Here is a 53,595-nt window from a genome sequence, read left to right on the forward strand (position 1 = left end):
GGCGACGCCGCAGGGTACGATGCCGGCGAAATGCGACAGCTCCGGCTCGACATTGATGGCGATGCCGTGGAACGAGACCCAGCGCTTCAGCCGCACACCGATCGCGGCGATCTTGTCCTCGTGCTCGGGCCCCTTGTCGGGCCGCTTCACCCAGACGCCGACCCGGTCCTCGCGCCGCTCGCCGCGGACGTTGAAGGCGGCAAGCGTCCGCAGGATCAATTCCTCCAGGCTCGCGACATAGGCCCGGACGTCCGGCCGGCGCCGCTTGAGGTCGAGCATGACATAGGCCACCCGCTGACCGGGCCCGTGATAGGTGAGCTGACCGCCGCGCCCGGTGGCAAAGGTCGGGAAGCGGGGATCGAGCAGGTCGGTTTCCTTGCCCGAGGTGCCGGAGGTGTAGAGCGGGGGGTGCTCGAGCAGCCAGACCAGCTCGGGAGCCTCGCCGGCGGCGATCTGGGCGACTCGCGCCTCCATGGCGGCCACGGCCTCCGGATAGGGCACCGGCGCGTCCGAGATTCGCCACTCCACGGGCTCGCCGGTGGAGGCGGAAAACGACGTCAAATCGAGGTCTTGGCGGGGGTTTTGAGGCGAATTAACCATTGGCTAACCATAACGTGGTGATCATCTGGGGAGCAAATCTCCTTTGGCTTAAGTCCCAAGTTGCGGCGGTCCTGACAGTGCCCACTCTCGATAAAGTCACCGTGGATCTCATGGTCGTCCTCGGGACGACCACCATGCCGATCCATCAAGTATTACGTCTTTCCCGCGGCGCCATCATCGAACTGGACGCAACCGAGGCCGACGAGGTCAAGGTACTCGCCAACAATCTGCCGGTCGCCTCCGGGGTCGTGCTGGTCGACCGCAACCGGATCGCGGTCGAGGTCAAGCAGATGCTGCCGCGCACGACGGGCACGCGGTAGCGGCCCGGGCACGCGGTGCGGCCTGGGCACGCGGGAGCGGCCCGGGGTAGCCGGCAGGGCCGGGGCACTCGATAGGGCCGATCCGGGCAGGGGTCCGGATTTTTCCTGCCAAGCTTGTGGAATTCTGGGCCTTTGCAGGCTTGTACCCCTCTGATGGATTTGTTAGATCGGCGCCGTTGATCCGGCAGGCCTCAAGCCCAAAGCCGGCATCCCCAAAGCGCTCGTGGCGGAATTGGTAGACGCGCTGCCTTGAGGTGGCAGTGAGTAAAATCGTGGGGGTTCGAGTCCCTCCGAGCGCACCAGCCTCGAAAGCCGATCGATGGAGAGACCGGCTCAGGCAGCCCAGGTCTTCGCCGTTCGGCCGTCTCGGTCTGACGGTTCGAGCGTAGGGCTGGCGGCTCGGCGTGCTCGCCGCTTGCAGCAGGGCACTCGAACTGAACATCAAGCAGGTTGCTCATCACCGCGGCGACGACACCAGTAGCCAGACGCCAGCGCTCGCACACGCAATCCCGGCGGCGCGCGCGATCCATCGTCCGATCGGCGTAAGTTTCTCCAACAGGACGAGAAGGGCCAAAAGCGCAATCCAAAGCACGTTCATCACCCCGCCCACGAACAAAAGCGCCATCAAGACCCAGCAGCAGCCGACACAATAGCCTCCGTGCCGCAGCCCCAGCAGCAGGCAGCCTCGCAGGCCGTCGCGAAAGCCGCCGTGGCGCATCAGGAACACAAATGGTGACTGGCATTGGGCGAGACAGACGTCCTTGAGCGGTGTCCATTGATAGACTCCCGCTGCGATCAGCACGATTGCACTGAGCAGATTGCTGGCGATCGTCATCCGGGAATCCAGCAGGACTGCCCGCTCGATCGCCCATTGGAGCAGGGTTGCTGCGAGCGAAAAGCCGGCCCAGGCGAGGAGATAACCGGCCGCAAACCAGCCGGTCGCAGCGAACGGCTTGCCCTGCGCTTTCCCCTGTCGACCCACGCGGGCGTACATGAGGATCATCGGCGCTGCCGAGGGGGCCATCATTCCGACCATCATCACCACCCACATCAGCAGCACATACGCGAACTCGATCGCTCGCCATGGCTCGCTCGCTGGCAACATGATTCCGATCCCGGCCGGAATCATGCGGAACCCGGTCATGTCCATGCCGCCCATGTCCATGTCCTCGGCGAGCCAAAGCACATAGGCCCATGCCAGCGCGACAATGATCCCGATCGCGCCACCGACGATCCAGCGATCGCGCCGCAGCACGGTTTCCAGGGGGCCGTCGGTCATTTGCGATAAGTGTTGCCGGTCTTCTCGCAAGGCCGGGTCAGGAGTTGCATCACGCCTGGTTCGACCAGCGGATCGGCGCATAGAGGCCGTTCTTGCCGGAATTGTCCCACCGCATGCCATGATCGCTGAACGTATTTCCGGCGGCGCCGACCGCCATTACCATCCCGTCAGGGCTGACCGGATGGCCGATGTTGGCCCACATTTCCCCGCTCGGATGCATGGTCGGCAACGGGTCGACGGACATGTGCAGAATATCCGGGATTTCCGCGGACCGTGTCTTGCCCTCGATTCGGAATGTGATCGGGACCTTGCGAACCCCCAGGTTCTTGCTGATCAGCGGCGTGAACGCGGCCATGGGACCACCGGCGGCGCCGGTGAAGATCGCAGCTAGAGCCTCGGTCTGCTCATCGTTGGCGCGCTGGTCGATATAGGCGGCCACCGACCAATCTCCGTCTGCCATGACCCCCGGCGCGTGGAGGATAACCAGGACATTGAGTCCATCGAGCGCGACGTCGCCATAGCGGCCGCTTTCGACATGGAAGATCAGCGGTACGTTACAGAACCCCTCGGTCGGTCGCGCGGTCAGCGGGGGAGCCGCCGACACGAGGCAGGGACACACGATGCTGCAACTGCAATTCTCGAAATAGTCACCGGAAAGGTGCCATGGGACATCCGCCATCGCTCTCTCCCGCTAGGCCGAACCCGATAGATTGCTTTCGAATGAGCTACGTGGAGTTGAAAGCTACGCTGTGCGGCGAAGTCCCGCAAGCGATTGTGAGGCTCGGTCAATCGACTGGAAAAAGCACCTATCAGCTGGAGATCGACCTAAACTCTTTGCCCATTTCCGCAAGCCATTGAAACTTCAATAAATGCGACCGCCCTCCGAACGCGCCGCCTTCAGCCTCACCGTTGTTTTGGCTGGCTTTCGGCGACCGCCTCAGGCGGCGCGCTTTGGCCTGAGCGATCATCCGCTTGCCCGCCGCACACGGTAACCGGCGGGAATATGCTGTCGTAGATCGAACGCGCCTCACGGATGAGGCGCTGCCGCTCGAGTTCGGATTTCGGAACGAATCGAACGACGTTGGTCATTTGCGTTCCGCGGCTTCGTCCGCGCGGCGCCAGGAAGGGGTCTGCGAGCCTCGCCCATTCGGTGACGTTCATGGCGGGCTTCCCGGGCACGAGGCATGCGTCCAGCCGAGCGCGAAGCGAACCTTCATCCATACTGGTGCCGATGAACACGATTTCCTGGCGGCGATCGCCGTAGATGTCGTTCCAGTTCGCGCGCAACTGCTTCCGCCAGGACGGGTCATCCGGCCATCGTTCCGCGGGTACGCTTGCCCACCAGAAGCCAAGCGCCTGCGTGCGCGTGATCGTGCCAGCCTGGCTGATCTCGCCAAGCCATTGCGGGCGTGTCGCCAGCCAGAAATGTCCCTTGGCGCGAATGACGCCGGGCCAGGGCTCCCTGACGAACTTGTCGAACTTTTCGGGATCGAACGGCCGGCGCGCGCGATAGACGAAGTTCGTCACGCCGTATTCCTCGGTCTCCGGCACGTGATCGGCAAAGCCGTAGAGCTCTTTGAACCAGAGCGGATGCGCTTGCGCCTTTTCGAAGTCGAATTTTCCGGTGTCGAGAATGCGATCGAAGGCGACCCGGCTGTGGTTGGCTTCGATCAGATCCGCTTCCGGATTGAGCGCGCGGATGATCTTTCGCGCTGCCTCGCGTTGTGCGGGCGAGGCATCGTCGACCTTGTTGAGAACGATCACGTCGGCAAATTCGATCTGCTCGACGAGGAGATCGACCAGCGTGCGCTGGTCGTTCGCCAGCGCTTCGCCGCGCTGCTCGAGAAAATCCGTCGACGAATAGTCTTTGAGCAGGTTCACGGCGTCGACCACGGTGACCATGGTGTCGAGACGCGCCACATCGGAGAGGCTTTCGCCGTCTTCGGAACGGAAATCGAAGGTCGCCGCAACCGGCAGTGGCTCGGAGATGCCGGTGGATTCGATCAAGAGATAATCGAAGCGGCCGTTCTCGGCGAGGGCGCGCACCTCCTTCAGGAGGTCGTCGCGGAGCGTGCAGCAGATGCAGCCGTTCGTCATCTCGACGAGCTTCTCGTCAGTCCGGGACAGGTTCGCACCGCCATCGCGAACCAGATCCGCATCGATGTTCACCTCGCTCATGTCGTTGACGATCACCGCCACCTTCAGGCCGTGCCGGTTGTTCAGGACGTGGTTCAGCAAAGTGGTCTTTCCAGCCCCGAGGAAGCCGGACAAGACGGTGACGGGGAGTTTTTGCATGGAGATCGAAGAGCCTTTTCAGGGGGATAGGGCGGTGACGCTTGGGGAGGGGCATTGGGACCGAATATGTAATGTTATAACATTACATTCGTTGGCGGCGCCGACGTCAAGTCGTTTCGCGGCTCAGCTCAAATTCACGCGAACATTGAGGTGGATGATCGTTGTCGCGATCGGCTGCCGCTCAACTCCGGGCAGCAGCGCGCTCGAAGGACCGGCGCGGGCCTCTCAGCCATATTCGTCGCCGATCCCGTATTCCCGGTAGATCTCGAGCGGGTCCGTGTCCGGAAACAGGCGGCATTTGGCCTGGGCGAGATGCAGGCTCACCGCCGACGGCTCCTTGCCGTTCGCTAGCATCTTGCGGATGTCGTCCATATGCGCGCTCGGCTGGTGTTTTGGTTCGAGCTGCTCCAGCGCGACGAGCGCAGTCGCCAGGGCCTCGGTCAGCACCCAGTCGTCGTGGCCCGTGATTCCCTTCTTCGGCATCGGCAGACCCCACATGCGGTGGCTGTGCCAATGTACCGTAGCTTCCGGCGAATCTCCATCGCGCAGCTGGCAACCTCGCGTTTACGTGGAACGGGCGGGCCCCGGTACTCTCGCTTGCATTATGAACGCCCGTGGCTAAAAGGCGGCCGGCGATCGTATCTGTGTCGAAATAAAGATGGCGTAGACGGGTCGCACCGCTCAGGGCTGGAGCCAGCATGGTCTTTCTTAGCTTCGTCTACCGCTTCGTGACGAACTTCGCCTTCATGGCGATGGTCTATTTCAGCCTGAATTTCATGGAGAAATACCAGAACCGGGCGATCCTCGCGATCCTGGTGCTGGTCTATGCCGGCATGCGCGCGGCCTCGACGCTACGTGCGTTCTATTTCTTCCAGAAGATCGAGAAGCTGGAGGCGGAGACCAAGCGCCTGCAGGCTCCGATCAATGACGGTTCGGGCGCAACGAACGCGCGCAAGCAGGTCGTGGCCGACGTTGCCCGGCTGCGCCGCGACGGCGAGCTCAAGTCCTATATGGACCTGTTCTTCCTGGCGCTGATCGTGCTGCTCTGCGTCGCCAACATCATGCGGCAATAGAGCTTACTGCGCGCGCTTCTTCAGGCTGGCGACGCGGGTCGGATGCGTCACGGCACTCTTCGGTGCCGCGCCCTTGGGGGCGGTGCTCTTGGCATTGCTCTTGGGGACAATGCTCTTGGGGGCGGTGCCCGAAGCCTGCGCGGTGTGCTTCGCTCCGGCCGGCGCCGCGTGTGCGGTCCGATGTCCGCGCGACTTGCCGGCCTTGCCCCTGGTTGCACGGGGCGTCTCGGCCGCCATCGCCAGCCGCGTCGCGGCACGCCGCGACAAGGTCGTCGACAGCAGGACCTCGACCGAGCCCTCCGGGATGGCAAAGAGATCGTGATCGGGCACGGGCAGGGTCGCCGCGACATTCGCCAGCGCGATGGTCTTGCGCGGCAGCAGCGGCTGATGCTCGGTCTGCGCGTTGAGGTCGGCAAGCGAGGGCGCCGGCAGCGTTTCTGTCTGCGCGAACACGAAGTTCGGCACGGACGGCCAGCGTGCGATCGGCACGGTTTCGGTCGGCGGATGCAGCAGCCATTCCACCGGCGTGGTCGGCGTCGCCGGCCGGTCGGCGGTCGCGGGCACCACATGGACGATGCGATAGCCGCGCGCCTTGAGGTCGCGGATGATCTTCGGCAGCGCCGCCACCGTGCGGGGCTGGATGTCGTGCAGCAGCAGGATGCCCTTGCCCTTGGCCTCCAGCCGCTGGATCGCGAGCTGATAGACGCGGTCGGACGACACATGGCGCCAGTCGTCGGCGGGGAAGTCGGCGCTCCAGACCTGGATGCCGCGCGAGATCAGGAGGTTTTCGACGCCTTCGGCGCGCATCAGGCCGGGAATGCGGAAGAACGGCGCGAGCTTGGACGGATCGGTCATCGCGGCCGAGGTCCACTGAATGCCGCCGTTGATCTCGGCTTCGGCCTTCTCGATCGGCATCCGGTCGAAGGTCAGCGGATGGTTCATGCTGTGCGTGCCGACGGTGTGGCCCGCCGCCACCAGCTTGCGCACGCCTTCCGGGTTCGCCTTGGCCTGGCCGCCGATGATGAAGAAGGTCGCCTTGATGCACTCGTCGTCGAGCATCTTGAGGATCTGGTTCGAATATTTCGGCAGCGGACCGTCGTCGAAGGTCAGGACGACTTCATGGTCTTTCAGCGGCAGCGTCTCGCGGTACTGCATGGTGCCGATGCGCGGATGCTCGCGCGGATCGACCACGAGGGTGCGGGAGGTCCCGAGCGCGTCCGGATGGCCGGGACAGTCCGCGGCAAGGGCCGCCGGTGAACCGACGACCAACAGCCCCAGACAGAGGACGATCCACGATCGCGTCCGAACAACAACGCTACTTCCGATCATGAACCTCGTGTGCCTCCTTGCGCGACTGCCGCCTTAATTGGTCGGAGACGCCCAGAAACGGTTCAGGCGCAATACCTTTTGCATCTTTGCATGCCGTAGCATGAACAGACTGTTAATAGAGCCCAAATCACCCCATTTTGCGCCGCCGTGACATTGCGGCATCAATGCGCATCGGCGCTCTTTTGCGACATGCCCGCCGGCACGACGTGAACGACGCGATAGCCGTTGTCCCTGAGGTACCGCAGGAAGGCCGGCATGATCGCGGCCGTGCGTGCCTTGGGGTCGTGGAAGAGGATGATGCCCTTGCCGGCGGCGGCGAGGCGCTCGGTGACGAGCTTCAATTCCTGCTCCGGCGTCATCTCGTTCCAGTCGCTGGCCCAGAGGTCAGCCCCGAACACGACGATGCCGCGCGACTGGAGCAGGTCGAGCTGCGGTGGCGTTCCCTCGAAATAGGGAAAGCGGAAGAACGGCGTCGAGGGTGTCGTCGTCGACACGCCCTTGAGCGCCATCTCGTCGGCCGCGATGCCGCGGTCGATCTCGCTCTTCGCCTTCTCGAACGGAATCCGCGCCATGAACGGGTGCGACCAGGTGTGGTGGCCGATGGTGTGGCCCTCGCGTGCGATGCGCTTGACCATGTCAGGATGTTCGGAGGCGTGCAGGCCGATCAGGAAGAAGGTCGCGCGCACGCATTCCTGCGCCAGCGCCGCCAGCACCTTCGACGTCGTCGGCGGATGCGGGCCATCGTCGAAGGTCAGCACGACCTCGTGATCGGCGAGCGGCAGCGTCTGCGGAAAGCTCTTCAGGCCGATGCGCGGCGTGGTCATGGCGTCGACACTCAGAACGCGCGAGGTGCCGAGCGCGTCCTTGCGCGGGCAGTCCGCGGCCTCCGAACAAGCGATGCCGGCGAGCCCCGCAAGGACCGCGCCCACCGAGATCGACATCCATTTCAGCCGAAGCATCTTTGTCATTGCGCTCGCAGTTCGCTTGTGGGTATTGCCTGACCGTCAGCTCAGACCACTCGTTCCAACCTGTCAAACGGCGAGGCGCGCCATGGATGAACATATGGACGGTGCCCCATCCGCCGAGGCCTCGGTACTCGACCACGTTCCGATGCGCAATGAAGACGGCGAAATTCGTCACGAATTCGTCGAGGAGGTTGCCCATGCGATCGAGGCCGGCGACAGCGCCGCGCTGCGCGCCTGTGTCGCCGAACTGCACGAGGCCGACCTCGGCGATCTGATCGGAGCTCTCGCGCCCGACCACCGCGTTCGCCTGGTCGAGCTGACCGGGCACGACTTCGACTTCTCGGCACTGAACGAGCTCGACGAGGGCGTGCGCGAGGAGATCCTCGAGGAGCTGCCGCCGGAGACCGTTGCGGAAGGCGTCCGCGAGCTCGAATCCGATGACGCAGTCGAGCTGCTGGAAACCTTGGACGAGGCGGAGCAGGAGGAAATCCTCGAGAAGCTGCCGTTGCAGGAGCGCGTCGCGCTCGAGCGCAGCCTGCTTTATCCCGAAAATTCCGCCGGTCGCCGGATGCAGACCGAGTTCATCGCGGTGCCGCAGGATTTCACCGTCGGGCAGGCGATCGACTACATGCGCGAGACGCCGGATCTGCCCGACCGCTTCTACGAGATCTACGTCGTGGACAAGGACCAGCACTGGCAGGGTGCGGTCTCGCTCGACGTCCTGCTCCGCGCCCGCCGCCCGGTCGCGCTCGCCGAGCTGACCGATGAGGATCGCCGCCGCGTCTCAGTCCTGGAGGACCAGGAGGAGGTGGCGCGCATGTTCGGCAAGTACAATCTCGTCGCGGCACCCGTGCTCGACACCCAGGATCGCCTGGTCGGCGTCATCACCGTCGACGACGTCGTCGACGTGATCGAGGAGGAGGCGGACGAGGACCTCAAGGCGCTTGGCGGCGTCAACAGCGACGAAGAACTCTCCGACACCGTGTTCACCATTGCGCGGGCGCGGTTCAACTGGCTGCTGGTCAATCTCGCCACCGCCTTTCTTGCATCCTCGGTGCTCGGCCTGTTCGAGGGGCAGCTCGAGAAGATGGTCGCGCTCGCGGTGCTGGCGCCGATCGTCGCGAGCCAGGGCGGCAATGCCGCGACCCAGACCATGACGGTCGCGGTGCGTGCGCTTGCGACGCGCGAGCTCGGCTCCTCCAACGCCTGGCGCGTGGTGATGCGCGAAGGCCTGGTCGGGCTCGTCAACGGCCTTGCCTTCGCCTTGATCACGGGCATCGCGGCAGTGGCCTGGTTCAAGATCCCGGGCCTCGGCATCGTCATCGGGCTTGCGATCGTCTGCAACCTCGTCGCCGGCGCGCTCGGCGGCATCCTGATCCCGATGGCGCTCGAACGTGTCAGGGCCGATCCGGCGGTGGCTTCCGGCACGTTCGTCACGACGGTGACCGACGTCGTCGGCTTCTTCTCCTTCCTCGGCATCGCGACGCTGTGGTTCGGATTGAGGTAGGGGAAGTGCGGCAACCACGCTTTCGTGTCCAGGGCGCGCTGCAACGCCCATCGCGTTGCTGCGCAGAACCGGGACCCAGATGGCGAGGCAGACTCTGCGGCGAGATGAGCCCCGGCCCTGAGCCGCGTCCGGGGCACGAGACGACGATCTTTAATCCGAACTTAAGCGACCTGCCGCATCATTGCCCGTGCTTGGGGGAATGGACATGCGGTTGCGGCTGAAGGCGGACGGACGGGTCGTCGAGTTGCGGGATGGGCAGGAGCTTCCGGTCCAGTCGCTTCCGGTCCAGCCGTTGCCGGCCGAGCCGGCGGCCAATGCCGCCCCTGGCGATGATGCCAGCTCGCTCGCGGTGCGCGCTCTGCGCCGGCGCGCCTGCCTCACCCAGATGGAGTTCGCCGCCAAGCTCGGCGTTCCCGTCGAGACCATCCGCAACTGGGAGCAGGGCAAGCGCGCCCCGCGAGGACCCGCCCGCGCGCTGCTCGCCGTGATCGCGCATGCGCCGGACACCGTGTTCCAGGCGCTCGCCAAGGCCTGACGTCAAGGCCGGGCGCGAACCTCCCGTTAGCATTGCGCTGAATATCCGGCCCGGCGCCGGCGTCGTCCGTTGGCAGTGTCATGGGCCGGGTCCATAATGGCGCCCGGATGATGTTTTGAGGCGATCGCAACAGAGAGGATTCCTCATGCTGTTCGTCGAGGCCAATGGCGCAAGGATACCGGCGATCGGGCTCGGGACCTGGGAGCTGAGCGGGCGCGCTTGCGGCCGCGTGGTCGAGCAGGCGCTGCGGCTCGGCTATCGCCACATCGACACTGCGCAGGTCTACGACAATGAGCGCGAGGTCGGCGACGGCCTGCGCGGCTCAGGCGTGCGCCGCGACGACATCTTCCTCACGACCAAGGTCTGGACCAACCATTTCGCGCCTCATGATCTCGAACGCTCGGTCAAGGAGAGCCTCGCCCGGATGCGGCTACCCTCCGTCGATCTCCTGCTGCTGCACTGGCCCAATTCGCACGTGCCGCTGGAGGAGACGCTGGGTGCGCTGTCGCATGCCAAGCGCATGGGCCTGACCCGCCACATCGGCGTTTCCAATTTCACGGTGGCGCTGATCGAGCAGGCGGTGGCGCTCTCGCCGGAGCCGCTCGTCTGCAACCAGGTCGAATATCATCCTTATCTCGACCAGACGAAGGTGAGGGCAGCCTGCGACCAGCATGGCCTCGCGCTGGTCGCCTACAGCCCGATCGCCAGGGGCCGCGTCAAGGCCGACCAGACACTCGCCGGGCTCGGTCGCGCGCATCGCAAGACGCCGGCACAAATCTGCCTGCGCTGGCTGGTGCAACAGAATGTCGCCGCGATCCCGCGCACCTCGCGCGTCGAACGCTTGTCGGAAAACATCGATATTTTCGATTTCGAGCTCTCGGACGACGAGATGGCCCGGATCACCGCGCTGGCAAATCCCAAGGGCCGCCTGACCGATTTCGGCTTCGCGCCAAAATGGGATTGAGAGGGGGCTGCTGTATGCTAGGACCGGCGTGGCAACCCAAGATCGATCGATGGAACTGCGGAAGATCATACGGACGGACATTGCAGCGTCGGCGGTCGCGCATCTGACGCTGGTGGCGCTGATCATCCTGATCAGCGAAGTCCATCCGTTTCACGCAGCGGCGCCGGAGACTGTTTCGGTGGACATCGTCACGCCGGAGCAGGTGAAGCAGGAGGAGGCCAAGGCCGAGGAGAAGGCTCAGGAGCAGGCGGAGAAGCCGCCGGAGCCGCTGCCGGACCTGAAACTGCCGAAGCTTGATTTCACCGACAAGGACAAGACGGAGGCCGCGCCGAAGCCTGCGACCAAGCAGCAGGCCGCGGCGCCGTCGCCGTCACCGCAGGCCTCGCCTGAACCGCAGCAGAAACAGCCGCAGCCGCAACCCTCACAGGCACCGAAGCAGCGGGAGGCCAATGTGCAGCCGCAGCCTCAACAGCCGCAGCCGTCGCAACAGCCGCCTCCGCAACCCCAGCAACAACCGCTGCCTCAGGCGATGCCGCAGCCGCCGTCGCAACAGCCGCCGCCACAAGCGATGCAGCAGCCACAGGCCGCGCCGCCCGCCTATCAGGCGCCGGAGCCTGACGTGACGGTCAAGTACGGCGTCATGCTGGGCCTGCCGCCGGAATTGCCGCTGGATCTGCCGAAAGACGCCCCCAAGGACGATGGCGGCGATGCCAAGGATTCAATCGCAGCCAAGCTGCCACCCGAGGTCATCGCCGCGCTGCGTCGCCACCTGAAGGGCTGCGCCAAACTGCCGGCCGGGGTCGACCCGACCGACAACGTCAACATCAAGCTGCGCACGGTGTTCGCCACCGACGGCACGCTGGCCCGCCCGCCGATCCTGATCGAAGCTCCGCCATCCGCGAAGGGCGTGGCCATCGTGAAATCCGCGACCGCAGCGCTTCAGGCCTGCCAACCCTACAAGATGCTGCCGGCCGACAAGTACGGCGAATGGAAGATCTTGGACCTGCCGTTCTCGCCGCGGGATTTCGGCGGAGGGTAGGCGGCTCGCTCCACCCTATCCATCCTGCGAGCTAAGGCCTCCCGGTGCGCGGCTTCAGCCATGCCATGATCACGGCGTGCGGCGTTCTCCGGCTGCGTGGCAAGCTATGTCTTTCGATGGTGTGCCGTGCAAACGCGCCGGCCTGCTCGGCGGAGCGTCGCTGCGCCGGCGCGAGAGCCATCCACTCGCGAATGACGGCGCGTCGAATTTTCGATTTTGGCATCGGATCAAATCCATGAGTTCCGGCGGATGGTCACGCGGCCTGCCGAAGGGGGATGGCCTCCGAACGTCGCGCCAGAAGCACGCTGCCGCAGGGATGCTCGGCGCCCTGCAGGACGACGAAGCCGCGCTTCGTCACCGCGGCACGCAAAGCTTCCTTTGCTGCCGCTTTCTGAGCGTCGAGCCAGATCACCAGCACGGCACGGCGACTGAGGAAGTCGTCGAGCCAATCCACCGTCGCATCGAGTGCGTGAAGCGTGCGCTTGCGCCAATCCACCAGCGCGACCTCGTATTGACCGGCCGGGAGGCCGCAATTGCCTGCCGCCGTCGCCAGCAGATATCCGCGACGATGCAACTCCATCATCAATTCCATGCTCTTCGCGCCGACCACGACGATGCGCTGCCGCGTTGAGCAGTTCGCGATGGCCATCATCGGATCGATAATCCTGTCGCTGACCCCTGAGTTCGACATTTTTTCACCAGTTCGCTACGCCGCGCGAGCTTGCGCGACGGTGCGGATATGGTGCCGGATGCTGTATGATTTCGAGATTGGCGCGATCGCGGTTGCATAGGATCGGCATAGGACCGGCCTCGGCCGCGGGCTGCCGGCAACTTATGCCGCGCTTATAAACAGACGATGCACTCCCCATCGCATTCAAATGCCGTCAGCGCCATTCTTTCGGCCCGCGCTTGCAATCGCGCCTTGCCTTGGAGACCAAAATGTCCGCTTACCGTGCATTGATCGTTGGGGTACACGATCGTCCCATCAGAATGATCCACATGGATTGCATCGACGACGAAGCCGCGATCAGCTCCGCGGAGCGGCTCGTCGACGGTCACGACGTGGAGCTCTGGCAGATGGATCGGCCTGTGGCCAGATTCGATTGCCGGTCCGGGACGATGCGCAGGAAGTAGGCCGGGATATTGCGGTGTGGGCAGGCCTCGCGTCTTGGGATGACGGAGCCAGTCGTGTCGTCATTGCGAACGTAGCGAAGCAATCCAGACTGTCACCGTGAAAAGATTCTGGAGTGCTTCGCTGCGCTCGCAGTGACGGTGTGGAGAAAACGCGTGCCACCCTTCGCTCGCGCGCAGCAGATGCCTCAATAGCCGCGCTTCCGCGTCTCGGTACCATCCATCTCCTCCGGCGCCATCGCCGCCCATGCGCTCGATGCGAACTGCCTTCGCCAGGTGACGATCACCACCGCCGCCGTGGTCACGAACAGCACCCAGGGGCTGACGAACCAGCCGAGATAGCCGAGTGCGAAGAAGAAGGCGCGCTGGCCGCGGTTGAAGTGGCGGCCGGCGGATTCGAACAGGCGCGAGGTGCGGATGACGTGGGCCTCGGCCTCGGGCGTATCGCGCCGGTCAGCCGGCGGCATGCCGCCGAACAGGATCGCGACATAATTGAACAGGCGATAGGCCCAGGCGAATTTGAAGAAGGCGTAGACGCAGATCAGCACGAGGCCGACGCATTTCAGCTCCCACAGCGCGGGCGAGGGGCTGAGATCGATCGGCAGCTTGGCGAGGATGGTGATGGCGTCGTTGGTGGCATGCAGCAATGCCAGCGCGCCGCCGAGCGCGAACAGGCTGGTGGACGCGAAGAAGGCGGTGCCGTTCTGGAGCGAGGCCATGATCTGCATGTCGACCATGCGGGTGTCGCGGTCGAGCAGGCGGCGGACCCAGACCTCGCGATAGCGGTTCATGCGCGCCGACAGGCTGTCGCGGCCATAGGCCGAGTGCTCCAGCGTCAGGGCATAGACCAGCCATTCGATGATGAAGAAGCCGACCGCGGTGATGTCGACCCAATGCCTGCCCATGTCTCACTCCTCGCGAAGATCGCAACGATTGCCACGCGCGGCCGGGTGCGGCAACGATTGATTGGCGGCAGGCGATGGCGCTAAAAGCAGCCGCATCCAGAGGACTCAGGGAAGGACCAGCGACATGGCCGCGCTCAAGCTCGCGATCGGAAACAAGAACTACTCGTCATGGTCGATGCGGCCATGGCTCGCACTGCGCGCCAATGACATCCCGTTCGTCGAGACCGTCATTCCGCTCTACACGGATAATCCCGCCGACAAGGATCAGATCCTGTCATTCAGCCGCGCCGGCAAGGTGCCGGTGCTGGTCGATGGCGACATCACGGTGTGGGATTCGCTCAGCATCATCGAGTACGTCGCCGAGCGCTATCCGGAAGCGAAGCTGTGGCCCGACGATGTCGCCGCCCGCGCGCACGCCCGTTCGGTGTGCGCCGAGATGCATTCCGGCTTCATGGCCTTGCGCAACGAATGCGGCATGAACCTGCACCGCCCCGTGGGCGCCGTGACGCTGTCGGCGGACGCCGAGGCCAACGTCGCGCGCGTGCAGGAGATCTGGCGGGAGTGCCGGGCGCGCTACGGTGCCAAGGGACCGTTCCTGTTCGGCCGCTTCGGTGCGGCGGATGCGATGTACGCCCCGGTCGTGCACCGTTTCCGCACCTACGCGATCGAGGTCACGCCGGAGACCAGGGCCTACATGGACACGATGATGGCGTTGCCGGCGTTCCAGGAATGGACCCGCGACGGGATCGCCGAAACGCTCGTCATCGAGAAATTCGAGAACGTCTAACCCGCGAATGTGATCGGGCGCCGCTTGACGATGTGCAAGCTGGCGGCGCTCAGTCGCCGCGGAAAGATCGCTTGGGAGAGGGCACGGTGATGGGAATTCTGGACTCGCTGGAAAACAACCCTGCGCTTCGCAGCGCGCTCGGCCAGCTCGGCGCCGCGGTCCTGCCGGCGGTGCTGAACGAGGTGCTCGGCAGCAACAACCAGAGTGGCCTCAGCGCAATCGTCGCCAAGCTCCAGCAGTCCGGTTTCGGTGATCAGGTCAAATCCTGGCTCGGCAATGGCCAGAACCTGCCGATCTCGGCCGACCAGCTCCGCGCGGTGCTCGGCAGCGACACCGTTCGCCAGCTCGCGGCGCGCTACAACATCCCGGTCGACCAGCTCGGCCAGATTCTGGCCCAGGAACTGCCCAAGGCCGTGGACCAGGCAAGCCCAGAGGGGCATCTGCCCCACACCGCCTGAGGGAGCCGGTTCCAGCGGTATCCTCCACCACCGGTTCCCGCACTATCGTCCTGAAAATACTGCTGGATCGGCCTATTTGCCATGCCTGTATACCGCTGGCCAAAACGTCGCATTGCGTGCTATATGTCACGCCGGGTTTTCAGCCGGTCCGTCGCAGTGGGACCCTGGGCACGGCCGGCGCTGTTTGAGTCATGGAGATGGGCGTTGAAGCATAAATTCCCCGTGGGAACGCGCGTACTGTTCACTGCCAGCAACGTCGCGCGCCCGGCTGCGAGTGGCTCATACGAGATCATCCGCCTGCTGCCGACGGATGGCGACGACTGCCAGTACCGCATCAAAAGTTCGACTGAAGCCTTCGAGCGCGTCGCCAAGGAAAGCCAGCTCGCCCAATCCTGACGGATGACGGTGCCGCGCGTTGACATCGCGGACGAATTCGCTTCGCTCGCCGTCAAAAGGCCCGCTTCGCCTCGACATGGTGAACCGGGGGCAGTTGCCGACTCGCGGGGGCTCGCTTTGACCATTCGCTCTTTGCTCGCGTGAGGGGACGTCGCGCATGAACTGGGCATGGGCCACTTCGTTCGACCAGATCGGGCGCGCGCAGGCCGTTCCGATGTGGATGATCCTGGTAGCCGCCGGCTTCCTCGGACTGGTTCTCCTGATCACGCTGCTGCGCGCCGAAAGGTCGGTTGCCAACGGCGCGCTGACCGTCATCACGCTGCTTTCCATTGCCATCGCGGTAGCTGCCACCGTGCGCGTCTACGGTCCGGTGGAGGAGGCGGCCCCGGGCGAGGCGCGCGCGCAGAGCGCGGTCGTCGCCAGCCTGCCGGCGCTGTCCTGTCTCGACGATCTCGCCGGCAATGCCGTGGCGATTGGTTGCGAGAAGGCGCTGTTCGGCTCGCCCGACGCGGCGGCCGCGGCCGTCTCCTACACCGCCGCGCGGATCGACCGGCTCACCGTGCTCGGCGATGCCGCGACCGCCGAGAAGAGCCTGACGCTGGACATGAAGGTGCTGCGCAAGGCGCTGGAGCGCGACCGCTACGGCCTCGTCGCGCAGGTGCTGGTCGCGCGCGACGGCTGTACGCAGTTCGACTGCCCCGCCTTCCGCTCGCTGACCGATCAGCAGCGGGTCGCCGCCAACATGGATTCCCATCTCTACGACACCCTGGTCGCGCGCTATGCGCCGGGCTGGAATGCACCCGCAACGGCGCCGGCGATGCCGGCCACCGCGGCGCTCGCCGGGATGCCGCCATCGATGCCGACGGGCAGGCCGACCAATGCGGAGTTCCCGAGCGCGTCATCGACGCCGCCGGTGAGCATCATGAATCCGGAGCCCACGGCGGCGGTGCGACAGGCCGCGCCTGCCGGAGGCGCAGCCTCGGCGCCGCGCGCGTCCGCTCCGGCCTCGGCGCAGGCCGCTGCTCCAGCGGCGCCGGCTGCGAAGAAGCCGCCGGCGCCGAAGGCCGCGCGTGCGCCGGCCGCAGCACCGGTTCCGCTCGCCCCGCCGGCTCCGGCCCCTGCGGCTGCGGATAACGAATAGTTCGGCATTCCAAATGCGTGGCTGCCCGGTTAATGCTGGGGGCATGCCGCTACATCTGATCAAGCTCGCCGTCGGCTGCGACTCCGTCAAGGAATTGAAGGGGTGGGTCGCCGAACGGATGCAGACCGCCAAGAAGAAGGGTCTGCCGCAACATCACATCCACATCACCCGCATGGTGCCCAAGCGCGACGCCGAGATCCTGGCGGGCGGATCGCTCTATTGGGTGATCAAGGGCGAGATCGCCGCGCGTGAAAAGATCATCGGCATCGAGCCGTTCCGCGACAAGGACGGCATCGGCCGTTGCCGGATCGTGATGCAGCCGAAGGTGATCTCGGTATCGCCGCGGCCGATGCGGCCGTTCCAGGGCTGGCGCTACCTCAGCGACGATTCCGTGCCGCCCGATCTCGGCAAGTCGGCCGCCGGCTCGATCGCGGCGATGCCGGAGCCGATGCGGCGCGAGCTGCGCGATCTCGGACTGCTCTGACGCGGCCGCTCTACAGCATGATCCGGAAAAGTGCGCAGCGGTTTTCCGGAAAGATCATGCTCAAACAAGAACCATGAAGCACGATGATCTCATCGCGCTTCATGGCGACGTGACGATGTGCAGCCGCGCCCAGTCGGACGGCGGCATCACGACCGGACGTCCGCCTTCGCCGATGGCGTCGATGATGTCGACCAGTTCGGGCTCGACGCCCATCTCGTGCAGGTACTTGCGATACTGCTCGCCAAAGATCGCCGTCAGGCTCTCGCGCTGTTCGGGCGCCACGTTGGGCGCGCGGCGATTGCGGATGGAGCGGCCGGCCAGCACCACCGTCGCACCTTGCGGGAGGCTGCGATGCACCCCGCCGGCGAGCATGAGGACGCACGCGAAATCGCACGCCGGATCCGGCAAGGACACCTTGGCATCGAGCGGTCCGCCCGGGCGCTTCAGCGCAAAACAATCGGCCTCCGGCTTGCCGGCGCAGGCCTCGACCTCGGTCGCGCCGGCGGTGGCATCCAGGCCGCGGTCGCGCAGGATGCGGCCCATGCTGACCGCAACATTGAGGTTGGAGCCGCCCCAGCTATGGATGACGAGCGGCAGCTTGTGTCCCGCCTGGCGATCGAGAATCGCGATCAGCCGCTTGTAGCTGTCCCATTGCACCGTGCCCTCGGCGGCGATCCAGTCGGAGCAGCCCGGTCCGCAGGCCCCGGCAGCGCCATGGGCAACGTAGAAGATCATCGCATCCGGCGGCGACCCGTACAGGCCGATCGGCGGGCGCTGTTGTGCCTGGGCGGCAGTCGCGGCGACAAGCGCCAGCCCGCCGTTCACGATCATCGTGCGGATGAATGACATGCCCCTGCCGGTCGGCTCGTTTGCTCGCCCCGATCATCCATCCGGGCGAGGCAACGCGCAAGATCGACCCTCGCGGGTTACACCGCGATATTGTCGATCAGCCGGGTCGTGCCGAGCTTGGCCGCCACCAGGATCCGCAGCGGGCCGTCCTTGCGCGAGGTGACCGGCGCGAGCGTCTCGGCATGGCGCGCCTCGAAATAGTCGAGCGCAAAGCCGGCCGCCGTGATCATCCCGGCGCCGCGCGCCATCGCGGATGCGATCGCTTCGCCGGCGCGAATGCGCCCGGCGCTGTCCTTCATGGCGCGGTACAGCGTGGTCGCGATCTGCCGCTCCTCCGGCGAAAGATAGACGTTGCGCGAAGACATCGCGAGCCCGTCGCGCTCGCGCACGGTGCGGGAGCCGGTCACCTTGACGCCGAGGTCGAGGTCGCGCGCCATCTGCGTCACCACCCGCAGCTGCTGAAAGTCCTTCTCGCCGAAGATCGCGACATCCGGCCGGCACTGCGTGAACAACTTGCCGACGACGGTGGCGACGCCGCCGAAGAAGTGCGGCCTGAAGCGGTCCTCGAGGCCGGCCAGCGCCGGCCCCTCCGGCACGATGCGGGTCGCAAAGCCTTCCGGATACATCGCCTCGGCGCCGGGGTGCCAGACGATGTCGACGTCCTCGGCGGCGAGCTTGGCGAGATCGGACTTCCAGGTGCGCGGGTAGGCACCAAAGTCCTCGGTCGGGGCGAACTGGGTCGGGTTGACGAAGATCGACACCACGACGCGACTCGCGCGCCGCTTGGCGAGGCGCACCAGCGACACATGCCCGTCATGGAGGGCCCCCATGGTCGGGACCAGCGCGATCGTGGCCTTTCGCTTGCGAAGATTGTCGACGGCGCGTCGCAAGGCGGGGACCGTGCGGGCGATCAAGGGGCTTCGTGACATCACGACTCGACAGGGTTGGGAATGGGAAGCGGGCGCGTCCCGGCGCCCGGCCGGCTAACCTTAACAAGCGCCGATCGTCGACGCCATGCATTCGGATGCGGCACAGCATCCCGCGTAGGCCGCGCACGATGTCGCGACATCGTGGGGTGGATCATCGACGCACAGCGGCGCTGCTAATCATGATGAAGAACGGCGCAGTGCGATTTGAAATTCATGTCACGCATTTCACTTGACCGCAGACGCGACCAACTTGAAGATATTCATCAGGGGTGTTGAGGATCGCTATGCTTGTGCAGGCTAGCCAAGGCCAATCCGGCTCGGCGCATGTTGTCGTGCTCGGCAACGAAAAAGGCGGCTCCGGCAAGTCGACCACCGCCCTGCACATCGCGGTCGCGCTGCTGAAGGCCGGCCAGCGCGTCGCCACCATCGACCTCGACTGCCGTCAGCAGAGCTTTACCCGCTACATCGGCAACCGTTCCGCCTGGGCGCGCCGCACCGGCCTCGGCCTCGAGCTGCCGGTGCATCGCTGCATCAAGCTCGGCGAGACCATGCAGATCGCCGAGAACGAGAATTCCGAGTTCCTGCAGTTCATGGAGGCGGTCTCGGCGGTCGAGAGCAATTTCGACTTCATCGTCATCGATACGCCGGGCACCGACAGCTATCTGATGCGCCTGGCGCACTCGATGGCCGACACGCTGGTCACGCCGATCAACGACAGCTTCCTCGATTTCGACGTGCTCGGCACCGTCGATCCCGCCAACTACGCAGTGACGGGCGAGAGCCACTATGCCGAGATGGTGCGGGACGTCAGGCGCAAGCGCCGCCAGCTCGACGGCTCCAGCACCGATTGGATCGTCGTGCGCAACCGCCTGTCGATGCTCGGCTCTCGCAACAAGCAGCTCGTCGCCGAGGGCCTCAAGGATTTGTCGCTGCGGCTCGGCTTCCGCTACGTCGACGGCTTCGCCGAGCGCGTCGTCTATCGCGAATTTTTTCCGCGCGGCCTGACCGCGCTCGACGAGATCGACGAGGCCACGCTCGGCATGCGGCCCAACCTTGGCCATCTCACTGCGCGGGAAGAGGTGACGGGCCTGCTCCGCCAGCTCAAGCTGCCGCTCGACGAACGCGGTCGCCGCCGTGCGGCAAATCGCGCCGAGTGGTTCAGCCAGGTCGACAAGCCGCTCGAGGTTCACGACATCCTCGGCGCCTGAGCCGGCGGTATATCGCTACTTCCAGTCGATTGAAGCTGCCGGTTCCCGCCGGAACTGAGGGCGGACTTAGCCGTTTCACCCTGTGTTTACCGTGAAATAGAACCAAATCGAGACCGGTTGCGCCGGATGGTGGCCTGCACCTGACGTAGCCGCCTAAGAACGGGATGCCCAAGAAACGTGTGCGCCGCACAATGAAAGGGCTGACGGATCACAATATTTAGCCTTCCTGTCACGCGGCTGTGACATATATTAGGGAATAGGCGACCAGGGGCCGAAGAGCCCCGGAAGAACACGATTTTCAACAGGGATTCAGGCCGCAAGAGCCTGAGGCTGAGGACGAAAATGAAGCGTGGAATTGCCGTTCTGGTTTCGGTCAGTGCCCTCTGCGGCGTCGCCTATTTCACGGCGAGCAAGTGGGCGATCAAGCACGAGACCATCACCTTCTACGACGCCTCGCGCGACAACCGTCCCGTGCCTGTCGATATCGCGGTTCGCCGCGACAAGGAAATGCAGGCCAATGCCGGCATGATCACGCTGCCGGTTGCCGTGATCAATCACGGCAACACCGTCAAGAATACCGAGTACGGCTTCCTCGCCAACATCTTCGCGGCGCGCGGCTACATGGTCGTGAGCCCGCAGCATGATTTGCCGACCGATCCTCCCATGGTCACCAAGCCCGGCGAGCTCTATGTCGGCCGGCTGCCGCAGATCCTGCGCGGCGTTGCCAACATCCATCTCGCCATGCAGGAGATGAAGAAGGTTCAGCCCAACGCCGATTACGACAGGGTGACGATGGTCGGCCACTCCATGGGCGGCGACATCACGATGTATTTCGCCAAGCAGTATCCGGATGAGGTCAAGAAGGTCGTCACGCTCGATAATCTGCGCGTGCCCTTCGTCACCGCCGGCAAGTTCAAGATCCTGTCGTTCCGTTCGCAGGATCCGCAGTTCAAGACCGACGCGGGTGTCATTCCGACCGACGAGGAATGCGAGAAGGCCGGCATCCAGGTCGTGAAGACCGAATTCCAGCACAACGACATGCGCGACACCGGTCCGGATGCGGCCAAGAATTCGATCCAGGGCATGCTCGACAAGTTCCTGACCGATACCGACAGCGGCGTGGCGCCGGTCGATACGCGCTCGGCCCCGCCCAATATCCTGGAGCCCGGTCCGGTCGCTCTGATGGCGCCTGCCAAGAGCTGACACCGACACAGGCTGACACCGACACCGCCGATCGTCTGCACGACCTGCAAAGCCTCCGCTGGCATCCGCCCGCGGAGGCTTTGCACATTGACCGGGCCGCAGGCGCTATCCACATTAGCCGCTCACGCAAGAAGCGAGCAGGGATGCCCGGCGAACCCGTCAAACCGCGTGGCCGTGATGCCGTCTCGGGCCAAACCGGCGGCACGCTGCCTCAAGCCAGCACCGCGGAGGACATCGCCGCGTTCGTCGCCAAGGCGCGTGCGCTGTCGCCGCATGCCCCCGGCGCGAAGGGGCGGCTGATTTTCGCGCTCGATGCGACGATGAGCCGGCAGCCGACCTGGGACATGGCCTGCGCGCTCCAGGCGGACATGTTCCGCGAGGCCGCAGCGATCGGCAGCCTCGACATCCGGCTCGTCTACTATCGCGGCTTGAACGAGTGTCGCGCCACGGGCTGGATCTCCGACAGCGCCAAGCTCGCGACGCTGATGAGCAAGATCGACTGTCGCGGCGGCGACACCCAGATCGGCAAGGTGCTGAGCGACGTGCGGCGCGAGGCGGTTGCTTCGGGCGTGCGTGCGGTCGTCTTCGTCGGCGATGCCATGGAGGAGAAGGTCGACGAGCTCTGCGCGATCGCCGGCGAGCTCGGGATGCTCAAGGTGCCCGTATTCGTGTTTCAGGAAGGCGCCGACGCGGTGGCCGAGCAGGCCTTTCGCGAGATCGCGCGGCTGACCGGCGGGGCCTGGTGCCGGTTCGATCCCGGCGCGGCGGCGCAGCTCCGCGAGCTGCTGCGCGCGGCCGCGGCTTATGCCGCTGGCGGCCGCGAGGCGCTGTTGAAACTCGCCAAGAGTGCGAGCGGTGCGGCCAAGCTGATCGGGCAGATGAAGTAGCGGTCCGCATCGAAGACGGACGCCATGCATTTTGCCGTGAGGGCGACTATATTCCGGCCATGACCCTGATCGCCGGCGCCGTCGCCGTTATCACGCTTTATCTGCTGCTCCAGATGTTCCGCTCCGCCAATCCGGCGGTGCTGGCGCGCATCATCAAGTTCGGTGGCGGCGTGGTGGCGCTCGCGGTCGCAGCGTTTACTGGCCTGCGGGGCGAGCTGGCGGTGGCGATCCCACTCGGGATTTTCGGCGCCGGGCTCCTGGGCTGGACGCCGCTGGCGAATGCCGGCTTCGGCAATATCGGCGGGCTGTTCGGCGGTGGCGCAACGCGCCCGGCCGGACAGGCCTCGCGCGTACGATCGCAATTCCTGGACATGCGGCTCGACCACGATTCAGGTCAGCTCGCGGGCCAGATCATCGCCGGCCCTCACGCCGGGCGCGATCTCGACGAGTTCGATCTCGCTGGCCTGCTGGCGATGGCTCCGGCGTTCGACGCCGAGAGCGTGGCCCTACTTGAAAGCTATCTGGACCGCCGGTTTCCCGCTTGGCGTCAGAACGCGCAGGGCGATGCGGCAGGGCGGCAGCGCCGCACGGCGCCGAGCGGCAAAATGACGGCGGAGGAAGCCTATCAGATCCTTGGCCTGCAGCCGGGCGCGGGGCGCGACGACATCAGCCGGGCGCACAAGTCCCTGATGAAGAAACTCCATCCCGACCAGGGGGGCTCGACGTATCTCGCTGCCCGTGTGAACGAGGCCAAGGATACTCTGCTTCGCACGCATAACGGCTAACTCCGGCACTACGCTACAAACGCCCGTACCGCGTAAGCTCCGCTTGCTCTGTCTGCCGTCGCCCCGATGCCCGCCTTTGTCGGCCTGGTCGATCCCTTGAGTAAAGTTTTAACCGTAAATCCTTGACGAGAGGTTGTCGCGGAACTGGCATCGCTGCATCCCCCAAACAAAAATGCCCGCGCAACGCGCGGGCATTTTGATTGGAGCGGTACGGCAATCAGTTGCGGACGGTGATGCAGGAGATGTCGGCGCGCTTCAGGGCGCGGCAGACGGCTTCGGCCTGGTCCCGCTCGAGCCCGGCGAAACGGGCCCGGTAAAGCTTGCGATTGTCCTTGGCGAGGACCGGCTCGGTGAACGGGTCGGCCTTGCTGAGCAGGCCGCGGGCCGAGCTGCGCGCGGCGTCGATGCGCTGCTGGGCTTCGTTCTCGCTCTCGAGTGCGCCGACCTGGACGATCCAGCCGCTATGGGTGACGACCGGCTTGGTGGTGGCGCTCATCTGGATCGGCTGAGGCACGGGATCGGCCGAAGCGAGCTTCGCAGCAGGCGGAGCGGGCGCGGCGGCCGTTGCGGCCGGCAGCACACCGAGGATGCCATTGCCGGTACCGAAGCCCGCCGGCTGACGGGGCATCTCGGCGCGGGCGAGCTCGGCCTTCGGCGTTTCCGGCTGGCTCGCCATCTCGGGCTTGTTGATGAGATCGGCGCGGGCGACGACGGCGCCGGAGGTTTCCGCGATGTCGGAGCGGGCCGCAACCGTGCTCGTGACCTGCGGTGCGACCTGAGCCGGGGCGGCGGAGGCGACCTTCACGGTGCCGGCCTTGACCTGAACAGTCTTCACCCGGACCGGCTTCATCGGCTCGGACGAGCCGGGGATGATGGAGAGCGGCTGGCTCGAGATCACGCCGTTGGTGAGCGGCGCCGGCTCGATCCTGGATTCGGTCGGCCTGACCTCGGGCTTGCTGGTGTCCGGCCTGGCTTGAGCTGGCGGCATCGCGGCGGTCGCAGCCGCCAGCGCTGAAAGGCGCGAGGCGAGGCGCTGCGGGGCCGTTTCGGGGGCAGGGGCGGCCGCAGCCTGCTGGACCTGCGAAGCGGGACGGGCCGGGGTCTCCGGTGCATCGGCGACATCGGTATTGGCGTCTGCGCCGTTGCGCTCGGTGACGGCGACGACGGTGTGGGTGGTCGCGCCCTTCTCGAGGTTCTCCGCGAGCAGGTTGCGCATGATGGCGTCGCGCGAGCCGCCGCTGCGGCCGCCGAGCACCACGCCGATCAGGTGGCGGTTGCCGCGGCGCATCGAGGTCACGAGGTTGAAGCCGGAGGCGCGGGTGTAGCCGGTCTTGATGCCGTCCACGCCCTCGACGCTGCCGAGCAGGTGGTTATGGTTGCGGATCGACTGTCCGCGCCAATTGAACGTCGAGGTCGCGAAATAGCGGTAGTAGCGCGGGAAGCGCTCCTGGATGGCGCGGCCGAGCGTGGCCTGGTCGCGCGCGGTCGTGACCTGCTCGTCGTTGGGAAGGCCGTTGGCGTTGCGGTAGACCGTCTTGGACATGCCGAGCGAGCGCGCCTTGCGCGTCATCATCGTGGCGAAGTCGTCCTCGTCGCCGGCGATCGCTTCCGCGATCACCACGGCTGCGTCATTGGCCGAGCGGGTGACGAGACCCTTGATCGCGTCCTCGACGCGGATGGTCTGGCCGGCGCGCAGGTTCAGCTTGGTCGGATCCTGATCGGCGGCGTGCTGCGACACCGGCATCTCGGTGTCGAGCTTCATCCTGCCGGACTCCAGGCGCTCGAACAGCAGATAGAGCGTCATGATCTTGGTGAGCGAGGCGGGATGGCGGATTCCGTCTGGGCTCGTTGCCTGGAGCACGGAGCCGGAATTGCCGTCGACGATGATCGATGCGAATTTCGGGCTGGAGCTCTCGGACACATCGCGCTGCACCCGGTGGTGCGCGTATTGGCGCCGGTGACGCCGTGCCTCGGCAGCATCGGTGAAGATGACTACGGCGGTGACCGTAAGAAGCCCGAAAACGCCAACCCGCGCCAAGCGCGAGGAAGACAAGTTTTTACGAAGCATGAAACCCCGTCCCCGTTTCTGACTTGATCACCGGCCCGTGGGGCGAAATTGTGCCCATAGGACCTGGGATCATTACCTGCTCAGGCTGTCCCTCCGCTGGTGTTCGCTGCGGGAAACGTTGGGCCTGAGCCGCTGTTCTGGCTAAGGTGATGTTCTCGAACGGCTTTTGACCATTCGCTGAAGCTGAACACGTCCAGGGAATCAGGGTAGGGGTCCGCGGTTTCCAAAAGCTTAAGGAACCATTGCGGGAAACCCCGGGAATTTCAGCGATTTGCATCTAATTTTGTGCGTCGCACAAGATTCTTGACTTTTTTGTGCGTTGCACTATTTTTGGGCGGAGTCAGGGAGCCGGGGCTTCCGGACCAGAGCCAGGGAAAAGGATTCCGAAATGTTCAAGGTTGAAGACTTTCAGAGCTACGGGAAAGAGCAGTTCGAGCAGTGCGTTGCTTCCGCGACCTCGATGCAGCATGGCCTCCAGGCGATCGCCAGCGCGTATGGCGACTACACCAAGAAGTCGTTCGAAGACACCAAGTCCTTCGTCGAGAAGCTTTCCGGCGTGAAGTCGCTGGACAAGGCCGTGGAAGCGCAGACCGACTTCGCCCGTTCCAGCTACGAGACCTTCGTTGCGGAATCGCAGAAGATCGCCGGCCTTTACAGCGACCTCGCCAAGCAGGCGTTCAAGCCGGTCGAGACCATCGTTTCGAAGTTCACCCCGGCTGCCAACTAACGTCCTCTGGAACTCCTGGAATCGAAAAGCCCGGCTGGTTCAGCCGGGCTTTTTTGTTGTCGCGACAGAGATCCGGTTCAGCGCGCCACGCGCAGCGTCGACAGCGACGTACCGACGTCAAGCCCACACGGTCTGACTCGCCGACATCACCGGACAGAGCGTGTCGATGCCGCTCGCGCAATGCTCGCCGCCTTGGCGTCGTCGTCGCGCAGCTTCTTCTGCCGCGTGTCGATCTGCGAGGCATTGCTGTACCACCAGCGATCTGCACATCGAGACCGCCGGCGAGGAGCACGAGGCCACTGAGCTGATCGACCAGGTTCTTCGCGGCCGTCTGCATCGCCGACATCTTGCCGTCCTGGGCCCATCGAGCCGGCGTTGTCGAGCCGCATGGCGACGCGCATGCGCACCAGGCGCCACGCGGTTGAACGGCAGCTCGATGGGACCGTAGAAAGCCGGAGGGATCCCGCGAAGCCGCCGCTGCCGCTTAACGGCCGGGTTCCTGGTCAAGATGTTCTAAACGGTGTGGGCCGAAACTTTTGTCAAATCGGTCCGGATTGACTAACCTTGGTCTGGATCGCCGGACCGGGAATCGGGACTGCCTCGACCATATCGGCCAGACCGTTGCACGCTTGCGGCGAGCCGGGGGCGGGCCCATATTCCCTACAATCGAGCCGGGCTTGACCGGACCGGTTGGAAGCGGTGATCCAACAAGGCGGCGCGCCCGTGCAAGCTCCGAAGGGCGGGGCCGCGCGGCTGACCGTCACTCGCTTCCGTGGGGAATTTGAACGCCTGAGCCATGCCGCACCCGACTTTCAGAGTAGACCTGTCCGCGCAAGCCGCTGCCCACGCTCCTCGTATGAGCAATGACGAGAACCGTTCGGGCGGACCGACGGGGCCGAATACGTCTGTCATCACCAAGGTCAAGCCGAAGACCAAACGGCCGAACCTGTATCGTGTGCTGATCCTGAACGACGACTACACGCCGATGGAATTCGTCGTCCATGTGCTGGAGAAGTTCTTCCAGAAGGACATCGAGGCCGCGACCAAGATCATGCTGCATGTCCATCATCACGGCATCGGCGAGTGCGGCGTATTCACCTACGAGATCGCCGAGACCAAGGTGACGCAGGTGATGGACTTCGCCCGCAAGCACCAGCATCCGCTGCAATGCGTGATGGAAAAGAAATAACTGCGCGTTCACATCCAGAGTTGTTTAGATCGGTTCTGTTCGTGCGGTATGTGACGGCAGCACATCCTGCTGCGTGAGCCTGCGAAAATCAGCGGCGTCAATCCTGCCCAAATGGGTAGTTCTGCCCAAATCGGAACGGGTTTTGCATCGAGCATGCCGTGGGCGCGTAATGCCCATTTGAGTCGCGGAACCGGTCTTTCGCCGCGGTCTTGTATAACTATATGTGACAAAGGTTGTTGTTGCCTGACCGGGCGATGGCGATCATGATGGTGGGGGCCATAGAGGACGCGAATGCCGACTTTTTCCCAAAGCCTTGAACAATCCCTGCATCGTGCGCTGGCGATCGCAAACGAGCGTCATCACCAATACGCGACGCTCGAGCATCTCTTGCTCTCCCTGATCGACGACTCCGATGCAGCCGCCGTCATGCGCGCCTGTAGCGTCGATCTCGACAAGCTCCGCACGAGCCTCGTCAATTATCTTGAGACCGAATTCGAGAATCTGGTGACGGATGGCGCCGACGACGCCAAGCCGACCGCCGGTTTCCAGCGCGTGATCCAGCGCGCGGTGATCCACGTGCAGTCGTCCGGCCGCGAAGAGGTGACCGGCGCCAACGTGCTGATCGCGATCTTCGCCGAACGCGAGAGCCATGCCGCGTACTTCCTGCAGGAGCAGGACATGACGCGCTATGACGCCGTCAACTACATTAGCCACGGCATCGCCAAGCGGCCGGGCGTCTCCGAGGCGCGGCCGGTGCGCGGCGTCGACGAGGAGACCGAGGCAAAGGGTACCGAGGACGCCAAGAAGAAGGGCGAAGCGCTCGAGACCTATTGCGTCAACCTCAACAAGAAGGCGCGCGACGGCAAGATCGATCCGGTGATCGGACGCAATTCCGAGATCAACCGGGCGATCCAGGTGCTGTGCCGCCGGCAGAAGAACAACCCGCTGTTCGTGGGCGAGGCCGGCGTCGGCAAGACCGCGATCGCGGAGGGCCTGGCCAAGCGCATCGTCGACAGCGAGGTGCCGGAGGTCCTTGCGGCTGCGACCGTGTTCTCGCTCGACATGGGCACGCTGCTCGCAGGCACCCGCTATCGCGGCGACTTCGAGGAGCGCCTGAAGCAGGTGCTGAAGGAGCTCGAAGCGCATCCCAACGCCATCCTGTTCATCGACGAGATCCACACCGTGATCGGTGCGGGCGCGACGTCCGGCGGGGCGATGGATGCGTCGAACCTGCTCAAGCCGGCGCTTGCCTCGGGCACGATCCGCTGCATGGGCTCGACCACCTACAAGGAATACCGCCAGCACTTCGAGAAGGACCGCGCGCTGGTGCGGCGCTTCCAGAAGATCGACATCAACGAGCCGACGGTCGAGGACGCGATCGCGATCCTCAAGGGTCTCAAGCCTTACTTCGAGGACTACCATCGGCTGAAGTACACCAACGAGGCGATCGAGGCGGCGGTGCAGCTCTCCTCGCGCTACATCCATGACCGCAAGCTGCCCGACAAGGCGATCGACGTGATCGACGAGTCAGGTGCGGCGCAGATGCTGGTGGCCGAGAACAAGCGCAAGAAGACCATCGGCATCAAGGAGATCGAGACCACGATCGCGTCGATGGCGCGGATCCCGCCGAAGAGCGTGTCGAAGGACGATGCCGAGGTGCTCAAGCATCTCGAGCAGACCCTGAAGCGCACCGTGTTCGGTCAGGACAAGGCGATCGAGTCGCTCGCCGCATCGATCAAGCTGGCGCGTGCCGGCCTGCGCGAGCCGGAGAAGCCGATCGGCTGCTATTTGTTCTCGGGTCCGACCGGCGTCGGCAAGACCGAGGTGGCAAAGCAGCTCGCGGCGTCGCTCGGCGTCGAGCTGTTGCGCTTCGACATGTCCGAATACATGGAGCGGCACACCGTGTCGCGCCTGATCGGCGCGCCTCCCGGCTATGTCGGCTTCGACCAGGGCGGTCTGCTCACTGACGGCGTCGACCAGCATCCGCATTGCGTGGTTCTGCTCGACGAAATCGAGAAGGCGCATCCCGACCTCTACAACGTGCTGCTCCAGATCATGGATCACGGCCGGCTCACCGACCACAACGGCAAGCAGGTCAACTTCCGCAACGTGATCCTGATCATGACCACAAACGCGGGTGCTTCGGATCTCGCCAAGCAGGCGTTCGGCTTCACGCGCTCGAAGCGGGAAGGCGACGACCACGAGGCGATCAACCGGCAGTTCGCGCCGGAATTCCGCAACCGTCTCGATGCCATCGTCTCGTTCGGCCATCTCAGCGTCGAGGTGATCGGTACGGTCGTGGAGAAGTTCGTGCTGCAGCTCGAGGCTCAGCTCGGCGATCGCGACGTCACCATCGAACTGTCCGAGCCCGCCAAGACCTGGCTGGTCCAGCATGGTTACGACGAGCAGATGGGCGCACGGCCAATGGCCCGCGTCATCCAGGAGCACATCAAGAAGCCGCTGGCCGACGAGGTGCTGTTCGGCAAGCTCAAGGGTGGCGGCCACGTTCGCGTCGTCCTGGTCAAGGACGAGGCCGACGAGACCAAGGACAAGATCGGGTTCGAGTTCCTCGACGGTCCGATCACGCCGAAGCAGGAGAAGCTGCCCGGCGCACGCAAGCGTCCGCCGGGCAAGTCCAAGCCGGGCGGTGGCGGCTCCGGCGGCTCGAAGGGGCCGACCTCGAAGGGCCCGCTGGTCAAGGCTTGATTGCGAGCGATATGAATTGAAAAGGCCGGCTGAAAAGCCGGCCTTTTTGTTGGCGTGGCTGTTGCGAGGCGCTAGGTGCCGGTGTCGGGCGCAGGCGCCGCCGGCCGCGGCTTCTTCGGTGCGGGTGGCCGTGCGCGGGCGGGAGCTGACGGCTGCATGGTCACGATGACAGGGTTTGGCTTGTGATCGGTTGCCGCCCCGGTGGCAGCATCGACGCCCATGCCGACGACACCGCCGAGCAAGAGATTTCCGGCAAAGCCGGCGGCCCCGGAGGTCGGTATGTCCCGGCTGAGCGGCACGATCTGCGGTTCATAGCCTTCCTTCTGGAAGGTGATCGAGATGTCGGCGTTCCGCTTGACGACCACGGAGCACGGCGTCGTGCAGGTGGTCGGAACTTCCATTCCGCTGACGACGGCTTCCACGCCCGACGGTGTCGATGAGATGCTGATGTTTTCGGTCGTGCCGCGCGTGACAGACGCGCAGCCGCCCAGCATGACGCTGAGCGCCGCAATTCCAAATGAACGCATGAAATGCCCCTTATTCCCCGCGTCAATGAAGCGCAACCGGAGCGGGAGGGCAATACGTCATTGGTCCAGATAGTTAAGCCACGCACAAGTTGCGCGTAAGGGCAGCAGAACCTGGGCGTGAGCTATTCGCCGCGCAGGCGCTGGTCGTCCTGCACCCGGACGTGCTCGGCGCCGCGCGCGCCCGCGGGGGACAGCCGCAGCATGCTCAGCGCTGCACCGCACAGCGCAAATCCGACGCCGACAAGGAGCGCGATCCTGGTTCCCTCGGTCGGATAGCGGCCGAGCAGCAGCGCCACCAGCGCCGCGCCGGTGGTCTGGCCGAGCAGGCGCGCCGTGCCCAGCATGCCGCTGGCGCCGCCGGCGCGCTCGCGCGGGGCGGCCGCGATCATCGTGCGGTTGTTGGGGGTCTGGAACAGGCCGAAGCCGGCCCCCGCCAGCGCCATCCGCCAGATCACGTCGAGTGGTGTCGGGCTTGCAGGCAGGAAGGCGAGTGCGCCGAGGCCGCAGGCAAACAGCGTGAGCCCGATGCCGCCGAGCAGGCCGGCCGGATAATGCTCGACCAAGCGGCCGGCGAGCGGGGCTGCGAACGCCACCGCGATCGGCCAGGGCGTGATCAGGAGCCCCATATGCACCGCCGAATAGCCGAAGCGGCTCTGGAGGTAGAAGGGGATCGCTACGAAGGCCAGCATCTGTCCGCAGAATGAGGCGATCGAGGTCGCGATCGACAGCGCGAACACCGGGATGCGCAACAGGTCGACCGGCAGCAGTGGCGAGGTCATGTGGGTTTCGCGGTAGATCAGCAGCGCGCCCGCGACGATGGCGATGGCGAATTGAACGAGACAGGTGATGGCGGCCTCGCCATGACCGACGCTGTCGACGGCCGCGATGCCGACGCCGAACGTGATCGCGGACAGGCCTGCGCTCTGCCAGTCAAAGGAACGGCTGGCGGGTTTTGTGTGCGGCAGGCTGCGCAGGCCGAGCACCAGTGTCGCTGCACCGAGCGGCACGTTGATGGCGAACAGCCAGGGCCAGGTTCCGACCGCCAGGATGCCCGCGGCGAGCGTCGGGCCGACCGCGGCCGAGAAGGCGACGACGAGCGCGTTGATCCCGATGCCGCGACCGAGCTGGCTCCGTGGGTAGGTGAAGCGCACCAGTGCCGCGTTGACGCTCATGATGCCGGCGGCGCCAAATCCCTGGATGATGCGCGCGATCGTCAGCAACGGCAGCGTATGCGCCAGCGCGCAGAAGGCGGATGCGAGGGTGAACAGGACGAGCCCAGCCAGATAGACGCGGCGATAGCCGACGATCTCGCCGAGCGATGCCAGCGGCAGCAGCGAGATCGTGATCGCGAGCTGGTAGCCATTGACGATCCAGATCGAGAAGGCCGGGCTCGCATCGAGGTCGGCTGCGATCGTCGGCAGCGCCACGTTGGCGATGGCGCTGTCGACGACCGCCATGATGATGCCGAGCGCAATCGTCAGCACCGCCTGGTTGCGCTGCGGCTGCGGCAGGCCGTCGGCATGCTCGATCGGTGCAGACGACATGATGGAGGCGCGCCTGATTGGAGCCGTGAGTCATCCCCGAATTAGGAAATTGCAGGGTGGATCGCAACCCGGCAGGACCCGGACGGTTCCTGTGCCGGAAGCAGGCCTTCCGGCACAGGAAAACGAGAGTCGGGACCGCTTTCAAGAGGGCTCGGGGAGCCGAGCGGTTGGGCAGTTGGCCGTCTCTACACCGCCGGCGGATTGCGGTCGGAGAAAGTCCCCCGCTGGTGCCAGTAGGGATAGGGCAGTGTCACCTTGCTCGCGGCATCGAGCTTTGCGATCTGGTCCTTGGTCAATGTCCAGCCGACCGCGCCGAGATTTTCGCGCAGCTGCGTCTCGTTGCGCGCGCCGATGATCAGCGTCGAGACCGTCGGACGCTGGAGCAGCCAGTTCAGCGCGATCTGCGAGACGCTCTTGCCCGTCTCCTTGGCGACCTCGTCGATCGCCTCGACGACGCGATAGACGTGCTCATCGGGCACGGGCGGGCCGAAATCGGCGGTCTTGGGCAGGCGACTGACCTCGGGCTTCGGTTGACCCCGTCGGATTTTTCCGGTGAGGCGCCCCCATCCGAGCGGTGACCAGACCACAGCGCCGAGCCCCTGGTCCACGCCGAGCGGCATCAGCTCCCACTCGTAGTCGCGCCCGATCAGTGAGTAGTAGGTCTGGTTGGCGACGTAGCGCGGGAAGCCGTGCTTGTCGGCAACCGAGAGCGACTTCATCAGGTGCCAGCCCGAAAAGTTGGAGACGCCGACATAGCGGATCTTGCCGGCGCGCACGAGCACGTCGAGAGTCGCAAGCACCTCTTCAGGCGGGGTGAACGCGTCGAAGCCGTGAAGCTGGAACAGGTCGATGTAATCGGTGCCGAGCCGGCTCAGCGAACCGTCGATGGCCGCAAGCAGATGCTGCCGTGACGAGCCGATGTCGTTGGGCCCGTCGCCGAAGCGGAAGGTGGCCTTGGTCGAGATCAGAACCTTGTCGCGGCGACCCTTGATGGCCTCGCCGAGGACGCGCTCGGATTCGCCGAGCGAATAGACGTTGGCGGTGTCGAACATCGACACCCCCGCATCGAGGCAGATATCCAGAAGGCGCCGCGCCTCGGCCGCGTCCGTCGTGCCCCATGCAGCAAGGCGGCCGACGCCGCCGAAGGTGCCCGTTCCCAGGCTCAAAGCGGGCACCATGAGGCCGGATCGGCCCAAGCGTCGGTATTCCATCGATATGCTCCTCGGCTGGCCGCTGGTTGATCGGTGCGGCCTTGGGGGCGATGGTAATGCAAGCGCGGGCCGCGTCCTATCACGCGCTCACATACCGGCCTTGCTCGGGAATGGCCTAGTCGTGCAGGCGCATGTCATCGAATGCTGCATGGGCAACGCGTGAGCCGGGCGACTTCACCGATGCCTGAGCCTCGACCCTGGTTGCGGGCGAGGGGAAGCAGGCAGCTTCGCCGTCACGCGCCTGCCGCGGCAGCAGCGTCAGGCCCCAGCCCACCAGGACCAGCACCGCGAGCCGGATCGCGATCACACCCAGCAACAGCTCCGATCCGCATATGGTGGCGTGAGTCCTCATGCACGCCAGCCTGATGCGCGCAGCCGGACAAGGCAATCTGGAATTGACGAGCCGAGCCTTCGCCTGCAGCGAAGGCTCGAGGTGATAGCTGGCTGGATGTCAGTGCCGCAACTGGCTCTGCCTGAAGTCGCGCGGCGACATTCCGAAATGCTCGCGGAAAACGCGGCCGAAATGCGAGAGGTCGTTGAAGCCCCAGGCGAAGGCGATCTCGCTGACATGGCGATGGGCCAGCACGGGCGAGGCGAGGTCACGCCGGCATTGGGCGAGACGCTCGGCAAGCACATGGCGCTGGAACGAGGTATCCTCGTCGGCGAGGAGATCGTTCACATAGCGCGGCGAGATGCCGAGTGCAGCCGCGGCCTCCGACAGCGAGAGGTCGGGATCCGCCAGGTGAGCGCGGATGTGGGCCTTCAAACGATAGAGCAGGGCGGAGCGATGGGTGGAGGACGGCAGCGATGTCTTGCCGAGCCGTTCGCTCAGCGCCATCGCGAGCAGATCGACGGCCTGCTCCGACAACGCCGCAGCGTTGTCCGGCGCAAGTCGGTCCGCGCTCTGGCAAAGCCTGAAGATGAAATCATAGGCGAGCCGTTCGAGCGGCACATCGGCGCCGAACGACATCGCGGTGAGCGTCTCGGTGGCGCCGAGCCGGCGCTGCAACATCTCGCGCGGCACCTTGAAGATGGTCTGCGTGAAGGCGTGGTTGAACTTCAGCTCATAGGGACGCGTCGTGTCGTAGAGCGCGAACTCGCCGGGATGGATCACGGTCTCGCGGCCGTCCTGCACCACGCCACCGTCGCCGCGATTGCCGAGCGCGACCAGGACAAAATCCTGATCCGAACGCGCGATGCGGGACGGCGTCCGGAACACGTGCTGGCGGTCGGAGCAGACCTCGGAGCACACGGCCCTGCCGAGCGGGGCCTGCGTGACCGAGCCGCGAAAGGCGCTGCCGAGGTCGGACTTGCAGTCGAGCCCGACGAAGACGTCGCAGACGATGTCCTGCCACAGCGCCAGCCGCCGGTAGCCGGGGCTGCCGTCTGTCGTGAACTGGATGGGCATCTGGACAGCCTCCCTTTCACATCCTGCAAACCGTATGTTGGCGCAGATCAGCCTGACCGAAGGCAAGTCCCGTACCCGTCGGCGATCCCGGCCAGTCGAGTTTTTGTTCCACCGCGGTCGAGCGCCCGGCCGGGTGGCTTGGCCAAATAGACTGCATCGGACGTGGCTTCCGATCAACCGGCAATGGAGGCGGCAATGGGCATCGAACATCCGAAATACAAGGTCGCGGTGGTACAGGCGGCGCCCGCCTGGCTGGATCTCGACGCTTCGATCGACAAGTCGATCGCGCTGATCAGGGACGCGGCCGAGAAGGGCGCCAAGCTGATCGCCTTTCCGGAGGCCTTCATCCCCGGCTATCCCTGGCATATCTGGATGGACTCGCCGGCCTGGGCGATCGGCCGCGGCTTCGTGCAGCGCTACTTCGACAACTCGCTGTCCTACGACAGTCCGCAGGCCGAGCGGCTACGCGACGCCGTACGCAAGGCAAAGCTCACCGCCGTGCTCGGCCTGTCCGAGCGCGACGGCGGCAGTCTCTATCTCGCGCAATGGCTGATCGGGCCTGACGGCGAGACCATCGCAAAGCGCCGCAAGCTGCGGCCGACCCATGCCGAGCGCACGGTCTACGGCGAGGGTGATGGCAGCGATCTCGCCGTCCATGCAAGATCGGACATCGGCCGCATCGGCGCATTGTGCTGCTGGGAGCATCTCCAGCCACTGTCGAAATACGCGATGTACGCCCAGAACGAGCAGGTGCATGTCGCGGCCTGGCCGAGCTTCTCGCTCTACGATCCCTTTGCGCCGGCGCTCGGCGCCGAGGTCAACAATGCCGCTTCGCGCGTCTATGCGGTGGAGGGCTCCTGCTTCGTGCTCGCGCCTTGCGCGACGGTCTCGCAGGCCATGATCGACGAGCTCTGCGACCGGCCCGACAAGAACGCGCTACTGCATGTCGGCGGCGGATTCGCCGCGATCTACGGTCCCGACGGCAGCCAGATCGGCGACAAGCTGGCGCCGGACCAGGAAGGGCTGCTGATGGCCGAGATCGATCTCGGTGCCATCGGTGTTGCCAAGAACGCTGCCGATCCTGCCGGGCATTATTCGCGGCCCGACGTGACGCGGCTTCTGCTCAACAAGAAGCGATACCAGCGCGTCGAGCAGTTCGCGCTGCCGGTCGACACCGTTGAGCCCACGGACATCGCGGCGGCGGCGAGCTGATCGCCGGGATCAAGGGGAGGGAACGATCATGGAATCCGCAATTCCTCTGCATCTCGAGACCCAGCGCACGCGCCAAAAGCGCGTGCCGGACGATTACCAGCCGCCATATCCGTCGTTCGTGGCGCGCTACAAGCCCGCCGTAAGCCGCGTCGTGATGGCCTATTTCGGTGTGCAGTATCGCGGTGCGGCGCCGGCGGCTGCGACGGCGGCTCTCGCCGAGATCGCGGCGCGGTTTGCTGCCGAGGGCGGGCCTTCGCATTGGGACCGCGCCCGCTACGTCGACCGCGCCGGTTATGAGACCGTCGTGTCGGTTGCCTATTGGGACGACGTCGCGCGCTTCGACGCATGGTTCGAGCCGGCACGCCAGGCGTGGACTGTGAAGGCGCGCGAGGGCATTGGCACCTTCACCGAGGTATTGCGTCCCGCCGTGGCCCGGCACGAGACGCTGTTCTCCTCGCTGGACCGGCCCGAGGGCGTGGCCGCAATCGCCGACGGCATGAGCGGCGAGGTGCGGGAGCACGCCTATTGGGGCGGCATGCGCGATCGCATTCCGCTGTCGCAGACCGATCCGATGACGCCGGGCGGCGCGCCAGAATTGATCCGCGACGGCGCGCGGCTGCGGGTGAAGGCGCACGACAATCTCTGCCTGATCCGCTCCGGGCAGGATTGGAGCGATACGGAGGCATCGGAGCGAAAGCTCTATCTCGACGACGTCGAGCCGGTGCTGCGCGAGGGCATGGATTTCCTGCGCGACGACGGGCTAGCGATCGGATGCTACGCCAGCCGCTACATGCAGGTGCTCTCCACCGACGGCAAAGTGAGCGAAAAGTCCTACGGCCAGAGCTGGTGGAAGAGCCTCGCCGCACTTGAGCGCTGGGCGGAGTCGCATCCGACCCACGTCAAGATATTCGGCGCGGCGATGAAATACCTGTCGACGCTCGGGCCGTCGGCAAAGCTACGGCTCTATCACGAGGTCACGGTGGCCGCCGCGGACGAGCAGTTCTTCGAATATCTGAACTGCCATTCGAAGACCGGCATGCTGGCGGCGGTCGAGACCGTCAACGCCTAGGCTGCGCAATGGCCGAGCAGCTCGGGATGCGCGGCGCAGATGTGATGTGCGCCGGCATCCCGCAGCTCGGCCTCGCTGCCATAGCCATAGAGCACGCCGATCGCGGTCATGCCGTTGGTGCGGGCGCCTATGACGTCGTGGCTGCGGTCGCCGATCATGATCGCGCTGCCGGGATCGACCTTCGCTTCGTCGAGCGCGTAGCGCAGCAGGTCGCGCTTGTCGACACGCGTGCCGTCGAGCTCGGAGCCGAACACGCGCTCGAAATACGGCCGCAAGCCGAAATGATCGACGATGCGGGTGGCGTAGACCGCGGGCTTGCTGGTCGCCACGAACATGCGCTGGTTGGTTGCGGCGATCGTCGTCAGCGTGTCGATGATGCCGGCATAGGCCTCGTTCTCGAACAGGCCCACGTCACTGAAACGCTCACGATAGAGCAATAGCGCGCGGTCGGCGAGTTCCGAGCTGCCGGTGAGCTTTTCCAAGCTGGCATGTAGGGGCGGGCCGATGCACCAGACCAGCTCATCCTCGCTCGGCACCGCGACGTTCAGCCGCTCCAGCGCGTACTGGATCGAGCGCGTGATCCCGGGCTTTGGGTTGGTCAGCGTGCCGTCGAGATCAAAATAGATTGTAACCATCAGGGCGGGACCGGCGTTGATATCGTCGCCCGTTGCTAGTTGGCTGGGCCCCAAGTCAAGGTCCGATTTGTCCGGTATAGTGGAGGCCATGCGCTTAGCCCGGGTTCTCGCTGTCTTGTGCCAGGCCGTCGCGGCGTGGCCGGCGCTTGGCCAGGAGGCGCCGAGCCGGTTCGTGCATCCGAGCGTCGAGGAGCTCGCGATGCCGCCAAAGCCCGCGGATGCGCGCGAGAGCGATACGCGGGAATCGATCTGCCTGATCGTCGAGGCCGCCGCACGGGATGCCAATCTGCCGCTGGAATTCTTCGCCCGCGTGATCTGGCAGGAAAGCCGATTCCAGGCCGATGCCGTGGGGCCCATGACGCGCAGCGGCGAGCATGCGCAGGGGATCGCGCAGTTCATGCCGGGGACGGCCAGCGAGCGCGGGCTGCTCAATCCCTTCAATCCGGTGCAGGCGCTGCCGAAGTCGGCGGAGTTCTTGAACGAGCTGCGCAACCAGTTCGGCAATCTCGGTCTTGCGGCCGCCGCCTACAACGCCGGCCCGCGCCGGGTGCAGGAATGGCTCGCTGGTACCGGTCCGATGCCGGAGCAGACGCGCAACTACGTTTTCGCCATCACCGGCACGAGCGTCGATGCCTGGGCCAAGGCCGGCAGCACCGGCAAGGGGCCGCGGAGTTCGCCGCCGACGAGCTGCCGCGATCTCATGGCGCTTCTGAAGCGCGCGCCAAATGCCTTCGTCGCCGAGCTCGAACAGCACGTGGAGCTCGCTGCCGCAAAGGTCTGGGGCGTACAGCTCGCTGCCGGCTTTGACCGCAACCGGGCGCTGGCGATGTATTCCCGTGCCGTCACGCGGCTGACCGCGGTGATCGGCGAGCGCGATCCGAGCCTGCTGAGTTCGGTGATGCGCAGCCGCGGCACGCGTGCCTTCTACCAGGTGCGCATCGGCGCGGACACGAGGAGCGAGGCGGATGATCTGTGCAACCGTATCCGCAAGGCCGGCGGTGCCTGCTTCGTGCTGAAGAACCGCGGTGTGAGCGGGTAGGCGCGTCTGCCCGCGCGCGCATGCCAGCCCCGCCGCGCGCTTCCTTGACGCCGGTCACGGCATTGCCCGTTATGCGGGCACGATTCCGCAATTCGGCCAAAGACTCCCGTGGCGCTTCCTCCGCTCGATTCCCCTCAATGGCGAAGTTCCTGGCGCGCGTTTGGGTGGGGACTGCGTTCGATCACGCAGACGATCCTCACGCTCGTCCTGTTCGCGACCTATCTCGGCATCGGCGCGCTCGCCCATGACACCCATTTCAGCCTGCTCTGGGCGCTCTGCTCGACGCTGTTCGTCTGGGCGGGGCCGGCGCAGATCATCCTGATCACCACACTCGGCTCGGGCGCCACCATCATCCAGTCGGCGATCGCGGTCACCGTCAGCGCGATCCGGCTGTTTCCGATGGTGGTCTCGGTGCTGCCCCTGATGCGCACGCCGACCACCAAGCGGCGCGAGCTGTTCTTCGCCGCGCATCTTACGGCGGTGACACTGTGGGTCGAATGCCATCGCTTCCTGCCGCAGGTGCCGCGCGAGCGGCGCATCGCCTTCGTCAACGGACTTGGTTTTGGTCTGGTCTCCGTGTGTCTCACCGCCAACACGGTCGGCTATTTCCTTGCCGCCAACCTGACGCAGACGCTCGGCGCCGCGATCCTGATGCTGACGCCGCTGTCGTTCCTGTTCTCGACCGCGCGCAACAGCCGGGAGGCCGCCGACGTCGTCGCGCTGACGCTCGGGGTTCTGCTCTATCCGATTGCCGCAAAGATGAACTCCGGCCTCGACATCCTCGTCAGCGGCCTCGTGGCTGGCACGATTGCCTATGGCGTGCATTGGTGGCGGGAGGTGCGCGCATGAGCTTTGCGCAGCTCATCGGCGACTGGCACGCACTCGTCGTGCTGTTCGTCGCCGGCGTTGTTCCCAACCAGATATGGCGCATGCTGGGCCTGTGGTTCGGCGGTGGCATCGACGAGGGATCGGAGCTGCTGGTCTGGGTGAGGGCGGTTGCCACCGCCATCCTGGCCGGCGTCATCGCCCAGATTGTCGTGGAGCCGCCGGGGGCGCTCGCCAGCGTGCCGGACGTCTTGCGCTATGGTGCGGTCGGCGCAGGCCTAATCGTCTTCCTGCTGACCCGCCGCTCGATCTTCGCAGGCGTGGTGACAGGCGAAGTCTTCATGCTGGCCGGCAAGTGGTGGTTAGGCTAAAACCACCGGCGAACAGCAAGGGACTGGAAATATGGTTCGCGAAAACGAGCTCCGCGAGGGTGAGGTCGCCATCGAGCTGCCGTCGACGGAGGATGCCGGCCTCGTCTTCATCGGCCGCATCCGCACGCCCTGGACCTCGCGGATGGAGACGCCGCGACAGGGGCGTCAGGACGGCCCGGTGTGCCGGCTCGAGATCTTCGAGCCGTTCGTGCCGGCCATCAAGGGCGTCGATTTCTACAGCAATCTTGAAGTGCTCTACTGGCTCGACAAGTCGCGCCGCGACATCGTCCTGCAAAGCCCCAAGAACAACGAGAAGACCCGCGGCACGTTTTCGCTGCGCTCACCAGTCCGGCCCAACCCGATCGGCACCTCGATCGTCAAGCTCGTCGGCATTGAGGGCAACGCCATTCTGGTGCGCGGGCTCGACTGTATCGACAACACGCCGCTGATCGACATCAAGCCAGATCGTTGCGAATTCACGCCGCTGGCCGCGCCGCAAGCAGGGGATTTTCAGACGGAGTGAGGTCTCTCCACGCCGTCATTGCGAGGAGCGAAGCGACGAAGCAATCCAGACTGTCTCCGCGGAAGAGTCTGGATTGCTTCGCTCGCAATGACGATGTGGAGGCAGCTATCCCGCCCTCAGCGCCGCGATCAGCTTGGCCGCGTTCTCTTCCAGGACCTTGACGTCTTCCTTGCGGCTGGCCGGCGGCAGCATGGCCACGCCGTCGTGGCGCGGCATCACGTGCATGTGGAGATGAAACACCACCTGGCCGCCGGCGGGCTCGTTGAACTGCTGCACGGTGATGCCGTCGGCCTCGAACGCCTTCATCGCAGCGGCCGCGATCTTGTGCGCGCCCCGGGCGACGTGGGCGTAGTCGTCAGGCTTGATGTCGAGGATATTGCGGGCAGGGGCCTTCGGGATCACCAGCGTGTGGCCCGATACCCGCGGCATGATGTCGAGGAAGGCAAGCACATGCTCGTCCTCATAGACCTTGTGGCAGGAAAACTCGCCGCGCAGGATCTTCGCGAAGATGTTGTTGGGGTCGTAGGCGGTCATTGCGGCGGCTCCTCGAATTTTGCGCTTACTGTCACCAGCCACGGCAAACCGTCAAGGCGCCTCGTCGACGCCCTTGCGGAACGGGCCGAGCTCAGCCAGCTCGCGCCCGGCCTCGGCGACATAGGCGCGCTCGCGCTTGAGGTAATCGTCGATGGCGCGGCGCAGGCCGGGATCGGCGATGAAATGGGCGGAATGGGTCGTCCGCGGCAGGTAGCCGCGCGCGATCTTGTGCTCGCCCTGCGCGCCGGCCTCGACGCTGTCGAGGCCGTGTTTGATCGCGAAATCGATCGCCTGATAGTAGCAGACCTCGAAATGAAGGAACGGATGATGCTCGACAGCGCCCCAGTTGCGGCCGAACAGCGTATCCGAGCCGATGAAGTTGATCGCGCCCGCGATCCAGCGGCCGTTGCGGCGGGCCATCACCAGCAGCACGTCCTGGCTCATCGTCTCGCCGATCAGCGAGAAGAATTCGCGGGTGAGATAAGGCCGGCCCCATTTGCGCGAGCCGGTCTCCATGTAGAATTCGAAGAAGGCGTCCCAGGCATCCTCGGTGATGTCGCTGCCGGTGAGCCAGTGGATGGTGATGCCGGCCGCAAGCGCATCGCGCCGCTCGCGCTTGATCGACTTGCGGTGGCGCGAATTGAGCGTGGTGAGAAAATCGTCGAAGGTCGCAAATCCCTCGTTATGCCAGTGGAACTGCTGATCGGTACGCTGGAGGAAGCCGTGCCCGGCGAGCCGTTTCCACTCCGCCTCACGCGCGAAGGTCACGTGCACCGAGGAGGCCTTGCTGACGCCGCACAGCGCCACCAGCCCGCTCGCCAGCGCCTCCGCGATGCGCTCGCGATCGACGCCGTCGCGGACCAGCAGCCGGGGCCCCGTGGCCGGGGTGAAGGGAACCGAGACCTGGAGCTTCGGATAGTACCGTCCACCGGCGCGCTCATAGGCATCCGCCCAGCCGCGGTCGAAGACGTACTCGCCTTGGGAATGCGATTTCAGATAGCAGGGCACGACCCCGGCGACGCGGCCATCGACCTTGGCCACCAGATGCCGCGGCCCCCAGCCGGTGCGGATGGTTGCTGAACCCGATTTCTCAATTGCGGATAAAAACGCGTGCGAGACGAACGGGTTATAGGCGGGCTTTGAGAGGTCGAGGGAATCGCCTGGAAGCCCGGATGAAGTTGCCGCGCCATGCCCGTTGCAAGCCTTGCCGGGATTGGCACAGGCGTCCCAATCCTCAGCAGATACCTCGCCAATCGAGGGTACGGCCTCGAGTGTGATTTCAGATGATGCCATCGTGCCCAAGATCGTGCATTGCAGCAGCGACTTCAAGGGTGGGCAACATCATGCCTACGGCACGAACCCCTCAAAGATCATCTGATCCGCATATTGCCCGACCCGCGTCCGCTGTTCCGGGGTGCGCACGGTCCAGCCGAGCAGGGCGCAACCGATGACGTTGCGGGCGATCCAGGGGCGGGGGCCGGCAGGTGGTCGACCTTGAAGGCGACGAAATGCGGCTGGGTCTGAAAGCCGTGGCGCAGGTACAGCATGCTGTCGCGCTGCGCCTGCGTCAGCTTCGCCCAATACTCGTCCTCGTAGGTCCGCTGCGCAACGATGCCGCGCGGGCGGGAGGGGAGCAGCTCACGCAGCGCCAGTACCTGGTCGGGATCGAACGACATGCCGACGGCGGGGCCTTGGTAGGACGCCAGCACCTCGGCCATCCGCTTCACCAGCTTGCGGTCGCCGCCAAAATGGCTCTTCACCTCGATCACCAGCGGCACGCGGCCGGCGACCATGGCGCAGAGGTCGGACAGCGACATCATCCGCTCGTCCGTGTCCTTGAACTTGACCGCCTTCAGCTCGGCCGCGGTCTTCTCGACTACCTCGCCGGTGGCCTCGGTGAGGCGGCCGAGCGCGTGGTCATGGTGCACCATGGCCTCGCCGTCGGCGGAGAGCTGGATGTCGACTTCGATCGAGAACTTGCCCGCGATCGCAGCCTGCACCGCGCCCGGCATGTTCTCGACGACACCGCGGGAAATGTCATGCAGGCCGCGATGGGCGACCGGCCGGGCTGTCAGCCAATCAGGAGCGCGCAACGCCGTCAGCTCCGTGTCAGGCGACCTCGAACACGCCTTCGACCTCGACCGCCGCATCCGCGGGCAGCGAGGCGACGCCGACGGTGGTGCGGGCGTGGCGGCCCTTGTCACCGAAGGCGGCAACCATCAGGTCGGAGGCACCGTTGAGCACCTTCGGCCCGTCCAGGAAGTCGGGCGCCGAGTTGATGAAGCCGCCGAGGCGCACCACGCGCACGACCTTGTCGAGGTCGCCGAGCGCCGCCTTGACCTGGGCCAGCAGGTTGACGGCACAGCCGCGCGCCGCCGCGGCACCGTCCTCGATCGAAACGCCGGCACCGAGCTTGCCCTTGGCGATCAGCTTGCCGGCGGGGTCGAAACAGACCTGGCCGGAGACGAACAGCAGGTTACCGGTGCGCACGAACGGCACGTAATTGGCGACAGGGGTAGGGGCCTCGTGCAGCTTGATGCCCTGTTCCGCCAGCTTCTGCTCGACCGTGCCCGCCATGTTTGACCTCGTTGTCCAATTTTCATCCGCCGGGCTACGTCCATTTGGAGGCCGGGCGCGCCCTGTTTCGCCCATCGTGCCGCCACATGCAAGCAACCGGCGCGACTGCATTTTGTTGTGGCCAGGCAGCAGGTTCAAGGCGGGGCCGCAACTTTACGTGAAACGGCCTCAGTTGCGACGCAATGGAACGGTCATTAAAATGTCGAATCTGCGCTTTCCCCAGGGATGACACATGGTGCACCTTTTCCGGACTTCGCTCGGTGTGATGGCGCTCGCGGCGGCTGCTTTCGGCGCAGGCGGTGGAGCGCAGGCTGCCAGCGGTCCGTTCCTTGCGCACCAGGCGCTCTATGACCTCAGCCTCGTCAAATCGCGCTCCAATTCGGTCAACAGCGCGCGCGGCCGCATCCTCTACAATTTCACGGGAAGTTCGTGCGAGGGCTACACCTCCGAATTCCGCCAGGTCTCCGAGCTCGACAGCGGCGAGGGCAAGATCACGCTGAGCGACCTCCGCTCCAACTCCTGGGAAGACGCCGCGGGAAAAAGCTACCGCTTCAAGATCGAGACGCGGATGAACGAGACCGATGCCGGCCGGGTCGACGGTTCGGCCGAGCGCGACGGTGACCACATCAACGTCAAGCTGAAGCTGCCGGCGCCGAAGAGCTTCACCCTCGACGGCAAGATCGTGTTCCCGACCGAGCAGATCCAGCACATCATTGCCGCCGCCAAGGACGGCAAGTCGCTGCTCGAGCTGTCGGTCTATGACGGCTCCGACGACGGCCAGAAGGTCTACAATACGCTGACCGTGATTGGTCAGCCGATTCCTGCCGACCGCACCGCGTCGCCGGATGCATCGACGTCGGACGAGCACATGAAGTCGCTCAAGCGCTGGCCGGTCACCGTGAGCTATTTCGACCGCGACGCCCAGCAGAAGGAAGGCGAGCAGACGCCGGTCTACGCGATGGCGTTCGAGCTCTACGAAAACGGCGTTTCGCGCCAGCTCGTGCTCGATTACAACGATTTCGTGATTTCCGGCGCGATGGGCAAGTTTGACGCGAAGGACAGCAAGCCCTGCAATTGAGGGCCGAGGCTAGCCCTCCGCTCGCTCTCCAGCTACGCTCCCTCCCAACCACAAACCCGGGAGGCAAGCACAATGCCCAAGCTCGACCATCTCCGCCCCAGCGGCCTGCATCACAATCCGGCCTATTCCCACGTCGTGACCGCTTCCGGTGCGCGCACGATCTACATCTCCGGCCAGGTGTCGGTGGACGAGGAGGGGCGGATCGTCGGCGAGGGCGATATTGCCGCGCAGACGACGCAGGTGATGCAGAATCTCGGCCATGCGCTGAAGGCGGCCGGCGCGACCTACGCCAATATCGTCAAGATCACGACCTTCGTCGTGAACTACAAGCCGGAGCTGCGCCCGATCATCGGCAAGGCCCGCTCTGCCTTCTTCGAGGGCATGGAGCCGCCGGCCAGCACCCTCGTCGGCGTCTCCGCGCTCGCCGCGCCGGAATGGCTGATCGAGATCGAGGCGGTGGCGGTCGCGGATTGAAACGGCCGTAGGATGGGTTTCGCTTCGCTCTACCCATCCTACTTTGCTGCGGGCATAGCTCGCAAAACAGCCATCGCTTTATCGGCCCTGTCGGCAGGTACGAAAAGATGATCGTGGTGGAAGGCCGACACCGCATTCACGCTGATGCCGGCTTCGGCCAGCCGCGCCGTGACTGCAGCCAGGAAGCCCACCGCATCGAGTGCGGAGTGAACCGTCAGGGTGATCAGGCGCGAGGCGAACGCGTAGCGTAAGCCTGACGCCTCGGCTTCTTCGCGCAGGATCACCAGCGTGGTTCCTTCCTGCTCGCGGAACGTGAGCAGCGGGTTGACCCCTGCGGGAATGGGCTCGCTGGGTGGGATCATGCAAAACACGAAGGTGCCGTCCAGCAGCTCCGGCTTCATGTTCCTCAACAGCGCGTCGAGGTCGCGTTCGCCTGTCACGATGGCCAGCCTCTCAGCGCGTTCGGATGCGTACAGCCCTTGCGAAACCCATCAGCGCTGGAACCTGACAGGGGCTTCGCCAACATACCTTTGTATATCTGCTCTAATCCTTCTCATACGCTGACCTTACGCTGGTACAATTGAGCGACGGCGGGAGATTCTTACAATTTGAGTCTACTCGGGTCACCGCGAGGAAGCTCAAATGAACGTCATGATTGGAAGGCTCAACGGCCTGTGGCACCTCATCGTCGGGTCTTGTCAGATCCGAACTCCGTTCCTGGCGAGTCAGGATCGGCAGTTGGTCATTCAGTATGCCCGGCGTGTCTATCCGGGTGCACGGATCTTCGAACGCGACTGAATTGAGCAGGACTCGATCACTCCTGCTGTCCTGTTTCAGGGCCATCATACGCGATACCGCGAATGACGGCGGAGTTGCCGAACTTCTTGCGCAGACTGTCCACCGCGCGCTCGGCATGCGCGGCACGGCGGTCGAGCATATCGGTGTCGTCGGCGGGCGAACCCTCGCGCAGCGCGCTGACGCCGGCGCCCATCAGGCGGAAGGCGGTGCCGTCGATCTCCTTCGCCAGCATCTCGCGGCAGATCGAGAAGATCTTGGCGGCAAGCTGCGTCGGACCTGCGATCGACTGCGAGCGGGTGCGCTGGCGGAAATCGGCGGTCTTCAGTTTCAGCGTCACGGTCGAGCCGGCAAGCTCGCTGCCCTTCAGCCGCGACGACGTCTTCTCGCAGAGCCGCCACAGGATTTTCTCCAGCGTCGCGAAATCGCGGATGTCGGTCTCGAACGTGGTTTCGCTCGAAATCGTCTTGGCGCCCCGATCGGGCTCGACGCGGCGGTCGTCGATACCGCGGGCGAGCCGCCACAGCCTGCGGCCCTCGCTCGGAAACTGTCGCATCATCTCGATCTCGTCGGCCTTTTGCAGGTCGGCGATGATGCGAAAGCCGCGCTGCACCAGGCGCTCCTGCGTGGCCGGGCCGACGCCGAAGATGAAGCCGACCGGCTTCTCCGCCAGCATCGAACGGGCTTCCTCCTGATCGAGCGCGGCAAAGCCGCGCGGCTTGTCGAGGTCGGAGGCGATCTTGGCCAGGAACTTGTTGCAGGACAGGCCGACCGAGACGGAGATGCCGATGTCGCGCTCGATGTTGCGCGCGAACCGCGCCAGCACCTTGGCCGGAACCATGCCGTGCACCCGCTCGGTGCCCGAGAGATCGAGAAAGGCCTCGTCGATCGAGAGGGGTTCGACCAGCGGCGTCAGCGCCTGCATGGCCTGGCGCACCTCGCGGCCGACGCGGACGTATTTCGCCATGTCGGGCGGGATCACGGTCGCGTGCGGGCAGGCCTCGAGCGCCCTGTACATCGGCATGGCCGAGCGCACGCCATAGGTCCGCGCGATGTAGCAGGCGGCCGACACCACGCCGCGCTTGCCCCCGCCGATGATGACGGGCTTGTCGGCGATGTCAGGATTGTCGCGCTTCTCGACCGTCGCATAGAAGGCGTCGCAGTCGATATGGGCGATGGTCAGGCCTGCGAGCGCGCGGTGGCGGACGAGGCGAGGGGAACCGCAGGCGGAGCAGCGCCGCACGCCCATATCCAGATCGGCCAGACAATCCCGGCAGAAGCAGCGGGGGCCGGCCGTATCGGGGATGGTCACGGCACGTCGCGCTCCCAGGAGGGGTCGCCGAGCGCGTCGCCCAGCACCTGCCGCGCCGCAGCAACGTTGGTCGGATGCAGCTCCACGGCCTTGGCGAAGGCCGTCACGGTGGCATCGTCCCGCATCACGAAATCGAGCACGCTGAGGAGGAAATTGGGGTTCGAGGCGGCGTTCCGCAGGGTCTCCGGACCGACCCCTGTCTCAGCCAGGAACAGGCCAAGCCTCTCGGGCTCGCTCGCAACGAAAGAGAGCGCCTGAATTGCAACGATTTCAGCGACTTCGCGAGGGTTGTGAACAGGCTTTTTCAATGGCGCAGTTTGCCTTTCCATTAACTTTCGGTGTCTACTTTGCAGCCATCATGCCCGAGTCTCAAGACCGCCGACAAGCAACTGGAAACCACATCGCAGAAAGTCGGCCCTCGGGTTTAACGAAACTCAAGCGAATCTGAGGCTAGTTTGAATCCAGTTTTCGAAGCGCCGGCGAGCGGCGCCTGAGGCGTCACATGTATACGGCTTCGTGCCAATCAGGAGGGCGGGATGGCTAAGACCGTCCTGATCGTGGAAGACAACGAGCTCAACATGAAGCTCTTCCGCGACCTGTTGGAGGCACACGGTTACCAGACCTCCGGCACCAGCAACGGCTACGAGGCGCTCGATCTCGTGCGCAAGATGCGCCCCGACCTCGTGCTGATGGATATCCAATTGCCGCAGGTGTCGGGCCTCGAGGTCACGCGCTGGATCAAGGACGATCCGGAGCTGCGCGCCATTCCCGTCGTCGCGGTCACGGCGTTCGCGATGAAGGGCGACGAAGAGCGCATCCGCGAGGGCGGCTGCGAGGCCTATTTGTCCAAGCCGATCTCGGTCGGCAAATTCATTGAGACGGTCCGGCGTTTTATCGGATAGGAAGTGAGTTCAAAGTGTCCGCGCGTATCCTGGTTGTCGATGACGTTCCCGCCAACGTCAAACTCCTCGAAGCTCGCCTGTCCGCCGAATATTTCGACGTGATGACCGCCTCGAACGGCACCGAGGCGCTGGCATTGGCCAGCCGCGCCGAATGCGACATCATCCTGCTCGACGTGATGATGCCCGACATGGACGGCTTTGAAGTCTGCCGCCGTCTCAAGACTGATCCGGCGACGCACCACATTCCCGTCGTGATGGTCACCGCGCTCGACAGCCCCGCCGACCGTAATCGCGGGCTGGAAGCCGGCGCCGACGATTTCCTCACCAAGCCTGTCTCCGACGTCGTGCTGATCGCACGCGTGCGCTCGCTGACGCGGCTGAAGATGATGACCGATGAGCTGCGCATGCGCGCCATCACCTCGCTCGAGATTGGCATGCAGGCGCCCGAGCGCAGCGCCGTGGCCGACACCGGCCGGGGCGGCCGCATTCTGCTGGTCGACGACCGTCAGTCCTCCTATGAGCGGCTGGCGACGATCCTCGCCGCGGAGCACACCATCGACGTCGAGCCGAACCCGACCGAAGCGCTGTTCCACGCCGCCGAGGGCAATTACGACCTGCTGATCGTCTCGCTCGACCTCAACAATTTCGACGGCCTGCGGCTGTGCAGCCAGGCGCGCTCGCTGGAGCGCACGCGCCACGTGCCGATCCTGGCGATCGCGGACCCCGAGAACTCGACGCGGCTGCTCCGCGGCCTCGAGATCGGCGTCAACGACTACCTGCTGCGCCCGATCGACAAGACCGAGCTGCTGGCGCGCGCCCGCACCCAGATCCGCCGCCGCCGCTACACCGACCACCTGCGCGACAACGTGCAGAACTCGATCGAGATGGCGATCACGGATGCGCTCACCGGCCTGCACAATCGCCGCTACATGGAGAGCCATCTGGCGACGCTCGCCGAGCAGGCCTCGACCCGCGGCAAGCCCCTGGCGCTGATGATTCTGGACATCGACTATTTCAAGTCCATCAACGACAATTACGGCCACGACGCCGGCGACGACGTGCTGCGCGAGTTCGCGGTGCGCGTGCGCAAGTCGATCCGCGGCATCGACCTGGCCTGCCGCTATGGCGGCGAGGAGTTCGTCATCGTGATGCCGGAGACCGATCTGCACGTCGCCGGCATGGTCGCCGAGCGCCTGCGCCGTTCGATCGCGGGCGAGCCGTTCGCCGTCCACAAGGGCACCAAGCGCATCGAGGTCACGATCTCGATCGGCCTCACCACGTTGGAGCAGAAGGGCGAGGCGGTCGCCGACGTCCTCAAGCGCGCCGACACCGCGCTCTACCGCGCCAAGCACGACGGCCGCAATCGCGTGGTGTCGCAGGCGGCGTGAGGCTGCCAGCAACTAAAAGTGCGAAAACAACCCCATGCACAGTAGCCGACCTTAGTCGGATCAATGGCTTATGCGTGCGGCATGACGGTCGATGCCGGCTGCACTGGCATTTGACACGTCGGGCAAAACAGGAGCATTTTGGCAGGATCGGGCAGGGCGCGGTTGTTGCGCGAAGTCCTCTCCCCAAACTCCGCTGTCATTCCCCGCGAAAGCGGGGAATCCAGTACGCCGCAGCGTCTCGGTTCAATCACAATCGTCTCTGGAATACTGGATCACCCGCTTTCGCGGGTGATGACACCGTGAGTCGTTATTGTGGCGCGCGCTTGTGCCCCTTCACAGGCTTTTCCGCATCACCTACATCCACCCCGCATTCCGCAGCAGCACCTTCGCCGCTTCCTTCGCGGCGCGCGCCATCGCGGGGTCGTCGCGCACGAGATCCTGGGCGATCGAGCCGTCGACCAGGAGCACGAGCTGCGTCGCCAGCGCCTCGGCATCGGCGACGCCGAGCTCGTTCAACCGCTCGCGAAACCAGACGCGGCGGCTTTCCTTGAAGGCGATTGCGATCTTCTTCACGGCGCGGTCCTTTGGCCCGAGCTCGGCGACCGCATTGACGAACGGGCAGCCGCGAAAATCCTTGGCCGCAAAGCGCCGCTCCAGCGAATCGAAGGTGCCAAGAATCTGCTCGGCCGGTGGCTTGTCGGAGGGGCGCGGCTTGACGAAGCGGCGCTCCAGATAGGCCGCGATCAGCGCGTCCTTGGAGGGGAAGTGGTTGTAGAGCGTGCGCTTGGAGATGCCGATCTCGGCCGCGATGGTATCGACGCCGATGGCGCGAATGCCTTGCAGATAGAACAGCTTGTCGGCGGTCTCGAGGATCCGCTCCTTCATCGTCTGTGGCGTGGGCGGGGAGCCATGCGGCAGCGTGCGTCCTGTTCGCTTGACAGCGTGCACCATTCATAGCCTAACTACACAGGTCTGTGTAACCAAAACATCGTGAATTGCAGACGCCGGCGCGCGCGTCGCGCCGACGAGGGAGAAAAATATGCCCCTTTTGCAGGTCCTGCGTCCGACATTGCCCATCCTGATCGGCGCCTCGATCATGCTGACACTGAGCATGGGGCTGCGGCAGAGCCTCGGCATCTTCATGCAGCCGCTGACGCACGACATCCACATCTCGATCTCGGATTTCACGCTGGCGCTCGCGGTGCAGAACCTCGCCTGGGGCTTTCTGCAGCCACTCGCCGGCGCGATGACGGTGCGCTACGGCTTCCGCCCGATCATGATCGTGGGCGCGCTGATGTACATCGTGGGCCTCATCCTGATGGCGACCGCGAACGGCCTCGTCAGCATCATGATCGGCGCCGGCGTGCTGATCGGCACCTCGCTCGCCTGCACCGCGGCGGCGATCGCGATGTCGGTGGCCGCGCGCGCCGTGCCCGAGACCGTCCGCTCCACCGTGCTCGGCATCGTCTCCGGCGCGGGCTCGCTCGGCGCGCTGCTGTCGGCGCCGATCGGGCAGTTGCTCAACGAAGGATTTGGCTGGCGCGTCGGGCTCGCCGGTTTCGTGATCATGTCGGTGCTGATGATCCCTGCGGCCTGGTATGCCGGCCGTGTCGACCAGGTCCCGCTGCCGAAGCCGGCCGCCGACGATATCGGCGATGCCACGGCCGCGTCCGTCGCGAAGGCGGCGTTCGGCAACGCGTCCTTCGCCGTGATGACCTGCGCCTATCTCGTCTGCGGCATGCAGCTGGTGTTTCTCACCACGCATCTGCCGTCCTATCTGGCCATCTGCGGCCTCGATCCGATGCTGAGCGCGCAGACGCTTGGCATGATCGGCGGATTCAACGTGCTGGGCTCGCTGTTTTTCGGCTGGGCCGGCCAGCGCTGGAACAAACTCGCGCTGCTGGGCGGCATCTACATCCTGCGCTCGCTCGCGCTCGCCTGGTACTTCATGCTGCCGGCGACGTCGTTCTCGACCCTGCTGTTCGGCGCCATCATGGGCTTCCTCTGGATGGGCGTCGGACCGCTGGTCGCCGGCGCCGTCGCGGAGATGTTCGGCCTGCGCTGGCAGGCGATGATCCAGGGCCTCGCCTTCATGAGCCACCAGATCGGCAGCTTCCTCGGCGCGTACGGAGGAGGGGTGCTCTACGATTCGCTCGGCTCCTACACCATGGCCTGGCGCATCGGCGTGGCGTTGGGCCTGGCCGGCGGCATCATCCAGGTCGCGTTCGCGCTGATCCGGCCGTCGCAGCCGCCGGCGCCGGTGCTGCGGACGGCGTAGCCAGGGCTGTGCTCGCTTTCGTCAGCGGGCTGCAGTTTCGTGAAATGGGTTCCCGCTCACGGGTGGGGCTGCTTGGCGCGCGGGCGAACTTTTCTCCGGCTGTGACATTGCAACAATCCATGATCCGGCAGGCGGATGGCGCGTCGTCGCGTGCGCCATCCGCTCTTCCTCATGGGCCTTAAGCTTTCAGGTCCGTGATCCGCATAATCGCGACCACATTCCCGTCGTTGTACGCCTGCTCTTTTGTTTCCTTGTTGCAGGTCCAGACAAAATTCTTCTTGCCCGTAAAGGTCTTTCCGTCCTGCTCAAGCCGAAGCTCCCCTTCGGTGATATGGCAGATCATGGCATTCATCATCGGGGGCCCCATGGTCTTCGCCCCCGGCTGCATGATGACATCGCGCATTGAGACGGTCTTAAAGCCTGGGATCAGGGATGGTGTCTCGCCTTCATATTCACGCACCACGACACCTGGCCAAGGCGTCATATCCTTGTAACCTGTGGCTTGAGCGGCGGCTGGCTTGACCATGGCAGCCGAAGCCGCTGCCAACGCGATTCCCAGTGCGGACCTTCGATCGATCTTGCTCATCGCTTTCTCCCGACGTTACCGAACGAGCCGCCGCATAAGCAGCGCGCAAAGTTCGTGGTGAACGGTGGTACGAAACCGAAAAAGAACGGCTTCTAAGAGAGCGTGCTTGCCGATGGCACCAGTGCTGCTCGTTTGCCCAGACGGTGATTCCGGCACATCCCACTTAAGGGCAATGACATTCTACGTCGCCTGACCAGGCTGGGGAACAGGTGAAACGAAGTCTCTGCCTGCCCCACGGGAAGGTCCGGATTGGACCCCAAGCGGTCGACCCGGCATGTCCGCTAGATGTCCGCTCCTTGGGGCTGAAGCAGACTAACGGCCCGTTTGCAGGCTACATCGCCAGGGTCACCTGTTTCACTCTGCCTCAAACCAAACTCCCGCTTCGCTGAGAGCATCTACAATGCGTTCAATGTCCTCGGGATCTAGCTCACGGCCACATAGTTGGTTCAGTTCATCAAAGGTGATCTTGCCGTTCCGTTCACCAATTTCGTTAGCTCGCCGAATGATGTCCGGCACGCTCATGTTACTCTCCCTTTTGCAGCCTCCACTATACGGGGAGGGAGTCGGTTTGGCGCACCGGGAGGGAACAGTGACCTATGACGAGATAGCCGGGGGCGCCGAGCTTGTAAGGTGGTTTGGCCAGGAGCCGACCTTTCACGACGCCGAGATCCTCAGCCTGCACCTGCGCCGCAAAGGGCAAAGCTCCCTTTGTCTCCATGGCTGGATTAACACAGGTGAGGTGGGGCAGGACGGCTACTACGTGCTCGATCGGCACGCCATCGTGACGTTCACGCTCACCGAGGTCGTGGACCTGAAGCTCGACGGTTTCAGCCGCCAGAATGTCATTGGCGGGCTGGTGTTACGGCGCGCGCCTGATCGTGCCGATCGTTACGGCTACTTTAGTCCGCTCCCGCAAGACATTGAGGTCGAGCTTGAGCCTTGCTACGGCCTCGACGGCTTCATCCGGGCGCGCTCAGTTTCCATAGAATTCAAGCCAGGCAAGCCGGACGGTCAGGACGACTGATGACTGCTCTTGGCCTATCGCTGACATAGAGCGACGGTGCATCAAGGTCGTCTCCTGTGTGCATCGGTTGCGACAATTCAGGAGCGTGCATCTACCCACGCTCTCACGTCTCACTGGGCCCCGCCGAAGCGACATGTCTGGAACGAGAGGTAGAGCAGAAGTCGTCTCACTCAAGGCCGACCGCCGCCTTTGATCCATACCGGACATCCCTTGATCTGAATCAATGGGAGCTGCTCGGTGGCGCTGTTGGATTAGGCCGTGCCTCATCCCATTTGGCTGCTGCAGCAAAAAGGTGGCTTCATGAACGTAATTGATCGACGTCTGGTCCTCGCTATCGGCTTGACTTGCTTCACAGCGATCCCACCCGCAAACGCGCAATCCATATCGCCGACCGAAGCACAGCAGATTGCGGAGGATGCGTACGTTTATGGCTATTCACTCATCACAACCGAAGTTACGCGGGTGCAGATGAGCAACGTGCCAAAAGTAGAAGGCTTCACAAGCCCGACCGGACAGTTCGTCAA

At 64.8% G+C, this 53,595-nt stretch carries 61 protein-coding genes, 1 tRNA gene and 2 pseudogenes (2 of these 64 running past the window's edge); 34 read left to right on the plus strand and 30 right to left on the minus strand.

The features are described 5' to 3' along the window. On the minus strand, positions 1-600 hold the 5' portion of the coding sequence (gene lipB / locus BJ6T_RS21755; RefSeq protein WP_028169900.1) for a lipoyl(octanoyl) transferase LipB. Its footprint begins 138 nt before the window's first position; only the first 600 of its 738 coding nucleotides appear in the window; the start codon lies at positions 598-600; its stop codon lies beyond the left edge, outside the window. A gap of 77 nt (positions 601-677) precedes the next feature. Here lipB and BJ6T_RS21760 point away from each other — a divergent pair, with 77 nt between their 5' ends. Beyond that, a complete protein-coding gene (locus tag BJ6T_RS21760; protein WP_015685538.1) occupies positions 678-920 on the plus strand; it encodes a FliM/FliN family flagellar motor switch protein in 243 nt (80 codons plus the stop codon). A gap of 217 nt (positions 921-1,137) precedes the next feature. Beyond that, positions 1,138-1,222, plus strand: a tRNA-Leu gene (locus BJ6T_RS21765). Between the two features lie 155 nt (positions 1,223-1,377). Here the strand turns inward: BJ6T_RS21765 and BJ6T_RS21770 are convergent. From BJ6T_RS21770 to BJ6T_RS47340, 5 genes and pseudogenes are all read right to left on the minus strand, one after another. Then, entirely contained in the window at positions 1,378-2,199 is an 822-nt protein-coding gene (locus BJ6T_RS21770) for a DUF2182 domain-containing protein (RefSeq protein ID WP_014494627.1), read from the minus strand. 49 nt (positions 2,200-2,248) lie between these two features. Then, on the minus strand, positions 2,249-2,878 hold the full coding sequence (locus BJ6T_RS21775) for a DUF1326 domain-containing protein (protein WP_014494628.1): 630 nt from the start codon (positions 2,876-2,878) through the stop codon (positions 2,249-2,251). A 224-nt stretch (positions 2,879-3,102) separates the two neighbouring features. Then, positions 3,103-3,288, minus strand: a complete 186-nt coding sequence (locus BJ6T_RS47975) for a hypothetical protein (protein WP_038956467.1) — start codon at positions 3,286-3,288, stop codon at positions 3,103-3,105. Next, positions 3,285-4,494 (minus strand): annotated as a pseudogene (gene zigA, locus BJ6T_RS21785) (zinc metallochaperone GTPase ZigA). The gene BJ6T_RS47975 and the pseudogene zigA overlap by 4 nt, the downstream one beginning before the upstream one ends. 225 nt (positions 4,495-4,719) lie before the next feature. Beyond that, a complete protein-coding gene (locus BJ6T_RS47340; RefSeq protein WP_174770120.1) occupies positions 4,720-4,977 on the minus strand; it encodes a hypothetical protein in 258 nt (85 codons plus the stop codon). 215 nt (positions 4,978-5,192) lie between these two features. Here BJ6T_RS47340 and BJ6T_RS21795 point away from each other — a divergent pair, with 215 nt between their 5' ends. Beyond that, the gene (locus BJ6T_RS21795; protein ID WP_014494631.1) at positions 5,193-5,567 is read left to right on the plus strand and encodes a hypothetical protein; all 375 of its coding nucleotides are present in this window, start codon (positions 5,193-5,195) and stop codon (positions 5,565-5,567) included. A 3-nt stretch (positions 5,568-5,570) separates the two neighbouring features. On the opposite strand, the gene BJ6T_RS21800 is transcribed toward BJ6T_RS21795, so the two are convergent. Both BJ6T_RS21800 and BJ6T_RS21805 read right to left on the minus strand, forming a co-directional pair. Then, entirely contained in the window at positions 5,571-6,896 is a 1,326-nt protein-coding gene (locus tag BJ6T_RS21800) for a polysaccharide deacetylase family protein (protein WP_014494632.1), read from the minus strand. Positions 6,897-7,057: 161 nt separating this feature from the next. Further along, a complete protein-coding gene (locus BJ6T_RS21805; RefSeq protein ID WP_014494633.1) occupies positions 7,058-7,864 on the minus strand; it encodes a polysaccharide deacetylase family protein in 807 nt (268 codons plus the stop codon). An 82-nt stretch (positions 7,865-7,946) separates the two neighbouring features. On the opposite strand from BJ6T_RS21805, the gene mgtE reads away from it, so the two are divergent. The 4 genes from mgtE to tolA all read left to right on the plus strand — a co-directional run bounded on the left by mgtE (position 7,947) and on the right by tolA (position 11,906). Continuing rightward, positions 7,947-9,368 (plus strand): magnesium transporter, encoded by a 1,422-nt coding sequence (gene mgtE, locus BJ6T_RS21810; protein ID WP_028169898.1) that lies wholly within the window; start codon positions 7,947-7,949, stop codon positions 9,366-9,368. Between the two features lie 199 nt (positions 9,369-9,567). Beyond that, positions 9,568-9,903 carry a helix-turn-helix domain-containing protein gene (locus BJ6T_RS21815; protein ID WP_014494635.1) on the plus strand — a complete coding sequence of 112 codons (336 nt, stop codon included), beginning with the start codon at positions 9,568-9,570 and terminating at the stop codon, positions 9,901-9,903. 145 nt (positions 9,904-10,048) lie between these two features. Then, positions 10,049-10,867: an aldo/keto reductase gene (locus BJ6T_RS21820; RefSeq protein ID WP_014494636.1), complete on the plus strand. Its 819-nt coding sequence runs from the start codon at positions 10,049-10,051 to the stop codon at positions 10,865-10,867. A 49-nt stretch (positions 10,868-10,916) separates the two neighbouring features. After that, positions 10,917-11,906 (plus strand): cell envelope integrity protein TolA, encoded by a 990-nt coding sequence (gene tolA / locus BJ6T_RS21825; RefSeq protein ID WP_014494637.1) that lies wholly within the window; start codon positions 10,917-10,919, stop codon positions 11,904-11,906. Between the two features lie 253 nt (positions 11,907-12,159). Here the strand turns inward: tolA and BJ6T_RS21830 are convergent, their stop codons facing one another. Beyond that, positions 12,160-12,558 (minus strand): hypothetical protein, encoded by a 399-nt coding sequence (locus BJ6T_RS21830; RefSeq protein ID WP_039227953.1) that lies wholly within the window; start codon positions 12,556-12,558, stop codon positions 12,160-12,162. Here BJ6T_RS21830 and BJ6T_RS47345 point away from each other — a divergent pair. Further along, positions 12,548-12,697 (plus strand): hypothetical protein, encoded by a 150-nt coding sequence (locus tag BJ6T_RS47345; protein ID WP_155256730.1) that lies wholly within the window; start codon positions 12,548-12,550, stop codon positions 12,695-12,697. The two genes, BJ6T_RS21830 and BJ6T_RS47345, sit on opposite strands and share 11 nt — an antisense overlap. Before the next feature lie 52 nt (positions 12,698-12,749). Here the strand turns inward: BJ6T_RS47345 and BJ6T_RS47350 are convergent, their stop codons facing one another. Together BJ6T_RS47350 and BJ6T_RS21840 are read right to left on the minus strand one after the other, a co-directional pair. Beyond that, entirely contained in the window at positions 12,750-12,965 is a 216-nt protein-coding gene (locus tag BJ6T_RS47350) for a hypothetical protein (RefSeq protein ID WP_155256729.1), read from the minus strand. Between the two features lie 260 nt (positions 12,966-13,225). Beyond that, entirely contained in the window at positions 13,226-13,942 is a 717-nt protein-coding gene (locus tag BJ6T_RS21840; RefSeq protein ID WP_014494640.1) for a DUF599 domain-containing protein, read from the minus strand. Positions 13,943-14,066: 124 nt separating this feature from the next. On the opposite strand from BJ6T_RS21840, the gene BJ6T_RS21845 reads away from it, so the two are divergent. From BJ6T_RS21845 to BJ6T_RS21865, 5 genes are all read left to right on the plus strand, one after another. Beyond that, a complete protein-coding gene (locus tag BJ6T_RS21845; protein ID WP_014494641.1) occupies positions 14,067-14,729 on the plus strand; it encodes a glutathione S-transferase family protein in 663 nt (220 codons plus the stop codon). Between the two features lie 89 nt (positions 14,730-14,818). Continuing rightward, the gene (locus BJ6T_RS21850; protein ID WP_014494642.1) at positions 14,819-15,187 is read left to right on the plus strand and encodes a YidB family protein; all 369 of its coding nucleotides are present in this window, start codon (positions 14,819-14,821) and stop codon (positions 15,185-15,187) included. 204 nt (positions 15,188-15,391) lie between these two features. Further along, positions 15,392-15,583: a hypothetical protein gene (locus tag BJ6T_RS21855; protein WP_014494643.1), complete on the plus strand. Its 192-nt coding sequence runs from the start codon at positions 15,392-15,394 to the stop codon at positions 15,581-15,583. Between the two features lie 157 nt (positions 15,584-15,740). Further along, positions 15,741-16,724, plus strand: coding sequence for a hypothetical protein (locus BJ6T_RS21860; RefSeq protein ID WP_014494644.1), 984 nt, complete (start codon positions 15,741-15,743; stop codon positions 16,722-16,724). Positions 16,725-16,767: 43 nt separating this feature from the next. Beyond that, the gene (locus BJ6T_RS21865; protein ID WP_028155001.1) at positions 16,768-17,208 is read left to right on the plus strand and encodes a DUF1489 family protein; all 441 of its coding nucleotides are present in this window, start codon (positions 16,768-16,770) and stop codon (positions 17,206-17,208) included. Positions 17,209-17,307: 99 nt separating this feature from the next. Here the strand turns inward: BJ6T_RS21865 and BJ6T_RS21870 are convergent, their stop codons facing one another. After that, a complete protein-coding gene (locus BJ6T_RS21870) occupies positions 17,308-18,057 on the minus strand; it encodes a COG3904 family protein (RefSeq protein WP_014494646.1) in 750 nt (249 codons plus the stop codon). A gap of 77 nt (positions 18,058-18,134) precedes the next feature. Then, positions 18,135-18,986 carry a pantoate--beta-alanine ligase gene (gene panC / locus BJ6T_RS21875; RefSeq protein WP_028169897.1) on the minus strand — a complete coding sequence of 284 codons (852 nt, stop codon included), beginning with the start codon at positions 18,984-18,986 and terminating at the stop codon, positions 18,135-18,137. A gap of 284 nt (positions 18,987-19,270) precedes the next feature. Here panC and BJ6T_RS21880 point away from each other — a divergent pair, with 284 nt between their 5' ends. The 4 genes from BJ6T_RS21880 to BJ6T_RS21895 all read left to right on the plus strand — a co-directional run bounded on the left by BJ6T_RS21880 (position 19,271) and on the right by BJ6T_RS21895 (position 23,069). After that, a complete protein-coding gene (locus BJ6T_RS21880) occupies positions 19,271-20,194 on the plus strand; it encodes a division plane positioning ATPase MipZ (protein ID WP_014494648.1) in 924 nt (307 codons plus the stop codon). Positions 20,195-20,536: 342 nt separating this feature from the next. Then, on the plus strand, positions 20,537-21,397 hold the full coding sequence (locus BJ6T_RS21885) for an alpha/beta fold hydrolase (protein WP_014494649.1): 861 nt from the start codon (positions 20,537-20,539) through the stop codon (positions 21,395-21,397). Positions 21,398-21,540: 143 nt separating this feature from the next. Beyond that, positions 21,541-22,284 carry a vWA domain-containing protein gene (locus BJ6T_RS21890; RefSeq protein WP_028169896.1) on the plus strand — a complete coding sequence of 248 codons (744 nt, stop codon included), beginning with the start codon at positions 21,541-21,543 and terminating at the stop codon, positions 22,282-22,284. Positions 22,285-22,343: 59 nt separating this feature from the next. Next, positions 22,344-23,069 carry a DnaJ domain-containing protein gene (locus BJ6T_RS21895; RefSeq protein ID WP_014494651.1) on the plus strand — a complete coding sequence of 242 codons (726 nt, stop codon included), beginning with the start codon at positions 22,344-22,346 and terminating at the stop codon, positions 23,067-23,069. Positions 23,070-23,286: 217 nt separating this feature from the next. Here BJ6T_RS21895 and BJ6T_RS21900 read toward each other — a convergent pair whose 3' ends face one another. Beyond that, a complete protein-coding gene (locus BJ6T_RS21900; protein WP_014494652.1) occupies positions 23,287-25,137 on the minus strand; it encodes a D-alanyl-D-alanine carboxypeptidase in 1,851 nt (616 codons plus the stop codon). Positions 25,138-25,525: 388 nt separating this feature from the next. Here BJ6T_RS21900 and BJ6T_RS21905 point away from each other — a divergent pair, with 388 nt between their 5' ends. From BJ6T_RS21905 to clpA, 3 genes are all read left to right on the plus strand, one after another. Continuing rightward, positions 25,526-25,864 carry a phasin family protein gene (locus BJ6T_RS21905; protein WP_014494653.1) on the plus strand — a complete coding sequence of 113 codons (339 nt, stop codon included), beginning with the start codon at positions 25,526-25,528 and terminating at the stop codon, positions 25,862-25,864. An 856-nt stretch (positions 25,865-26,720) separates the two neighbouring features. Next, positions 26,721-27,053 (plus strand): ATP-dependent Clp protease adapter ClpS, encoded by a 333-nt coding sequence (clpS, locus tag BJ6T_RS21910; RefSeq protein WP_014494655.1) that lies wholly within the window; start codon positions 26,721-26,723, stop codon positions 27,051-27,053. A gap of 291 nt (positions 27,054-27,344) precedes the next feature. Then, on the plus strand, positions 27,345-29,759 hold the full coding sequence (gene clpA, locus BJ6T_RS21915; protein ID WP_014494656.1) for an ATP-dependent Clp protease ATP-binding subunit ClpA: 2,415 nt from the start codon (positions 27,345-27,347) through the stop codon (positions 29,757-29,759). 71 nt (positions 29,760-29,830) lie between these two features. Here the strand turns inward: clpA and BJ6T_RS21920 are convergent, their stop codons facing one another. The 5 genes from BJ6T_RS21920 to BJ6T_RS21940 all read right to left on the minus strand — a co-directional run bounded on the left by BJ6T_RS21920 (position 29,831) and on the right by BJ6T_RS21940 (position 34,449). Continuing rightward, on the minus strand, positions 29,831-30,286 hold the full coding sequence (locus tag BJ6T_RS21920) for a PEGA domain-containing protein (RefSeq protein WP_014494657.1): 456 nt from the start codon (positions 30,284-30,286) through the stop codon (positions 29,831-29,833). Positions 30,287-30,408: 122 nt separating this feature from the next. Next, entirely contained in the window at positions 30,409-31,830 is a 1,422-nt protein-coding gene (locus BJ6T_RS21925; protein WP_014494658.1) for an MFS transporter, read from the minus strand. 185 nt (positions 31,831-32,015) lie between these two features. Next, complete coding sequence (locus BJ6T_RS21930) at positions 32,016-33,041, minus strand: aldo/keto reductase (RefSeq protein ID WP_014494659.1); 1,026 nt, start codon at positions 33,039-33,041, stop codon at positions 32,016-32,018. A gap of 115 nt (positions 33,042-33,156) precedes the next feature. After that, on the minus strand, positions 33,157-33,348 hold the full coding sequence (locus tag BJ6T_RS21935; RefSeq protein WP_014494660.1) for a hypothetical protein: 192 nt from the start codon (positions 33,346-33,348) through the stop codon (positions 33,157-33,159). 144 nt (positions 33,349-33,492) lie between these two features. Then, on the minus strand, positions 33,493-34,449 hold the full coding sequence (locus BJ6T_RS21940) for an AraC-like ligand-binding domain-containing protein (RefSeq protein ID WP_014494661.1): 957 nt from the start codon (positions 34,447-34,449) through the stop codon (positions 33,493-33,495). A gap of 195 nt (positions 34,450-34,644) precedes the next feature. On the opposite strand from BJ6T_RS21940, the gene BJ6T_RS21945 reads away from it, so the two are divergent. Together BJ6T_RS21945 and BJ6T_RS21950 are read left to right on the plus strand one after the other, a co-directional pair. Next, positions 34,645-35,661, plus strand: a complete 1,017-nt coding sequence (locus BJ6T_RS21945; RefSeq protein WP_014494662.1) for a carbon-nitrogen hydrolase family protein — start codon at positions 34,645-34,647, stop codon at positions 35,659-35,661. 28 nt (positions 35,662-35,689) lie between these two features. Continuing rightward, complete coding sequence (locus BJ6T_RS21950) at positions 35,690-36,730, plus strand: phenylacetaldoxime dehydratase family protein (RefSeq protein WP_014494663.1); 1,041 nt, start codon at positions 35,690-35,692, stop codon at positions 36,728-36,730. Here the strand turns inward: BJ6T_RS21950 and BJ6T_RS21955 are convergent. Beyond that, positions 36,727-37,365 (minus strand): HAD family hydrolase, encoded by a 639-nt coding sequence (locus BJ6T_RS21955; protein ID WP_028169894.1) that lies wholly within the window; start codon positions 37,363-37,365, stop codon positions 36,727-36,729. The two genes, BJ6T_RS21950 and BJ6T_RS21955, sit on opposite strands and share 4 nt — an antisense overlap. A gap of 88 nt (positions 37,366-37,453) precedes the next feature. Between BJ6T_RS21955 and BJ6T_RS21960 the strand changes: the two genes are divergently transcribed. The 4 genes from BJ6T_RS21960 to tsaA all read left to right on the plus strand — a co-directional run bounded on the left by BJ6T_RS21960 (position 37,454) and on the right by tsaA (position 40,123). Next, entirely contained in the window at positions 37,454-38,404 is a 951-nt protein-coding gene (locus tag BJ6T_RS21960; RefSeq protein ID WP_014494665.1) for a lytic transglycosylase domain-containing protein, read from the plus strand. 108 nt (positions 38,405-38,512) lie between these two features. Then, positions 38,513-39,253, plus strand: a complete 741-nt coding sequence (locus BJ6T_RS21965; protein ID WP_014494666.1) for an AzlC family ABC transporter permease — start codon at positions 38,513-38,515, stop codon at positions 39,251-39,253. After that, positions 39,250-39,600 (plus strand): AzlD domain-containing protein, encoded by a 351-nt coding sequence (locus tag BJ6T_RS21970; RefSeq protein ID WP_028169893.1) that lies wholly within the window; start codon positions 39,250-39,252, stop codon positions 39,598-39,600. The genes BJ6T_RS21965 and BJ6T_RS21970 overlap by 4 nt, the downstream gene beginning before the upstream one ends. Positions 39,601-39,631: 31 nt before the next feature. Beyond that, positions 39,632-40,123, plus strand: a complete 492-nt coding sequence (tsaA, locus tag BJ6T_RS21975) for a tRNA (N6-threonylcarbamoyladenosine(37)-N6)-methyltransferase TrmO (RefSeq protein ID WP_014494668.1) — start codon at positions 39,632-39,634, stop codon at positions 40,121-40,123. Positions 40,124-40,228: 105 nt separating this feature from the next. Here the strand turns inward: tsaA and BJ6T_RS21980 are convergent, their stop codons facing one another. From BJ6T_RS21980 to BJ6T_RS21995, 4 genes and pseudogenes are all read right to left on the minus strand, one after another. After that, positions 40,229-40,657, minus strand: coding sequence for an HIT domain-containing protein (locus BJ6T_RS21980; RefSeq protein ID WP_014494669.1), 429 nt, complete (start codon positions 40,655-40,657; stop codon positions 40,229-40,231). 51 nt (positions 40,658-40,708) lie between these two features. Continuing rightward, the gene (locus BJ6T_RS21985; RefSeq protein ID WP_028169892.1) at positions 40,709-41,950 is read right to left on the minus strand and encodes a GNAT family N-acetyltransferase; all 1,242 of its coding nucleotides are present in this window, start codon (positions 41,948-41,950) and stop codon (positions 40,709-40,711) included. 54 nt (positions 41,951-42,004) lie between these two features. After that, positions 42,005-42,750, minus strand: a pseudogene (locus BJ6T_RS21990) (glycerophosphodiester phosphodiesterase). A 16-nt stretch (positions 42,751-42,766) separates the two neighbouring features. Continuing rightward, positions 42,767-43,234: a RidA family protein gene (locus tag BJ6T_RS21995; RefSeq protein WP_014494672.1), complete on the minus strand. Its 468-nt coding sequence runs from the start codon at positions 43,232-43,234 to the stop codon at positions 42,767-42,769. Positions 43,235-43,466: 232 nt separating this feature from the next. Here BJ6T_RS21995 and BJ6T_RS22000 point away from each other — a divergent pair, with 232 nt between their 5' ends. Both BJ6T_RS22000 and BJ6T_RS22005 read left to right on the plus strand, forming a co-directional pair. Further along, positions 43,467-44,312 carry a cell envelope integrity EipB family protein gene (locus tag BJ6T_RS22000; RefSeq protein ID WP_014494673.1) on the plus strand — a complete coding sequence of 282 codons (846 nt, stop codon included), beginning with the start codon at positions 43,467-43,469 and terminating at the stop codon, positions 44,310-44,312. 72 nt (positions 44,313-44,384) lie between these two features. Next, positions 44,385-44,786, plus strand: a complete 402-nt coding sequence (locus BJ6T_RS22005; protein WP_014494674.1) for a RidA family protein — start codon at positions 44,385-44,387, stop codon at positions 44,784-44,786. A 38-nt stretch (positions 44,787-44,824) separates the two neighbouring features. Here BJ6T_RS22005 and BJ6T_RS22010 read toward each other — a convergent pair whose 3' ends face one another. Next, positions 44,825-45,226: an ACT domain-containing protein gene (locus tag BJ6T_RS22010; RefSeq protein ID WP_014494675.1), complete on the minus strand. Its 402-nt coding sequence runs from the start codon at positions 45,224-45,226 to the stop codon at positions 44,825-44,827. Positions 45,227-45,428: 202 nt separating this feature from the next. Here BJ6T_RS22010 and BJ6T_RS47355 point away from each other — a divergent pair, with 202 nt between their 5' ends. Further along, positions 45,429-45,584 (plus strand): hypothetical protein, encoded by a 156-nt coding sequence (locus BJ6T_RS47355; protein ID WP_014494676.1) that lies wholly within the window; start codon positions 45,429-45,431, stop codon positions 45,582-45,584. A 16-nt stretch (positions 45,585-45,600) separates the two neighbouring features. Here the strand turns inward: BJ6T_RS47355 and BJ6T_RS22015 are convergent, their stop codons facing one another. Next, the gene (locus BJ6T_RS22015; protein ID WP_014494677.1) at positions 45,601-46,893 is read right to left on the minus strand and encodes a DNA polymerase IV; all 1,293 of its coding nucleotides are present in this window, start codon (positions 46,891-46,893) and stop codon (positions 45,601-45,603) included. Continuing rightward, the gene (locus BJ6T_RS22020) at positions 46,890-47,201 is read right to left on the minus strand and encodes a DUF3572 domain-containing protein (RefSeq protein WP_028169890.1); all 312 of its coding nucleotides are present in this window, start codon (positions 47,199-47,201) and stop codon (positions 46,890-46,892) included. The genes BJ6T_RS22015 and BJ6T_RS22020 overlap by 4 nt, the downstream gene beginning before the upstream one ends. A gap of 228 nt (positions 47,202-47,429) precedes the next feature. Here BJ6T_RS22020 and BJ6T_RS22025 point away from each other — a divergent pair, with 228 nt between their 5' ends. Together BJ6T_RS22025 and BJ6T_RS22030 are read left to right on the plus strand one after the other, a co-directional pair. Then, positions 47,430-47,795 (plus strand): response regulator, encoded by a 366-nt coding sequence (locus tag BJ6T_RS22025; RefSeq protein WP_008566616.1) that lies wholly within the window; start codon positions 47,430-47,432, stop codon positions 47,793-47,795. Positions 47,796-47,809: 14 nt separating this feature from the next. Continuing rightward, positions 47,810-49,183, plus strand: a complete 1,374-nt coding sequence (locus BJ6T_RS22030; RefSeq protein ID WP_014494679.1) for a PleD family two-component system response regulator — start codon at positions 47,810-47,812, stop codon at positions 49,181-49,183. Positions 49,184-49,537: 354 nt separating this feature from the next. On the opposite strand, the gene BJ6T_RS22035 is transcribed toward BJ6T_RS22030, so the two are convergent. After that, complete coding sequence (locus BJ6T_RS22035) at positions 49,538-50,068, minus strand: TetR/AcrR family transcriptional regulator (RefSeq protein WP_043900235.1); 531 nt, start codon at positions 50,066-50,068, stop codon at positions 49,538-49,540. Positions 50,069-50,222: 154 nt separating this feature from the next. Between BJ6T_RS22035 and BJ6T_RS22040 the strand changes: the two genes are divergently transcribed. Then, entirely contained in the window at positions 50,223-51,461 is a 1,239-nt protein-coding gene (locus BJ6T_RS22040; protein WP_014494681.1) for an MFS transporter, read from the plus strand. Positions 51,462-51,639: 178 nt separating this feature from the next. Here the strand turns inward: BJ6T_RS22040 and BJ6T_RS22045 are convergent, their stop codons facing one another. Together BJ6T_RS22045 and BJ6T_RS43785 are read right to left on the minus strand one after the other, a co-directional pair. Then, the gene (locus BJ6T_RS22045; RefSeq protein ID WP_014494682.1) at positions 51,640-52,047 is read right to left on the minus strand and encodes a hypothetical protein; all 408 of its coding nucleotides are present in this window, start codon (positions 52,045-52,047) and stop codon (positions 51,640-51,642) included. A 354-nt stretch (positions 52,048-52,401) separates the two neighbouring features. Next, positions 52,402-52,569, minus strand: coding sequence for an RNA polymerase sigma factor region1.1 domain-containing protein (locus BJ6T_RS43785; protein WP_014494683.1), 168 nt, complete (start codon positions 52,567-52,569; stop codon positions 52,402-52,404). A 67-nt stretch (positions 52,570-52,636) separates the two neighbouring features. On the opposite strand from BJ6T_RS43785, the gene BJ6T_RS22050 reads away from it, so the two are divergent. Together BJ6T_RS22050 and BJ6T_RS22055 are read left to right on the plus strand one after the other, a co-directional pair. Continuing rightward, positions 52,637-53,071, plus strand: coding sequence for an Imm50 family immunity protein (locus tag BJ6T_RS22050; RefSeq protein ID WP_014494684.1), 435 nt, complete (start codon positions 52,637-52,639; stop codon positions 53,069-53,071). Between the two features lie 258 nt (positions 53,072-53,329). Next, a protein-coding gene (locus tag BJ6T_RS22055) for a DUF1254 domain-containing protein (RefSeq protein ID WP_240537907.1) crosses the window boundary here: on the plus strand, positions 53,330-53,595 show its beginning. 1,204 nt of this gene lie beyond the right edge of the window; only the first 266 of its 1,470 coding nucleotides appear in the window; its start codon is at positions 53,330-53,332; its stop codon lies beyond the right edge, outside the window.

This window comes from Bradyrhizobium japonicum USDA 6 (assembly GCF_000284375.1).
Taxonomy (GTDB): Bacteria; Pseudomonadota; Alphaproteobacteria; order Rhizobiales; family Xanthobacteraceae; genus Bradyrhizobium; species Bradyrhizobium japonicum.

What these genes read in the sequence shown, in the direction of transcription:
- BJ6T_RS21770 (WP_014494627.1), bottom strand. Translation starts at nt 2,199, where the DNA reads ATGACCGACGGCCCCCTGGAAACCGTGCTGCGGCGCGATCGCTGGATC.
- BJ6T_RS21775 (WP_014494628.1), bottom strand. Translation starts at nt 2,878, where the DNA reads ATGGCGGATGTCCCATGGCACCTTTCCGGTGACTATTTCGAGAATTGC.
- BJ6T_RS47975 (WP_038956467.1), bottom strand. Translation starts at nt 3,288, where the DNA reads ATGACCAACGTCGTTCGATTCGTTCCGAAATCCGAACTCGAGCGGCAG.
- BJ6T_RS47340 (WP_174770120.1), bottom strand. Translation starts at nt 4,977, where the DNA reads ATGCCGAAGAAGGGAATCACGGGCCACGACGACTGGGTGCTGACCGAG.
- BJ6T_RS21795 (WP_014494631.1), top strand. Translation starts at nt 5,193, where the DNA reads ATGGTCTTTCTTAGCTTCGTCTACCGCTTCGTGACGAACTTCGCCTTC.
- BJ6T_RS21800 (WP_014494632.1), bottom strand. Translation starts at nt 6,896, where the DNA reads ATGATCGGAAGTAGCGTTGTTGTTCGGACGCGATCGTGGATCGTCCTC.
- BJ6T_RS21805 (WP_014494633.1), bottom strand. Translation starts at nt 7,864, where the DNA reads ATGACAAAGATGCTTCGGCTGAAATGGATGTCGATCTCGGTGGGCGCG.
- mgtE (WP_028169898.1), top strand. Translation starts at nt 7,947, where the DNA reads ATGGATGAACATATGGACGGTGCCCCATCCGCCGAGGCCTCGGTACTC.
- BJ6T_RS21815 (WP_014494635.1), top strand. Translation starts at nt 9,568, where the DNA reads ATGGACATGCGGTTGCGGCTGAAGGCGGACGGACGGGTCGTCGAGTTG.
- BJ6T_RS21820 (WP_014494636.1), top strand. Translation starts at nt 10,049, where the DNA reads ATGCTGTTCGTCGAGGCCAATGGCGCAAGGATACCGGCGATCGGGCTC.
- tolA (WP_014494637.1), top strand. Translation starts at nt 10,917, where the DNA reads ATGGAACTGCGGAAGATCATACGGACGGACATTGCAGCGTCGGCGGTC.
- BJ6T_RS47345 (WP_155256730.1), top strand. Translation starts at nt 12,548, where the DNA reads ATGGCCATCATCGGATCGATAATCCTGTCGCTGACCCCTGAGTTCGAC.
- BJ6T_RS21830 (WP_039227953.1), bottom strand. Translation starts at nt 12,558, where the DNA reads ATGATGGCCATCGCGAACTGCTCAACGCGGCAGCGCATCGTCGTGGTC.
- BJ6T_RS21840 (WP_014494640.1), bottom strand. Translation starts at nt 13,942, where the DNA reads ATGGGCAGGCATTGGGTCGACATCACCGCGGTCGGCTTCTTCATCATC.
- BJ6T_RS21845 (WP_014494641.1), top strand. Translation starts at nt 14,067, where the DNA reads ATGGCCGCGCTCAAGCTCGCGATCGGAAACAAGAACTACTCGTCATGG.
- BJ6T_RS21850 (WP_014494642.1), top strand. Translation starts at nt 14,819, where the DNA reads ATGGGAATTCTGGACTCGCTGGAAAACAACCCTGCGCTTCGCAGCGCG.
- BJ6T_RS21860 (WP_014494644.1), top strand. Translation starts at nt 15,741, where the DNA reads ATGAACTGGGCATGGGCCACTTCGTTCGACCAGATCGGGCGCGCGCAG.
- BJ6T_RS21865 (WP_028155001.1), top strand. Translation starts at nt 16,768, where the DNA reads ATGCCGCTACATCTGATCAAGCTCGCCGTCGGCTGCGACTCCGTCAAG.
- BJ6T_RS21870 (WP_014494646.1), bottom strand. Translation starts at nt 18,057, where the DNA reads ATGTCATTCATCCGCACGATGATCGTGAACGGCGGGCTGGCGCTTGTC.
- panC (WP_028169897.1), bottom strand. Translation starts at nt 18,986, where the DNA reads ATGTCACGAAGCCCCTTGATCGCCCGCACGGTCCCCGCCTTGCGACGC.
- BJ6T_RS21880 (WP_014494648.1), top strand. Translation starts at nt 19,271, where the DNA reads ATGCTTGTGCAGGCTAGCCAAGGCCAATCCGGCTCGGCGCATGTTGTC.
- BJ6T_RS21885 (WP_014494649.1), top strand. Translation starts at nt 20,537, where the DNA reads ATGAAGCGTGGAATTGCCGTTCTGGTTTCGGTCAGTGCCCTCTGCGGC.
- BJ6T_RS21890 (WP_028169896.1), top strand. Translation starts at nt 21,541, where the DNA reads ATGCCCGGCGAACCCGTCAAACCGCGTGGCCGTGATGCCGTCTCGGGC.
- BJ6T_RS21895 (WP_014494651.1), top strand. Translation starts at nt 22,344, where the DNA reads ATGACCCTGATCGCCGGCGCCGTCGCCGTTATCACGCTTTATCTGCTG.
- BJ6T_RS21900 (WP_014494652.1), bottom strand. Translation starts at nt 25,137, where the DNA reads ATGCTTCGTAAAAACTTGTCTTCCTCGCGCTTGGCGCGGGTTGGCGTT.
- BJ6T_RS21905 (WP_014494653.1), top strand. Translation starts at nt 25,526, where the DNA reads ATGTTCAAGGTTGAAGACTTTCAGAGCTACGGGAAAGAGCAGTTCGAG.
- clpS (WP_014494655.1), top strand. Translation starts at nt 26,721, where the DNA reads ATGAGCAATGACGAGAACCGTTCGGGCGGACCGACGGGGCCGAATACG.
- clpA (WP_014494656.1), top strand. Translation starts at nt 27,345, where the DNA reads ATGCCGACTTTTTCCCAAAGCCTTGAACAATCCCTGCATCGTGCGCTG.
- BJ6T_RS21920 (WP_014494657.1), bottom strand. Translation starts at nt 30,286, where the DNA reads ATGCGTTCATTTGGAATTGCGGCGCTCAGCGTCATGCTGGGCGGCTGC.
- BJ6T_RS21925 (WP_014494658.1), bottom strand. Translation starts at nt 31,830, where the DNA reads ATGTCGTCTGCACCGATCGAGCATGCCGACGGCCTGCCGCAGCCGCAG.
- BJ6T_RS21930 (WP_014494659.1), bottom strand. Translation starts at nt 33,041, where the DNA reads ATGGAATACCGACGCTTGGGCCGATCCGGCCTCATGGTGCCCGCTTTG.
- BJ6T_RS21940 (WP_014494661.1), bottom strand. Translation starts at nt 34,449, where the DNA reads ATGCCCATCCAGTTCACGACAGACGGCAGCCCCGGCTACCGGCGGCTG.
- BJ6T_RS21945 (WP_014494662.1), top strand. Translation starts at nt 34,645, where the DNA reads ATGGGCATCGAACATCCGAAATACAAGGTCGCGGTGGTACAGGCGGCG.
- BJ6T_RS21950 (WP_014494663.1), top strand. Translation starts at nt 35,690, where the DNA reads ATGGAATCCGCAATTCCTCTGCATCTCGAGACCCAGCGCACGCGCCAA.
- BJ6T_RS21955 (WP_028169894.1), bottom strand. Translation starts at nt 37,365, where the DNA reads ATGGTTACAATCTATTTTGATCTCGACGGCACGCTGACCAACCCAAAG.
- BJ6T_RS21960 (WP_014494665.1), top strand. Translation starts at nt 37,454, where the DNA reads ATGCGCTTAGCCCGGGTTCTCGCTGTCTTGTGCCAGGCCGTCGCGGCG.
- BJ6T_RS21970 (WP_028169893.1), top strand. Translation starts at nt 39,250, where the DNA reads ATGAGCTTTGCGCAGCTCATCGGCGACTGGCACGCACTCGTCGTGCTG.
- tsaA (WP_014494668.1), top strand. Translation starts at nt 39,632, where the DNA reads ATGGTTCGCGAAAACGAGCTCCGCGAGGGTGAGGTCGCCATCGAGCTG.
- BJ6T_RS21980 (WP_014494669.1), bottom strand. Translation starts at nt 40,657, where the DNA reads ATGACCGCCTACGACCCCAACAACATCTTCGCGAAGATCCTGCGCGGC.
- BJ6T_RS21985 (WP_028169892.1), bottom strand. Translation starts at nt 41,950, where the DNA reads ATGGCATCATCTGAAATCACACTCGAGGCCGTACCCTCGATTGGCGAG.
- BJ6T_RS21995 (WP_014494672.1), bottom strand. Translation starts at nt 43,234, where the DNA reads ATGGCGGGCACGGTCGAGCAGAAGCTGGCGGAACAGGGCATCAAGCTG.
- BJ6T_RS22000 (WP_014494673.1), top strand. Translation starts at nt 43,467, where the DNA reads ATGGTGCACCTTTTCCGGACTTCGCTCGGTGTGATGGCGCTCGCGGCG.
- BJ6T_RS22005 (WP_014494674.1), top strand. Translation starts at nt 44,385, where the DNA reads ATGCCCAAGCTCGACCATCTCCGCCCCAGCGGCCTGCATCACAATCCG.
- BJ6T_RS47355 (WP_014494676.1), top strand. Translation starts at nt 45,429, where the DNA reads ATGAACGTCATGATTGGAAGGCTCAACGGCCTGTGGCACCTCATCGTC.
- BJ6T_RS22025 (WP_008566616.1), top strand. Translation starts at nt 47,430, where the DNA reads ATGGCTAAGACCGTCCTGATCGTGGAAGACAACGAGCTCAACATGAAG.
- BJ6T_RS22035 (WP_043900235.1), bottom strand. Translation starts at nt 50,068, where the DNA reads ATGAAGGAGCGGATCCTCGAGACCGCCGACAAGCTGTTCTATCTGCAA.
- BJ6T_RS22040 (WP_014494681.1), top strand. Translation starts at nt 50,223, where the DNA reads ATGCCCCTTTTGCAGGTCCTGCGTCCGACATTGCCCATCCTGATCGGC.
- BJ6T_RS22045 (WP_014494682.1), bottom strand. Translation starts at nt 52,047, where the DNA reads ATGAGCAAGATCGATCGAAGGTCCGCACTGGGAATCGCGTTGGCAGCG.
- BJ6T_RS43785 (WP_014494683.1), bottom strand. Translation starts at nt 52,569, where the DNA reads ATGAGCGTGCCGGACATCATTCGGCGAGCTAACGAAATTGGTGAACGG.